The sequence below is a fragment of the Oceanicella actignis genome (assembly GCF_900111545.1).
Taxonomy (GTDB): Bacteria; Pseudomonadota; Alphaproteobacteria; order Rhodobacterales; family Rhodobacteraceae; genus Oceanicella; species Oceanicella actignis.
On the sequence record NZ_FOHL01000003.1, the window covers coordinates 278,320 to 334,157 of the forward strand.

Annotated in this window: 51 protein-coding genes, 1 tRNA gene and 1 other RNA gene (2 of these 53 only partly in view); 30 read left to right on the forward strand and 23 right to left on the reverse strand. The window is 72.5% G+C overall.

The annotated features are described in order from the left end of the window. On the reverse strand, positions 1–488 hold the 5' end (the start) of the coding sequence (tkt, locus tag BMW67_RS06540) for a transketolase (RefSeq protein WP_072746322.1). 1,531 nt of this gene lie to the left of the window's left edge; 488 of the gene's 2,019 nt are visible here — the first part of the coding sequence; it begins with the start codon at positions 486–488; the stop codon falls past the left edge of the window. A 302-nt stretch (positions 489–790) separates the two neighbouring features. Between tkt and BMW67_RS06545 the strand changes: the two genes are divergently transcribed. Together BMW67_RS06545 and BMW67_RS06550 are read left to right on the forward strand one after the other, a co-directional pair. Beyond that, positions 791–1,054, forward strand: a complete 264-nt coding sequence (locus tag BMW67_RS06545; protein WP_072746321.1) for a hypothetical protein — start codon at positions 791–793, stop codon at positions 1,052–1,054. A gap of 27 nt (positions 1,055–1,081) precedes the next feature. Beyond that, the gene (locus BMW67_RS06550) at positions 1,082–1,987 is read left to right on the forward strand and encodes a cell division protein ZapA (RefSeq protein ID WP_083581145.1); all 906 of its coding nucleotides are present in this window, start codon (positions 1,082–1,084) and stop codon (positions 1,985–1,987) included. Positions 1,988–2,661: 674 nt separating this feature from the next. On the opposite strand, the gene grxD is transcribed toward BMW67_RS06550, so the two are convergent. From grxD to purL, 3 genes are all read right to left on the reverse strand, one after another. Further along, positions 2,662–3,027: a Grx4 family monothiol glutaredoxin gene (grxD, locus tag BMW67_RS06555; RefSeq protein ID WP_072746319.1), complete on the reverse strand. Its 366-nt coding sequence runs from the start codon at positions 3,025–3,027 to the stop codon at positions 2,662–2,664. A 12-nt stretch (positions 3,028–3,039) separates the two neighbouring features. Beyond that, on the reverse strand, positions 3,040–3,273 hold the full coding sequence (locus BMW67_RS06560; protein ID WP_072746318.1) for a BolA family protein: 234 nt from the start codon (positions 3,271–3,273) through the stop codon (positions 3,040–3,042). A gap of 80 nt (positions 3,274–3,353) precedes the next feature. Beyond that, positions 3,354–5,561 carry a phosphoribosylformylglycinamidine synthase subunit PurL gene (purL, locus tag BMW67_RS06565; protein WP_091764171.1) on the reverse strand — a complete coding sequence of 736 codons (2,208 nt, stop codon included), beginning with the start codon at positions 5,559–5,561 and terminating at the stop codon, positions 3,354–3,356. Between the two features lie 74 nt (positions 5,562–5,635). On the opposite strand from purL, the gene BMW67_RS06570 reads away from it, so the two are divergent. Beyond that, on the forward strand, positions 5,636–6,550 hold the full coding sequence (locus tag BMW67_RS06570) for a DMT family transporter (RefSeq protein WP_072746316.1): 915 nt from the start codon (positions 5,636–5,638) through the stop codon (positions 6,548–6,550). Between the two features lie 550 nt (positions 6,551–7,100). On the opposite strand, the gene purQ is transcribed toward BMW67_RS06570, so the two are convergent. The 3 genes from purQ to purC form a co-directional block, all read right to left on the reverse strand. Then, positions 7,101–7,778: a phosphoribosylformylglycinamidine synthase subunit PurQ gene (gene purQ / locus BMW67_RS06575; protein WP_072746315.1), complete on the reverse strand. Its 678-nt coding sequence runs from the start codon at positions 7,776–7,778 to the stop codon at positions 7,101–7,103. A 53-nt stretch (positions 7,779–7,831) separates the two neighbouring features. Beyond that, a complete protein-coding gene (gene purS, locus BMW67_RS06580) occupies positions 7,832–8,071 on the reverse strand; it encodes a phosphoribosylformylglycinamidine synthase subunit PurS (RefSeq protein ID WP_072746314.1) in 240 nt (79 codons plus the stop codon). Between the two features lie 108 nt (positions 8,072–8,179). Further along, on the reverse strand, positions 8,180–8,941 hold the full coding sequence (purC, locus tag BMW67_RS06585) for a phosphoribosylaminoimidazolesuccinocarboxamide synthase (RefSeq protein ID WP_072746313.1): 762 nt from the start codon (positions 8,939–8,941) through the stop codon (positions 8,180–8,182). A 173-nt stretch (positions 8,942–9,114) separates the two neighbouring features. Between purC and BMW67_RS06590 the strand changes: the two genes are divergently transcribed. Then, complete coding sequence (locus BMW67_RS06590; RefSeq protein ID WP_072746312.1) at positions 9,115–9,432, forward strand: DUF1476 domain-containing protein; 318 nt, start codon at positions 9,115–9,117, stop codon at positions 9,430–9,432. Positions 9,433–9,493: 61 nt separating this feature from the next. Beyond that, on the forward strand, positions 9,494–9,691 hold the full coding sequence (locus BMW67_RS06595) for a hypothetical protein (RefSeq protein WP_072746311.1): 198 nt from the start codon (positions 9,494–9,496) through the stop codon (positions 9,689–9,691). Between the two features lie 18 nt (positions 9,692–9,709). Here the strand turns inward: BMW67_RS06595 and purB are convergent, their stop codons facing one another. The 5 genes from purB to BMW67_RS06620 all read right to left on the reverse strand — a co-directional run bounded on the left by purB (position 9,710) and on the right by BMW67_RS06620 (position 17,082). Continuing rightward, positions 9,710–11,014, reverse strand: coding sequence for an adenylosuccinate lyase (gene purB / locus BMW67_RS06600; protein ID WP_072746310.1), 1,305 nt, complete (start codon positions 11,012–11,014; stop codon positions 9,710–9,712). A gap of 327 nt (positions 11,015–11,341) precedes the next feature. Then, entirely contained in the window at positions 11,342–12,955 is a 1,614-nt protein-coding gene (locus tag BMW67_RS06605) for an ABC transporter ATP-binding protein (protein WP_072746309.1), read from the reverse strand. A gap of 10 nt (positions 12,956–12,965) precedes the next feature. Continuing rightward, positions 12,966–14,069 carry an ABC transporter permease gene (locus BMW67_RS06610; protein WP_072746308.1) on the reverse strand — a complete coding sequence of 368 codons (1,104 nt, stop codon included), beginning with the start codon at positions 14,067–14,069 and terminating at the stop codon, positions 12,966–12,968. Then, entirely contained in the window at positions 14,066–15,157 is a 1,092-nt protein-coding gene (locus BMW67_RS06615; RefSeq protein ID WP_072746307.1) for a microcin C ABC transporter permease YejB, read from the reverse strand. Before BMW67_RS06615 ends, BMW67_RS06610 begins: the two co-directional genes overlap by 4 nt. A gap of 32 nt (positions 15,158–15,189) precedes the next feature. After that, the gene (locus BMW67_RS06620) at positions 15,190–17,082 is read right to left on the reverse strand and encodes an extracellular solute-binding protein (RefSeq protein ID WP_072746306.1); all 1,893 of its coding nucleotides are present in this window, start codon (positions 17,080–17,082) and stop codon (positions 15,190–15,192) included. Positions 17,083–17,313: 231 nt separating this feature from the next. On the opposite strand from BMW67_RS06620, the gene BMW67_RS06625 reads away from it, so the two are divergent. After that, on the forward strand, positions 17,314–18,135 hold the full coding sequence (locus BMW67_RS06625) for a helix-turn-helix transcriptional regulator (protein ID WP_083581144.1): 822 nt from the start codon (positions 17,314–17,316) through the stop codon (positions 18,133–18,135). Between the two features lie 49 nt (positions 18,136–18,184). Here BMW67_RS06625 and BMW67_RS06630 read toward each other — a convergent pair whose 3' ends face one another. Next, positions 18,185–18,703 carry a c-type cytochrome gene (locus BMW67_RS06630; protein ID WP_072746304.1) on the reverse strand — a complete coding sequence of 173 codons (519 nt, stop codon included), beginning with the start codon at positions 18,701–18,703 and terminating at the stop codon, positions 18,185–18,187. Between the two features lie 162 nt (positions 18,704–18,865). Here BMW67_RS06630 and BMW67_RS06635 point away from each other — a divergent pair, with 162 nt between their 5' ends. Continuing rightward, positions 18,866–19,780, forward strand: a complete 915-nt coding sequence (locus BMW67_RS06635) for a prephenate dehydratase (protein ID WP_072746303.1) — start codon at positions 18,866–18,868, stop codon at positions 19,778–19,780. Between the two features lie 40 nt (positions 19,781–19,820). Here the strand turns inward: BMW67_RS06635 and BMW67_RS06640 are convergent, their stop codons facing one another. After that, entirely contained in the window at positions 19,821–20,003 is a 183-nt protein-coding gene (locus BMW67_RS06640) for a hypothetical protein (protein ID WP_072746302.1), read from the reverse strand. A gap of 188 nt (positions 20,004–20,191) precedes the next feature. After that, on the reverse strand, positions 20,192–21,166 hold the full coding sequence (gene nudC, locus BMW67_RS06645) for an NAD(+) diphosphatase (protein ID WP_072746301.1): 975 nt from the start codon (positions 21,164–21,166) through the stop codon (positions 20,192–20,194). A 679-nt stretch (positions 21,167–21,845) separates the two neighbouring features. On the opposite strand from nudC, the gene ffs reads away from it, so the two are divergent. From ffs to BMW67_RS06665, 3 genes are all read left to right on the forward strand, one after another. Beyond that, positions 21,846–21,944: signal recognition particle sRNA small type (ffs, locus tag BMW67_RS06655), an RNA gene on the forward strand. Positions 21,945–22,096: 152 nt separating this feature from the next. After that, positions 22,097–23,971: a DNA polymerase III subunit gamma/tau gene (locus BMW67_RS06660; protein ID WP_072746299.1), complete on the forward strand. Its 1,875-nt coding sequence runs from the start codon at positions 22,097–22,099 to the stop codon at positions 23,969–23,971. Positions 23,972–23,977: 6 nt separating this feature from the next. After that, the gene (locus BMW67_RS06665; protein ID WP_072746298.1) at positions 23,978–24,322 is read left to right on the forward strand and encodes a YbaB/EbfC family nucleoid-associated protein; all 345 of its coding nucleotides are present in this window, start codon (positions 23,978–23,980) and stop codon (positions 24,320–24,322) included. A gap of 18 nt (positions 24,323–24,340) precedes the next feature. On the opposite strand, the gene BMW67_RS06670 is transcribed toward BMW67_RS06665, so the two are convergent. Next, positions 24,341–25,180: a fused DSP-PTPase phosphatase/NAD kinase-like protein gene (locus BMW67_RS06670; RefSeq protein WP_125458979.1), complete on the reverse strand. Its 840-nt coding sequence runs from the start codon at positions 25,178–25,180 to the stop codon at positions 24,341–24,343. A gap of 95 nt (positions 25,181–25,275) precedes the next feature. Further along, positions 25,276–25,349, reverse strand: a tRNA-Cys gene (locus BMW67_RS06675). 606 nt (positions 25,350–25,955) lie between these two features. Between BMW67_RS06675 and BMW67_RS06680 the strand changes: the two genes are divergently transcribed. From BMW67_RS06680 to BMW67_RS06690, 3 genes are all read left to right on the forward strand, one after another. After that, positions 25,956–26,609, forward strand: coding sequence for a protein-L-isoaspartate O-methyltransferase family protein (locus tag BMW67_RS06680; protein WP_072746297.1), 654 nt, complete (start codon positions 25,956–25,958; stop codon positions 26,607–26,609). Between the two features lie 148 nt (positions 26,610–26,757). Continuing rightward, a complete protein-coding gene (locus BMW67_RS06685) occupies positions 26,758–28,188 on the forward strand; it encodes a TolC family outer membrane protein (RefSeq protein WP_072746296.1) in 1,431 nt (476 codons plus the stop codon). A gap of 63 nt (positions 28,189–28,251) precedes the next feature. Further along, positions 28,252–28,941, forward strand: coding sequence for a hypothetical protein (locus BMW67_RS06690; RefSeq protein ID WP_072746295.1), 690 nt, complete (start codon positions 28,252–28,254; stop codon positions 28,939–28,941). 366 nt (positions 28,942–29,307) lie between these two features. On the opposite strand, the gene BMW67_RS06695 is transcribed toward BMW67_RS06690, so the two are convergent. After that, a complete protein-coding gene (locus BMW67_RS06695; RefSeq protein WP_072746294.1) occupies positions 29,308–30,456 on the reverse strand; it encodes a type III PLP-dependent enzyme domain-containing protein in 1,149 nt (382 codons plus the stop codon). Positions 30,457–30,604: 148 nt separating this feature from the next. On the opposite strand from BMW67_RS06695, the gene BMW67_RS06700 reads away from it, so the two are divergent. Both BMW67_RS06700 and BMW67_RS06705 read left to right on the forward strand, forming a co-directional pair. After that, on the forward strand, positions 30,605–31,042 hold the full coding sequence (locus BMW67_RS06700; protein WP_072746293.1) for an Lrp/AsnC family transcriptional regulator: 438 nt from the start codon (positions 30,605–30,607) through the stop codon (positions 31,040–31,042). A gap of 74 nt (positions 31,043–31,116) precedes the next feature. Beyond that, positions 31,117–33,927, forward strand: coding sequence for a valine--tRNA ligase (locus BMW67_RS06705; protein ID WP_083581143.1), 2,811 nt, complete (start codon positions 31,117–31,119; stop codon positions 33,925–33,927). Positions 33,928–34,169: 242 nt separating this feature from the next. On the opposite strand, the gene BMW67_RS06710 is transcribed toward BMW67_RS06705, so the two are convergent. From BMW67_RS06710 to BMW67_RS06725, 4 genes are all read right to left on the reverse strand, one after another. Beyond that, entirely contained in the window at positions 34,170–34,622 is a 453-nt protein-coding gene (locus BMW67_RS06710; protein WP_072746292.1) for a MarR family winged helix-turn-helix transcriptional regulator, read from the reverse strand. A 650-nt stretch (positions 34,623–35,272) separates the two neighbouring features. Beyond that, a complete protein-coding gene (locus BMW67_RS06715; protein WP_072746291.1) occupies positions 35,273–36,208 on the reverse strand; it encodes a helix-turn-helix domain-containing protein in 936 nt (311 codons plus the stop codon). Next, positions 36,205–36,993, reverse strand: a complete 789-nt coding sequence (locus tag BMW67_RS06720; RefSeq protein ID WP_072746290.1) for a uracil-DNA glycosylase family protein — start codon at positions 36,991–36,993, stop codon at positions 36,205–36,207. Before BMW67_RS06720 ends, BMW67_RS06715 begins: the two co-directional genes overlap by 4 nt. Before the next feature lie 24 nt (positions 36,994–37,017). Continuing rightward, positions 37,018–37,284, reverse strand: coding sequence for a hypothetical protein (locus tag BMW67_RS06725; RefSeq protein WP_072746289.1), 267 nt, complete (start codon positions 37,282–37,284; stop codon positions 37,018–37,020). A 393-nt stretch (positions 37,285–37,677) separates the two neighbouring features. Between BMW67_RS06725 and hmgA the strand changes: the two genes are divergently transcribed. The 14 genes from hmgA to rnr all read left to right on the forward strand — a co-directional run bounded on the left by hmgA (position 37,678) and on the right by rnr (position 55,038). After that, positions 37,678–39,042: a homogentisate 1,2-dioxygenase gene (gene hmgA, locus BMW67_RS06730; protein ID WP_072746288.1), complete on the forward strand. Its 1,365-nt coding sequence runs from the start codon at positions 37,678–37,680 to the stop codon at positions 39,040–39,042. After that, a complete protein-coding gene (locus BMW67_RS06735) occupies positions 39,039–39,944 on the forward strand; it encodes an MBL fold metallo-hydrolase (RefSeq protein WP_072746287.1) in 906 nt (301 codons plus the stop codon). The genes hmgA and BMW67_RS06735 overlap by 4 nt, the downstream gene beginning before the upstream one ends. Further along, a complete protein-coding gene (gene fahA / locus BMW67_RS06740) occupies positions 39,941–41,224 on the forward strand; it encodes a fumarylacetoacetase (RefSeq protein ID WP_072746286.1) in 1,284 nt (427 codons plus the stop codon). The genes BMW67_RS06735 and fahA overlap by 4 nt, the downstream gene beginning before the upstream one ends. An 87-nt stretch (positions 41,225–41,311) precedes the next feature. After that, positions 41,312–42,262 carry an MBL fold metallo-hydrolase gene (locus BMW67_RS06745; protein ID WP_072746285.1) on the forward strand — a complete coding sequence of 317 codons (951 nt, stop codon included), beginning with the start codon at positions 41,312–41,314 and terminating at the stop codon, positions 42,260–42,262. 57 nt (positions 42,263–42,319) lie between these two features. After that, positions 42,320–43,915: an FAD-dependent oxidoreductase gene (locus BMW67_RS06750; RefSeq protein WP_072746284.1), complete on the forward strand. Its 1,596-nt coding sequence runs from the start codon at positions 42,320–42,322 to the stop codon at positions 43,913–43,915. Continuing rightward, positions 43,912–44,115 carry a DUF2783 domain-containing protein gene (locus BMW67_RS06755; protein WP_072746283.1) on the forward strand — a complete coding sequence of 68 codons (204 nt, stop codon included), beginning with the start codon at positions 43,912–43,914 and terminating at the stop codon, positions 44,113–44,115. The genes BMW67_RS06750 and BMW67_RS06755 overlap by 4 nt, the downstream gene beginning before the upstream one ends. Before the next feature lie 513 nt (positions 44,116–44,628). Further along, entirely contained in the window at positions 44,629–45,627 is a 999-nt protein-coding gene (locus BMW67_RS06760) for an aspartate carbamoyltransferase catalytic subunit (RefSeq protein ID WP_072746282.1), read from the forward strand. Beyond that, positions 45,624–46,934, forward strand: coding sequence for a dihydroorotase (gene pyrC / locus BMW67_RS06765; protein WP_072746281.1), 1,311 nt, complete (start codon positions 45,624–45,626; stop codon positions 46,932–46,934). The genes BMW67_RS06760 and pyrC overlap by 4 nt, the downstream gene beginning before the upstream one ends. Continuing rightward, positions 46,931–47,584: a glycerol-3-phosphate 1-O-acyltransferase PlsY gene (gene plsY / locus BMW67_RS06770; RefSeq protein ID WP_083581142.1), complete on the forward strand. Its 654-nt coding sequence runs from the start codon at positions 46,931–46,933 to the stop codon at positions 47,582–47,584. The genes pyrC and plsY overlap by 4 nt, the downstream gene beginning before the upstream one ends. Positions 47,585–47,634: 50 nt before the next feature. After that, the gene (gene dprA, locus BMW67_RS06775; protein WP_072746280.1) at positions 47,635–48,795 is read left to right on the forward strand and encodes a DNA-processing protein DprA; all 1,161 of its coding nucleotides are present in this window, start codon (positions 47,635–47,637) and stop codon (positions 48,793–48,795) included. Positions 48,796–48,902: 107 nt separating this feature from the next. Continuing rightward, positions 48,903–51,443, forward strand: coding sequence for a type I DNA topoisomerase (topA, locus tag BMW67_RS06780; RefSeq protein WP_245728473.1), 2,541 nt, complete (start codon positions 48,903–48,905; stop codon positions 51,441–51,443). Between the two features lie 6 nt (positions 51,444–51,449). Further along, positions 51,450–51,782, forward strand: a complete 333-nt coding sequence (locus BMW67_RS15960; protein ID WP_256598366.1) for a topoisomerase C-terminal repeat-containing protein — start codon at positions 51,450–51,452, stop codon at positions 51,780–51,782. A gap of 3 nt (positions 51,783–51,785) precedes the next feature. Then, positions 51,786–52,754: a CE1 family esterase gene (locus tag BMW67_RS06785; protein ID WP_072746279.1), complete on the forward strand. Its 969-nt coding sequence runs from the start codon at positions 51,786–51,788 to the stop codon at positions 52,752–52,754. 13 nt (positions 52,755–52,767) lie between these two features. Beyond that, entirely contained in the window at positions 52,768–55,038 is a 2,271-nt protein-coding gene (gene rnr / locus BMW67_RS06790; protein WP_072746278.1) for a ribonuclease R, read from the forward strand. Between the two features lie 182 nt (positions 55,039–55,220). Here rnr and BMW67_RS06795 read toward each other — a convergent pair whose 3' ends face one another. Continuing rightward, positions 55,221–55,565, reverse strand: a complete 345-nt coding sequence (locus BMW67_RS06795; RefSeq protein ID WP_072746579.1) for a DUF2794 domain-containing protein — start codon at positions 55,563–55,565, stop codon at positions 55,221–55,223. Between the two features lie 201 nt (positions 55,566–55,766). On the opposite strand from BMW67_RS06795, the gene BMW67_RS06800 reads away from it, so the two are divergent. Next, positions 55,767–55,838: the start of a gamma-glutamyltransferase family protein gene (locus tag BMW67_RS06800; RefSeq protein ID WP_072746277.1), read on the forward strand. Its footprint extends 1,527 nt past the window's final position; 72 of the gene's 1,599 nt are visible here — the first part of the coding sequence; its start codon is at positions 55,767–55,769; its stop codon lies off the right edge, out of view.

Here is a 55,838-nt window from a genome sequence, read left to right on the forward strand (position 1 = left end):
CCGTCGCCGGCGATCACCCAGGTGCGGTGATCCACCGCCTTCTTGCCGAAGCGCGCCTGCATCGACTGCTCGGCCATCGCCATGCCCACGGCGGTCGCCAGGCCCTGGCCGAGCGGGCCGGTGGTGGTCTCGACGCCCGGGGCGTGGCCGTATTCCGGGTGGCCCGCCGTCTTCGCGCCCAGCTGGCGGAAGCGGCGCAGCTCGTCCATCGTCATGCCGGGCGCGCCCGTCAGGTGCAGCAGCGCGTAAAGCAGCATCGAGCCGTGCCCGGCCGACAGCACGAAGCGGTCGCGGTCGGGCCAGTCGGGCGAGGGCCCGTGGAATTTCAGGTGCCGCTCGAACAGCACGGTCGCCACGTCGGCCATGCCCATGGGCATGCCGGGATGGCCGGAATTGGCGGCCTGCACCGCGTCCACGGCCAGCATGCGCAGCGCGGCGGCCTTCATCCAGTGATCGGGGTGCTTGGCGCGAAGTTCGGAAATGTCCACGGCGTCGGTCTTCCTGCGAATGGCGCCCGTCGGGGGCGGGGCGCGTGTGGGGCTGGGCGGCGCGGGGCCATGCGGCGGGCCCGGCGGATCGGGGCGCACAATGCTTGCGGGGCGGGGCGGGGTCAAGCCGGGGGGCGGCGCGCGGCGCGGATCGTGGCGCGGCGGGGACTTGCGCGGCGCGCGCACGCCGACTCTCGAAATGATTCGCGTCCTGATGCTAGGTTCGGACAAGCGGGCTCCCGGGTGATTCGGCCGCGCCGCCGCCCGCGCGGCGCCGGCCGCAGACGCGAACGGAGGCAGGAATGAACGACGAAGCCGCGCGAAACGCCCCCGCCGGCGCGCGCCTGACCGCGGCGCGGCGCGCCTTCGCCGCGGCGCTCAGCGACCTCGAGGCCGCGGCGCACATGGCCGATGCGGCGCGCATCGAGGCGCTCGAGGACCGCATCGCCCGGCTGGAGGAAGAGCGCGCGCGCCTTCGCGCCGAGCTCGAGGCCATGCGCCGCGCGCGCGAGCTGGACGCGGCGATGATCGAGGAAGCGCTGAACGAGCTGCGCGCGGTGGTCTGACGCCGCGGCATCAGAGGGGACGAGTGCATGGCTGACATGGATCTGACGATCGGCGGGCGGGTCTATCGCGTCGCCTGCGCCGACGGCGAAGAGCCGCGCCTGGCGCGCGTGGCGGCCCTGCTGGCCGAAGAGGCCGACGCCCTGCGCGCCCGCTTCGGTCCGCTGGCCGAGGCGCGCGTGCTGCTGATGGCGGGGCTGATGGTGGCCGACAAGCTGTTGACCGAACGCGAAAGCCGCCCCGAGCCCGCCCCCATGGCCGAAGCCGAGGCCGAGGCGCGCGCGCAGGCGCTGGAAGAGGCGCTGGCCGAGGCCGACGAGCGCGCCCGCGCGCTCGAGCAGAGGCTTGAGCAGGCGCTGGCCATGCTGCGCGACGCGGAAGAGGCCGCCGCCGCGCGCGACGAGGGCGCGGGCGCCGACGCCGCCCGGCTTGCCGCGGCCGAGCTGCGGGCCGAGGCGCTCGAGGCGCGGATCCGCCGTCTCGAAGCCGCCGAGGAGGAGGCGGTGCGCGCGCTGGACGAGGCGACGCGCAAGGTCGTCGCCCTGTCGGCCGAGCTGCGCGCCGGCCTCGGCGACGCGCAGGATGATGACGACGCGCAGGACGATCTCGGCGACGACGTCGATCCGGCCGGGCAGGATGCGGAGCCGGGCGGCGCGGCCGATGCCGCCGACGACGCCGAGGCGGACGCGGCCGAAGCGCCCGGCGCAATGGGCGGCGCTGCGGAACACGGCGCGAAGGAACACGGCGCGAAGGAACACGGCGCGAAGCACGGCGCAGCCGCGGGCGCCGCGGGCCAGGAGGCGCCCGAACGCCCCGCTTCGGCCGGATCGAGCGCCGGCGAACAAGCCGCCCCTGCGCCCGCGCCCGCCGATGGCCGCGATGCGGGGCAGCTTGACCTTCTGGGTCCCGAGCCGTCCGATTCGGGCAAGAGCTGAAGGCGGGGCTTGCCGCCGAGCGGGCCGTGACGCCCGCAGCCGCTTCATCCGGCGTCTCGGGGCGCCGCGAAGGTCGTGGCGCGGACCGGCCGAAGCGGGCGCGCCAGGCGGCGCGGATGGCGCGAGGGCTGGGCCGGGGCGGGAGAGCATGGCGCAAGCGGCGCCGCGCGCCCGGGCCGGGGCGACTGGGGCCGAGGCGCCGGAGGCCGAGGCGACGGGGGGCGACGGGGGACGACGGGGGCCCCGGTGCAGCGGTGCGCCTGGCCGGGCGCAGCCCTCCAGACCGGCGGGCCCCAAGGCGACCCGAGCGCAGCCGCGCCGCGGACAGCCGGCCGGAACGGAAGCGGCGCGGCGCGCGAACCCGCTCTTGATCCCCCGATCTTGACCCATGCCGCGCGGCCCGTCGCCGCCGAATCCGAGAGCGGGATCGCAAGGGCCGCGTTCGGTCGGCGCCATGGCGCGGGCTGAAGGGCGGGGGACGGCGGCGCGGGCGCGACCTTGTTCGAACGCCTTTTCTTCTAAGGCGGCTCTTCGCACGGAACGCGCCCGCGCGGTCGGGGACCGGCGGGCGCGGATTCGGGGCGCTGCTGGGCGGGGCTTGGGGGCGGGGCTTGGGGGCGGGGGGCTTGGCCGCGGTCCGCGTCCCCGCCCGGCGCCCCCGCCCGGCGCCGTCGTCAGGCGTTGGCTTCGCGGATGCGGTCGGCGGCTTCCTTGTCGAAGGGAATGCCCTTTTCCTCGAACAGCTTGTCCAGCTCGCCGGACAGGGTCATCTCGGTGACGATGTCGCAGCCGCCGATGAACTCGCCCTTCACGTAAAGCTGGGGAATGGTCGGCCAGTCCGAGAATTCCTTGATGCCCTGGCGCAGGGACTCGTCGGCCAGAACGTTCACGTCCTTGAACGGAACGCCCATATAGGTCAGCACGCCCGCCACGCGGGACGAGAACCCGCATTGCGGCATCGAGGCGGTGCCCTTCATGAACAGCACGACGTCGTTGTTCTCGATCTCGGCCTTGATCGCGTCATGCGCTGGATTGGTCATGTCTTTTCTTCCTCAGTCGGGGGCGCGGGTGGTCAGAGCCAGGGCGTGAAGCTCGCCGCCCATCCGGCCCTTGAGCGCGGCGTAGACCGCGCGTTGCTGTTGCACGCGGTTGAGGCCGCGGAACGCTTCGGACACGACGGTGGCCGCGTAGTGGTCGCCGTCGCCGGCCAGGTCCACGATCTCGACCTGCGCGTCGGGGAAGGCTTCCTTGATCAGCCGTTCGATCTCGGCCGCTTCCATGGCCATGGCCGCACTCCTTCATCAGGTTGGTCGCTTCGGATGTAGACCGCCCGGCCCCGCGCGGCAAGATGCGGGCGCGGCGGGCGTCAGGCCTCCGACACGATGCGGGCGAAGCCGCCCTCATGCGCGGCGCGCAGGTCGGCCAGCGAGACGCGCGCGCCGCCCAGCGCCACGGCGTCGCCGCCGGCCGCGCCGACGCGCCGCGCGGGAACGCCGGCGGCCCTTGCGCGCGCCAGCAGCGGCTCGAGCGCCTCGGGCGCGCAGGAAACCAGGTAGCGGGCCTGGTCCTCGCCGAAGAACCAGGCGGCGGGGGTCATGCCCTCGGGCGGGCCGTCGAGCGTCGCGCCCACGCCCGCGGCCAGCGCCATCTCGGCCGCGGCCACGGCCAGCCCGCCGTCGGACAGGTCATGGGCCGCGCGCGCCAGCCCCTCGGCGCCCAGGGCGCGCACCAGCTCGCCGGCGCGCCGCTCGGCGGCCAGATCGACGGGCGGCGGCGGGCCCTCTTCGCGGCCGAACAGTTCGGCCAGATAGGCCGAGCGACCCAGATGGCCGCGCGTCTCGCCGATCAGGACCAGCGCGTCGCCCGCGGCGGGCGCCATGCGGATGGCGCGCGCCACGTCCTCGAGCAGCCCGACCGCGCCGATGGTCGGCGTGGGCAGGATCGCCTGGCCGTCGGTCTCGTTGTAGAGCGAGACGTTGCCCGACACGATCGGCATGTCCAGCGCCCGGCACGCCTCGCCGATGCCCTCTATGCAGCCGACCAGCTGGCCCATGATCTCGGGCTTCTCGGGGGTGCCCAAATTCAGGTTGTCAGTGGCCGCCAGCGGCCGCGCGCCGGTGGCGCACAGGTTGCGGAAGGCCTCGGCCACCGCCTGGCGGCCGCCCTCGACCGGATCGGCGACGCAGTAGCGCGGGGTCACGTCGGCGGCGAAGGCCAGCCCCTTGCGCGTTCCGTGCACGCGCACCACGCCCGCGTCCGAGCCCGGGCGCACCACCGTGTCGGCCAGCACCATGTGGTCGTATTGCTCCCACACCCAGCGGCGCGAGCAGCCGTTCGGCCCGCCCATCAGCCGCGTCAGCGCCTCGGCCGGGTCCATCTGCGGAACCTCGCCCAGCGGCGCGGCGGGCGGCGTCGGAACCCAGGGGCGGTCGTATTCGGGCGCCTCGCCCGACAGCGCCTTGAGCGGCAGATCGGCCTTCACCTCGCCGTTCAGCATGACCAGGAAGCGGTCCTCGGCGATGGTCTCGCCGACCACGGCGAAGTCCAGGTCCCACTTCTCGAAGATGGCGCGGGCCTCGGCCTCCTTCTCGGGACGCAGGACCATGAGCATGCGCTCTTGCGATTCGGACAGCATCATCTCGTAGGCGGTCATGCCCTCTTCGCGGCAGGGGACCTTCTCGAGATCGAGGCGCACGCCCAGATCGCCCTTGTCGCCCATCTCGACGGCCGAGCAGGTCAGCCCCGCCGCGCCCATGTCCTGGATCGAGATCACCGCCCCCGAGGCCATCAGCTCGAGGCACGCCTCGAGCAGGCGCTTTTCGGTGAAGGGGTCGCCGACCTGGACGGTGGGGCGCTTCTCCTCGATCGAGTCGTCGAACTCGGCCGAGGCCATGGTCGCCCCGCCGACCCCGTCGCGGCCCGTCTTGGCGCCCAGATACACCACCGGCATGCCCACCCCCGAGGCGGCCGAGTAGAAGATGCGGTCGGCCTGCGCCAGCCCGGCGGCGAAGGCGTTGACCAAGCAGTTGCCGTTGTAGGAGCGGTGGAAGCGCACCTCGCCGCCGATGTTGGGCACGCCGAAGCAGTTGCCGTAGCCGCCGATTCCCTCGACCACGCCGCGCACCAGATGGGCGGTCTTGGGGTGGTCGGGCGCGCCGAAGCTGAGCGCGTTCATCGCCGCGATGGGGCGCGCGCCCATGGTGAACACGTCGCGCAGGATGCCGCCCACGCCCGTCGCCGCGCCCTGGTAGGGCTCGATGTAGGAGGGGTGGTTGTGGCTCTCCATCTTGAAGACCACGGCCTGGCCGTCGCCGATGTCCACCACGCCGGCGTTCTCGCCCGGGCCGCAGATGACCTGCGGGCCCTCGGTGGGCAGGGTGCGCAGCCATTTCTTCGACGACTTGTACGAGCAGTGCTCGTTCCACATGGCCGAAAAGATGCCCAGCTCGGTGAAGGTCGGCGTGCGGCCCAGAAGGTCGAGGATGCGCTGATACTCGTCGGGCTTGAGGCCGTGATCGGCGGCCAGCGCCTGGGTGACCGTGGGCTCTTGCGGGGTGGCGGCGGATGCGGACATGGTGGCCTCGTCGTTGCTCGGCCCGCTTCTAGCCGAGCGCGGCGTCGGAGAAAAGCGCGCTGTGGAGGAGCGCCATGGACGAAGAGGCTCCCGCGCCCGCGCGCATGGCCGTCGGCTACGCCGCCGCGGCCTTCGCGGTGCTGGTCTGGGCGGGATGGATCGTGGCCACGCGCCAGCAGGTGCGCGGCTCGGCGCCGCTGGACATCGCGCTGGTGCGCTATGGCGTGCCGGCGCTGCTGCTGGCGCCGATCTGGCTGCGGCGGGGCCTGCTGCCGGCGGGCGAGCGCTTCTGGCCCCTTGCCGTGATGACGATCGGCTGGGGCGGTCCGTTCGTGCTGCTGACGGCGAAGGGGCTCGAGACCGTGCCCGCGGCGCTGTTCGGCCCGATGGTGCCGGCCACGCTGCCGCTTTTCGTCGCCGCCTGGGACCGTTTCGCCGAGGGGCGGGCCATCGCGCCCGAGCGCGCGCTTGGCCTGGCGCTGATCCTTGCGGCGGGGGCGCTGATCGTGGGGCCGGCGGCGCTGCGCGGCGATGCGGGGTTCTTCGCCGGCGCGCCCTTTCTGCTGGCCGCGGCGGCGGGCTGGGCGGCCTTCACCATCGCCTTTCGGCGCACGCGGCTGTCGGGGCTCGAGGCCACGGCCTATGTCAGCCTGTGGAGCGCGCCTTTCCTGCTGGCCGCCGCCGCGGCGCAGGGCGTGGGGCTGGGGCGGCTCGAGGCCGGGCAGCTGGCGCTGATGGTCCTGGTGCAGGGCGTGCTGTCGGGCGTGGGCGCGGTGGCGGGGTTCGGCCTGGCGGTGCGGGCGCTGGGGGCGGCGCGCACCTCGTCGCTGACCTCGCTGGTGCCGGCGCTTGCGGCGGTGGGGGGGTGGCTGTTGCTGGGCGAACGGGTGGCGCCGGCTTCGTGGGCGTCGGTGATCCTGGCCTGCGCGGGGGTGGCGTTGACGAACGGCGCCGGCGCGGGCCTGCGGCGACTGGCGCGCGGGCGCTGAAGGGCGCGCGCGGGCGGGACTTGCGCCGCGCGCGGTCGGGCCGAAGGGGCCGCCTTCGCCCGAGCGGGCGCCGCGCCGGGGGCGGATGGCGCAACGCCCCGCGAAAGGGACGCGCCCAGGCGGCGTGCGGGACTGGGCCGGCGCCGCGTTCCCGGCGCGCGCATCGGCGCAGGGCATCGTCCCGATCCCGGCGCGGGCCGGTTTCCAGGGTGGCCCGGCGGCCCCGGACGCGGCGCCGCGCGCATCGTCCGGCGGCGCGCGGCGGCGCGGGCGAGGTCGCGCGAGGCGCCGGCCCGCTCCGCGTCTTCTCCGCGTCTCCGCGGCCCGAAAATGCAGCGCGGGCAGGCCCGAGGCCCCCGCTCCGCGCCGCCTGCCAGGGACGTGGCTTCGCGCCCATGCGCGCGGCGGCGGGCGCGGGCGGGCCCCGGGGCGAAGGCGGCGCAGCGGCCCTGGTTCGGCCCCGGGCGGTTCCTCGCGGGTCGGTTCTGAGCGGAGCTTGTTTGAGCGGGGCGGTTCTGGGCGGTTCGGAGCGGGGCGGGCCTGGGCCGGCTCAGGCGTCCATGAGGGCGCCGGCCAACCCCTCGAACAGCGCCGCGCCGTCGGTTCCGCCCAGAAGCGGGTCGTTGGCGCGCTCGGGATGCGGCATCATGCCCAGGGTGCGGCGGTTGGCCGACAGGATGCCGGCGATGTCCTCGGCCGAGCCGTTGGGATTGTCGCCCGGCGCGTAGGCGAAGGCGATGCGGTCCTCGTCGCGCAGGCGCGCCAGCGTCTCGGGCGGCGCGACGTAGCAGCCGTCGTGATGGGCGACGGGGATGACGATGCGCGCCCCGGCCTCGTAGCCGCGGGTGAAGGGGCTGTCGGCGGTGACGACGTTCAGCGCGACGTCGAGGCACACGAATTTCAGCCCCGCGTTGCGCATCAGCGCGCCGGGCAGCAGCCCGGCCTCGATCAGCACCTGGAAGCCGTTGCACACCCCCAGCACATGCCCGCCGCGGGCGGCGAAATCGGCCACGGCGCGCATGATGGGCGAGCGCGCCGCGATGGCGCCGCAGCGCAGATAGTCGCCGAACGAGAACCCGCCCGGCAGCGCCACCAGGTCAAGCCCCGGCGGCAGCGCGGCGTCCTTGTGCCAGACCATGGCCGGCCGGCGACCCGTCGCGCGCTCGAGCGCCACGGCCATGTCGCGATCGCAGTTCGATCCCGGAAAGACGATCACCGCCGATTTCATGCCGTGCTCTCCTGTCGCGCCCCGCCCGCGCGGCCCGTTCGGGCGCCGCGCCGTCAGAGGATCTCGATCTGGTAGTTCTCGATGACCGTGTTGGCGAGCAGCTTCTCGCACATCTCGCGCACGCGGGCGCGGGCGGCCTCGGGGTCGGCGTCGGCCAGCTCCAGCTCGATGACCTTGCCCTGGCGCACGCGCTCGACCCCGTCGAAGCCCAGCGCGCCCAGCGCGTGACGGATGGCCTCGCCCTGCGGGTCGAGAACGCCGCTCTTGAGGGTGATGTGGACGCGTGCGCGCATGGTCTCGCCTCCGTCTGGGCCGCCGAGTCGGCGGCGGTCGTCCCTGTTCGCCGAGGCTTTACGCCATCGCGCCGCCAATGGCGAGCGCCAAGGCGCGCCCGCCCCGCTTCAATGCACCAGCTGGGGACCCGTCTTGCCGCTGCCGCCGCGCGGCATGATCCCCAGGCGCGAGGCGACCTCGGCGTAGGCGTCGGTCAGGCTGCCCAGATCGCGGCGGAACACGTCCTTGTCCAGCTTGCGCCCGGTGCGCAGATCCCACAGCCGGCAGCTGTCGGGGCTGATCTCGTCGGCGACGACGATGCGCTGGAAGTCGCCCTCGTAGATGCGGCCGCACTCGATCTTGAAGTCGACCAGCCGGATGCCCACGCCCAGCATCATGCCGGCCAGGAAGTCGTTCACCCGCAGCGCCAGGGCGATGATGTCGTCCACATCCTGCTGGCTGGCCCAGTTGAAGGCCAGGATGTGCTCTTCGGTGACCATCGGGTCGCCCAGCTTGTCGTCCTTGTAGTAGAACTCGATGATCGGGCGGGGCAGGGCGGTTCCCTCCTCGATGCCCAGGCGCTTGGAGAGCGAACCGGCGGCGACGTTGCGCACCACCACCTCGAGGGGGATGATCTCGCACGCGCGCACCAGCTGCTCGCGCATGTTCAGGCGCTTGATGAAGTGCGTGGGCACGCCGATCGAGTTCAGACCGCTCATGATGTGTTCGGAGATGCGGTTGTTCAGCACCCCCTTGCCCTCGATCACGTCCCGCTTCTCGGCGTTGAAGGCGGTGGCGTCGTCCTTGAAGTGCTGGATCAGGGTGCCCGGCTCGGGGCCTTCGTAGAGGATCTTCGCCTTGCCTTCATAGACCAGTCTGCGCCGCGCCATGTTCGGGGCCTCCGGAGAAATGCCGCAAGGCGCGCGAATGGGCTTCGCGCGCCGGGAAGCCGCTCTATAGGCGCAAGCGGGGCGGGCCGCAAGGATTCGCGCGCGCGCCTCTATACTTGGGTCGCCGCAGCGCCTAAATGTCATGGCAGTTGGATCCCCAAGCGGAGGACGAGATGACCACCTTCGACGAACGCGAGCAGGCCTTCGAGAAGAAGTTCGCCCACGACGCCGAGATGCAGTTCAAGGCCATGGCGCGGCGCGACCGCCTGCTGGGCCTGTGGGCCGCCGAGAAGATGGGCCTGCGCGGCGAAGAGGCCGAGGAATACGCCAAGTCGGTGGTGATCGCCGATCTCGAGGAGGCGGGGGACGAGGACGTCTACCGCAAGGTGGCCGCCGACCTCGAGGCCAAGGGCCTGCCGACAGACGATCTGCGCGCCAAGATGGCCGAGCTTCTGGCCGAGGCCAAGGCGCAGGTGATGAGCGAGGCCTGAGCGCCCGCCAAGGCGCCCATCGGCCCGCGCCCGCCGCGGGCCGCAGGAACGGAGAGCGCCCATGCTTGCGCTGTTTCGCATGGCGCTGGGCCTGATCGCGCCGACGCTGGCGGGCGTCGGCGCGGTGGTCTGGCTGGTGATCCCCGATGCGGGCCGCGTGCTGTCGCTGCCCATGGCGGCGGCGTTGGGGGGGCTGGCGGCCGTGCCCGCGGCCTGGCTGGCGGCGCGGGCGCTGTCGCAGGGCGGGGGCCGGCGCTGAGGCGCGCCGGCGCCGCGCTCAGGCCTCGCCGAAGACGCGGCGGAAGATCGTGTCGACGTGCTTGGTGTGGTAGCCCAGATCGAACTTCTCCTCGATCTCTTCGGGGCTAAGCGCCGCGGCGACGTCGGGATCGGCCTTCAGCTCGGTCATGAAGTCGGCGCCCTGCTCCCACACCTTCATGGCGTTGCGCTGGACCAGGCGGTAGGCGTCCTCGCGGCTGACGCCCTTTTGCGTCAGCGCCAGCAGCACGCGCTGCGAGTGGATCAGGCCCCGGAACCGGTTCAGGTTCTTCATCATGTTCTCGGGGTAGACCACCAGCTTGTCGATGACCCCGGTCAGGCGCGCCAGCGCGAAGTCCAGCGTCACGGTGGCGTCCGGGCCGATCATGCGCTCGACCGAGCTGTGAGAGATGTCGCGCTCGTGCCAGAGGGCGACGTTCTCCATCGCCGGCAGCGCATAGGCGCGGACCATGCGCGCAAGGCCGGTCAGGTTCTCGGTCAGCACGGGGTTGCGCTTGTGCGGCATGGCCGAAGAGCCCTTCTGCCCCGGCGAGAAGTATTCCTCGGCCTCGAGCACCTCGGTGCGCTGAAGGTGGCGGATCTCGGTGGCGATGCGCTCGACCGACGAGGCGATCACCGCCAGCGTCGAGAAGAACATCGCGTGCCGGTCGCGCGGAATGACCTGGGTCGAGATCGGCTCGACCTCGAGGCCCAGCTTGCGCGCCACATGCTCTTCGACGCGGGGGTCGATGTTGGCGAAGGTGCCGACGGCGCCCGAGATGGCGCAGGTCGCCACCTCGCGCCGGGCCTCGGCCAGGCGGCGGCGGTTGCGGTCCATCTCGGCATAGGCCTGGGCCATCTTCAGGCCGAAGGTCACCGGCTCGGCATGGATGCCGTGGCTGCGGCCGATGCACACGGTGTCCTTGTGCTCGAAGGCGCGGCGCTTGAGCGCGGCCAGCAGCGCGTCCAGATCGGCCAGCAGGATGTCGGCCGCCCGCACCAGCTGGATGTTGAAGCAGGTGTCGAGCACGTCGGACGAGGTCATGCCCTGGTGCACGAAGCGCGCCTCGGGGCCCACATGCTCGGCCAGATGGGTGAGGAAGGCGATGACGTCGTGCTTCACCTCGCGCTCGATCTCGTCGATGCGGGCCACGTCGAATTCGACGTCGCGGGCCTTCCAGACGGCCTCGGCGGCCTCCTTGGGGATCACGCCCAGCTCGGCCTGCGCGTCGCATGCATGGGCCTCGATCTCGAACCAGATGCGGAACTTGGTCTCGGGCGACCAGATGGCGGCCATTTCGGGGCGGGAGTAGCGGGGGATCATGGGCTGTCCTCGTGCTGGAGCCGGTCCGGGGGCCGCGACGGGCCCGCGCGCAGGCGGGGTAGCAAGCCGCGCGCGCGCGCGCAAGCCGCGCGGCCCGCGCCGCGCCGGGTCCGACGCGACGGGCGCGACCGACCGCCCCGCGCGGGGGCGCATGACACGGGGCTGCGCAAGAGGGCGGCGCGGGGGCGGCCGCCCGGCCCCGTCGCGGCGGGGGCGGCGACGGGATTTCGTCCGGGGGGGGGGCGCCTTCGCCTTGCCTGCGCGCCGGGCGCCGAGAGCATGCGGCGCGGGCGCGCGATCATGGCGACCCTGCGGCCCCTCGGGGCTTCAGCCGCCCCTGCCGGGGTCCGAGCCGGCGCGCCCGCCGAAGGCCGCCTCGAACAGCTTGCGCGTGTAGGGATGGCTGGGGGCCGAGAACACCTGATCCGCCGGTCCGGCCTCGACCACGTCGCCCGCGCGCATCACCATTACCTTGTGCGCCAGCGCCCGCACCACCTTGAGATCGTGGCTGATGAAGATGTAGGCCAGCCCGTGCCGGCGCTGCAGATCGCGCAGCAGCTCGACGATCTGCGCCTGCACGGTCATGTCCAGCGCCGAGGTCGGCTCGTCCAGCGCCACGAGCCGCGGCTTGAGGATGATCGCCCGCGCCACCGCGATGCGCTGGCGCTGGCCGCCCGAGAACTCGTGCGGGTAGCGGTCCATCATGTCGGGGTCGAGCCCGACTTCGGTCAGCGCCTCGGCCACGGCCTCGCGCCGGGGGCGGTCCTTGTCGAGCCCGTGCACGCTCAGCCCCTCGGCGACGATGCGCTCGACCGACATGCGCGGGCTGAGCGAGCCGTAGGGGTCCTGAAAGACGATCTGCATCTGCCGCCGCAGCGGCGCCATGGCGCGCGATTTCAGCCCGTCGATGCGCTTGCCCATGAACACGATCGGCCCCTGCGAGGGGATCAGCCGCGTCAGCGCCAGCGCCAGCGTCGTCTTGCCCGAGCCCGATTCGCCGACCACGCCCAGCGTCTCGCGCGCGCGCAGCGTCACGTCGGCGCCGTTGACCGCCTTCACATGCCCGACCGTGCGCCGCATCAGGCCGCGGCGGATGGGGAACCACACGCGCAGCTTCTCGGCGCGCAGGATCTCGGGCGAATCGGCGGGCAGGGGGTCGGGGCGCCCGGCCGGTTCGGCGTCGAGCAGCGCGCGGGTGTAGGGATGGCGCGGGTCCGAGAAGATCTGCGCGCAGGGGCCGCGCTCGACGATCTCGCCCGCGCGCATCACGCACACCCGGTCGGCGATGCGCCGCACGATGCCCAGATCGTGCGTGATGAACAGCATCGACAGCCCTTCTTCGCGCTGCAGCCGCGCCAGAAGGTCCAGGATCTGCGCCTGGATGGTCACGTCGAGCGCGGTGGTCGGCTCGTCGGCCACCAGCAGCCTGGGGCCGTTGGCCAGCGCCATGGCGATCATCACGCGCTGGCGCTGGCCGCCCGACAGCTGGTGGGGATAGTCGTCGAGCCGCTTTTCGGGCTCGCGCAGCCCGACCTTGGCCAACAGGTCGATCACCCGCGCGCGCGCAGCCGCCCCGGTCAGGCCCTGGTGCAGGGCCAGGCACTCGGAGATCTGGCGCTCGACCGTGTGCAGCGGGTTGAGCGAGGTCATCGGCTCCTGGAACACGAAGGCGATGTCGTTGCCGCGCACGCGGCGCAGCGCGCTTTCGGGCGCGCCGATCAGCTCGCGCCCCTCGAAGCGGGCCGAGCCCGAAACCTGCGCGCCCTCGGGCAGCAGCCCCACCAGCGACAGCGCGGTGACCGACTTGCCCGAACCGCTTTCGCCCACCAGCGCCACCGTCTCGCCGCGCGCGACGTCGAAGCTGACGCCGCGCACGGCGCGCGTGCGCCCCTCGCGCGTGACGAAGTCCACGCTCAGATCGCGCGCCTCGAGCAAGGTCATGGGCGGCTCCTCATCGGAAGATCTTGCGCGGATCGAAGGCGTCGCGCACGGCCTCGAACACGAAGACCAGCAGCGACAGCATGATCGCGAAGGTGAAGAAGGCGGTGAAGCCCAGCCACGGCGCCTGAAGGTTGTTCTTGCCCTGCAGCGCCAGGTCGCCCAGCGACGGATAGCTGGGCGGCAGGCCGAAGCCGATGAAGTCCAGCGTCGCCAGCGTCGAGATGGACGAGGTCAGAATGAAGGGCAGCATGGTCAGCGTCGCCACCATCGCGTTGGGCAGAAGATGGCGGCGCATGATCGTCCAGTCGCCCACGCCCAGCGCCCGCGCCGCGCGCACGTATTCGAAGTTGCGCGCGCGCAGGAATTCGGCGCGCACCACGCCCACCAGCGCCGTCCACTGGAACAGCGACAGAAGGAACAGCATCGACCAGAAGGTGGGCTCGACGATGGCGGCGATGATCATGATCAGGAACAGCACCGGAATGGCGGACCAGATCTCTTCGACGCGCTGGAACGTCAGATCGACCCAGCCGCCGAAATAGCCCTGCGCCGCGCCCGCGAAGATGCCGATGACCGAGGACAGCGCCGTCAGCGCGAAGCCGAACAGCACCGAGATGCGGAAGCCGTAGATCACCCGCGCCAGCACGTCGCGCGCCTGGTCGTCCGTGCCCAGCCAGTTGACCGAGTCGGGCGGCGAGGGCGCCTGCGCAACCTGATAGTTGATCGTGTCGTAGGAAAAGGGAATGAGCGGCCAGACGATGCGCCCCGCCCGCCCGCCCTCGGGCAGGTCGCCGGCGCGCGCGCGCGCGATCAGCCCCTCGGGGTCGTCGAAGCACTGCCGAAGTCCGCCGGTCAGGATCAGGCACTGCACCTCGACCGAGCGGTAGTCGGCCTCGGTCTCGAAATCGCCGCCGAACTCGGTCTCGGCATGGAATTCGAAGATCGGGAACATCGCCTGCCCGCGATAGACGACGAGAATGGGCTTGTCGTTGGCGACGAACTCGGCGAACAGCGAGATGACGAACAGCGCCAGGAAGATCCACAGCGACCAGAAGCCCCGGCGGTTGGCCCTGAAGTTGCGCCATCTGCGGCGCTGCAGCGCGTCCAGCTTCATGTCTCGCGGCTCTCGAAATCGATGCGCGGATCGATCCAGACATAGGTCAGGTCCGAGATCAGCTTCACGAACATCCCCATCAGCGAGAACAGGTAGAGCGTGCCGAACACCACCGGGTAGTCGCGGTTGACGACGCTTTCGAAGCCCAGGAGCCCCAGCCCGTCCAGCGAGAACACGATCTCGATCACGAAGGCGCCGGTGAAGAAGATCGACACGAACGCGCCCGGAAAGCCGGCGATGACGATCAGCATCGCGTTGCGGAAGACGTGGCCGTAAAGCACCTGCCGCTCGCTCAGGCCCTTGGCGCGGGCGGTGACGACGTATTGCTTGCGGATCTCGTCCAGGAACGAGTTCTTGGTCAGCAGCGTCAGCGTCGCGAAGCCCGAAATGGTCATCGCCGTCACCGGCAGCGTGATGTGCCACAGATAGTCCAGCACCTTGCCCGCCAGGCTCAGCTGGTCCCAGTCGTCCGAGGTCAGCCCGCGCAGCGGGAACCACTGCACGTAGCTGCCGCCGGCGAAGAAGATCAGCAGAATCACCGCGAACAGGAAGCCGGGGATCGCATAGCCGACGATCACCACCGCCGAGGTCCAGGCGTCGAAGGGCGTGCCGTCGCGCACCGCCTTGCGGATGCCCAGCGGGATCGAGACCAGGTAGCTGAGCAGCGTCGTCCACAGACCCAGCGAGATCGAGACGGGCATCTTCTCGAGGATCAGGTCGATGACCGAGATCGAACGGAAATAGCTCTCGCCCAGATCGAAGCGGGCGTAGTTCCACACCATCTGGACGAAGCGCTCGGCGGGGGGCTTGTCGAAGCCGAACTGGCGCTCGAGCTCCTTGATGAATTCGGGGTCGAGCCCTTGCGCGCCGCGATACTGGCTCTCGGCGCCGGGGGCGGCGGCGGGGCCGCCCGCGTCCGACCCGCCGCCCGAGAAGCGGTCGGTGGCCGAACCGGCGTCGGTCAGCTGGGCGATGATCTGCTCGACCGGGCCGCCGGGGGCGAACTGGATCACCACGAAGTTGATCAGCAGGATCCCCAGCAGGGTGGGGATCATCAGCAAGAGGCGGCGCAGGATGTAGGCGGACATGGCTCAGCCCTCCGCCGCGGCGCGGGGCGCGCTCACAGCGCGCCCTCGGCCCTGAGGCGGGCGGCCTTCTCTTCGTCCCACCACCACAGGCCGATCACCCCGCGCGCGAAGGGCGGCTTGACCGGCGGGCGGCCGAACACGTCCCAATAGGCGACGGTGTGGCCGCTCTTGTGCCAGTTCGGAACCCAGATGTGCAGCGACCGCAGCGCGCGGTCCAGCGCATGCACGGCGGTGGTCAGCTCTTCGCGCGAGCGGGCCGAGACGACCTTCTCGATCAGCGCGTCCACCGCCGGGTTGGCCAGCCCCGTCAGGTTCGGCGCGCCGGGTTGATCGGCCCCGGCCGAGCCGAACATGTTGCGCAGCTCGGGCCCGGGCGTGAGCGACATCACGAAGCGGCCCGGCACGATGTCGAAGTCGAAATTCTTGACCCGCGCCTGGTATTGCGCCGCGTCCACGATGCGCAGGCGCGCGTCGATCCCCATCTTGCGCAGGTTCTCGATGAAGGGGCCGATGATGCGCTGGAAGGTGGGGCTGTCGTCCAGGAACTCGATGCTCAGCACCTCGCCCGCCGCGTTGCGGCGCAGCCCGTCGCGCACCTTCCAGCCCGCCGCGTCCAGCAGCTTCATCGCCCGGCGCAGCAGGCGCCGGTCGCTGCCCGATCCGTTGCTGACCGGGGGCGAATAGGGCGGCCCCTCGAGCGCGGCGGGGGGCAGATGCGCCGCCAGCGGGCGCAGCAGCGCCAGCTCGGCTTCGCTCGGCGGGCCCTCGGCCTCGAGCGGCGAGTTCTCGAAGAAGCTGTCGGTGCGCCTGTAGAGGCCGTGGAACAGGGTGCGGTTCGACCATTCGAAATCGAAGCCCAGCGCGATCGCCTCGCGCACGCGCGGGTCCTGGAACTTGGCGCGGCGCAGGTTGAACCAGAAGCCCTGCGTGCCCGAGGGCGTGCGGTCGGGCAGGATCTCGCGCTTGACCCAGCCCTTCTCGACGGCCGGAAAGTCGTATCCGGTCGCCCAGATCTTCGAGAAGAACTCCTCGTGAAACAGGAAGGCGCCGGCCTTGAAGGCCTCGAAGGCGGCGGTGTAGTCCTTGAAATACTCGAAGCGGATGCGGTCGAAATTGTAGGCGCCGCGCATCGCGGGCAGGTCGCGCGCCCAGTAGTCGTCGCGCCGCCGGTAGGTGATCGAGCGCCCGGGCTTGACCTCCTCGACCTCGTAGGGCCCCGACCCCAGGATCGGCTCGAGCGAGGACTGCGCGAAGTCGCGCCCCTGCCACCATGCCTTCGAGAAGATAGGCAGCGAGCCCACCAGCGCCGGCAGATCGCGCGTCAGCGCGCCGGGGGCGAAGTCGTAGCGCACCGCGTCGGGCGCCTCGACCGTGACCGAGGCGACGTCGCGCAGCCGCAGGCGGATCGAGGGCGAGCCCTTGTCGCGCAGGATCTCGAAGCTGAAGGCCACGTCCTCGGCCGTCAGGGGGCTGCCGTCGGCGAAGCGCGCCTCGGGCCGCAGGACGAAGCGCACCCAGGAGCGGTCGGGGGGGTAGACGATCTCGCGCGCGACCAGGCCATAGGCCGAGTCCGGCTCGTCGGCCGAGGAGGTCAGCAGCGAATCCAGCGTCAGCCCCACGCCCTGCGCGGGCTCTCCCTTGAGGATGAAGGGGTTGAGGCTGTCGAAGGTGTTCGAGCCGCCCGTGCCGCGCCCCGACCAGATCCCGCCCTTGGGCGCGTCGGGGTCGGCATAGTCGAAATGGGCGAAGTCCGGCGGGTATTTCAGGTCGCCGAAGGCCGAGATGCCATGCGCATGGATCAGCCCGTCGGCCTGCGGGGCGGGGACGAAGGGCGCCTGCGCGGCCGCGGGCGCGGCGACGGCGGCGGCAAGGGCGAGCGCGCCCAGCCCTGCGCGGGCGATGGCGCGGATGAAACGGCCCGTCATGCGATCCTCTCCCTGTTGGGCGCCGCGCGGGCGGCCTGCGCAAGCGCCTTGTCCAAGCATGGTTAGGGCGCGCGGGCGCGCGTTTCAACCCGCCCGGGGCGGGGCGGGGGCGGGGCGGGTCGGGGCCACGGCTCTTGTCTCGAAATGAAAACCCTATACAATTGTTCGGATAGATTGGCGTAAGCCGTGCGTTTGACGCGGCGTGAAGCTAATTCATTATGGGGGAGCGGCATGAGCTCCTATTCTAAGGCGGGTTTCCTGCCGAATTTTCTGCCCGACGCCGACGCCATACCATCCGACGATCCAGCGGCGCAGGCGATGTTCGCTCTGAACGCGCTGCGGGAAATGACCGAAAGCAAGAAGCTTTCGGACAGTCAGGAGCGCTTCGCCTCCTTGCTCGAAAGCCTTGGCTATTCGGGATTCGTCTTCGGCGCGCTGTTTCGCGACGGCGCCGACATGGCGTTCGAGCCGATCCTGATGCGCGGGGCGATGACCCCGGTGACCGAGATGCACGCGCATCAGAACCTGATCCGGGGCGATCCGATCATCGCGCGGGCCTACCGCGCGGCGGCGCCGTTCACCTGGGCCGAGTTCTACCGCCAGCGCGAGGCGGCGGACGAGCCGGGCGCGCGCGCTGTGATCGAGAACCTTCTGGCGCACGGCGTCACCTGCGGAGCCACCTTTCCCTCGGCTTCTCCGGGTTCGATGTTCCATGCGGTGCTGTCGGTCTCGGGGCCGGCGGGCATGACCTCGGAAGCCTTCGAGACGCAGTTCTGGCGCACCGCCTGGCTGGCGCGCGCGGCGGCGACGCTGCTCAAGGACCTGATGCTCAAGGAAGTCATCGACAGCCGCGTCTCGCGCCTGACGCCCAGCGAGGTGGCGGTGATGAACGAGCTGGCGAAGGGGCTGCGGCCTCAGCAGATCGCGCAGATCTTCGGCAAGTCGGAAAAGACCATCCGCAACCAGATCACTTCGGCCAAGGCGCGGCTTGGGGCGCGCACGCGCGATCAGGCGCTCAGCTACGCTCTGGGCTTCGGCCTGATCCAGCCCTGAGCGGGGCGGGCGCCCGGACGCGGGTCCGGGCGCGCCGCAATCGTAGGGGTCACTGCGCCTGCACGGACTGCAGGTAGGCGATCAGGTTCGCGCGGTCCTCGACCTTCTTGAGGCCGGCGAAGCTCATCTTGGTGCCGGGGATGTAGTCCTTGGGCTTGGCCAGGAATTCGTTCAGCGCCTCGGGGGTCCACTCGCCGCCATGGCTGGCCATGGCCGCCGAGTAGTTGAACCCCTCGACCGCGCCCACGGGGCGGCCGACCACGCCTTTCAGATGCGGGCCGGTGGCGTTGGTCCCGTCAAGCTTGTGGCAGGCCTTGCACTTGCCGAACACCTTCTCGCCCTTGGCGGGGTCGGCCTGGGCCAGCAGGTCGGCGAAGGGAACTTCCTCTTCCTTGGCCGCGCCCTCGTCGCCGCCTTCTTCGACCGCCAGGGCGTAGGCGTAGTGGTGTTCGCCGTCATGGCCGCCGCCGCCGCGATAGATCAGCTCCGAGAAGAAGCCGAGCCCCATATACACCAGCAGCGCGCCCACGGCGGCGCCGAAGAATTTGTTGAACTCCATCGTGTCCATGACAGGCGGCCCTCTGCGTTGGAATGCGGGCGCGCGCCCGCGGCAATGCTCGCGGGTTATTAGCCGCTTCCCGTTCCTTCCCGCAAGTCGTATAAGCGCGACCTGTCGTCCGACCGCGCCGCAAGGCCCACCGAGAAGCCCCGCCGAGGCAGGAGCCCCGCCGTGTCCCAGACCGCCGCGCAGACCGCGAACCGCGTCAGCCTTCCCGCCCATGCCGCCGCCGGGCGGATCGCCTTTCAGGGCGAGCCGGGCGCCTATTCGCACATGGCCTGCCTCGACGCCTTTCCGGCCATGGAGCCGCTGCCCTGTCCGACCTTCGAGGCGGCCATCGCCGCGGTCAAGTCGGGCGAGGCCGAGCTGGCCATGCTGCCGGTCGAGAATTCGACCTACGGGCGCGTGGCGGACATCCATTCGCTGCTGCCCGATTCCGGGCTGTTCATCGTCGGCGAAACCTTCGTGCCCGTGCGCATCCATCTGCTGGGGCCGCGCGGCGCGCGCCTCGATCAGGTCGAAGAGGCGCAAAGCCACGCCGTTCTGCTCGGCCAGTGCCGCGAGTTCCTGCGCAGCCACGGCATCCGTCCGGTGATCGGCGCGGACACGGCCGGCTCGGCGGCGCAGATCGCGCGCGAGGGCGACCCGCGCCGCGCGGCGCTGGCCTCGGCGCTGGCGGCGCAGATCAACGATCTCGAGGTGCTGGCCGAAGACGTGCAGGACGCCTCGCACAACGCCACGCGCTTTCTGGTCATGTCGCGCCGCAAGATCGAGGCCGAGCCCGACGCGCCCCATGTGCTGACCAGCTTCGTCTTCGAGGTGCGCAACGTGCCCGCCGCGCTTTACAAGGCGCTGGGGGGCTTTGCGACCAACGGCGTGAACATGGTCAAGCTCGAAAGCTACATGGTGAACGGGTCCTTCACCGCGACGCGCTTCTACGCCGACATCGAGGGCCATCCCGAGCAGCGCCCGGTGCGGCTCGCGCTCGAGGAGCTGGGCTTCTTCACCAACGAGGTCAAGATCCTGGGCGTCTATCCCGCGCACCCTTACCGCGACACGGTGCGCCCCGCCGCGGCGGGGCGCTGAGGCCGGGCCGCGCGCGCCGCGAATCGCCTCGCGCCTCGGTTCACGATTCGCGGTTGCCGCGCAGCTCCTTGCAGATCTCCTCGATCCGGCGCCACAGGGTCGCCTCCTCGGCGTGCCCGGCGCTTTCGGCCTCGGCCGCGCGCCGCGCCGCCGCGGCGATCGCCTTGGGGCCAAGCTGATCGAACAGCGCCTGGGCCTTGATGGTGGCGGTTTCGACGGTCATGGCTCGCCTCCGTTGATCGCTTGGGGATCGGGCGTTCAGCCCATGGGCGAGCATAACACGCTTCGGGCGCCGCACCCAAACGGCGGCCGCGACGGCGCAAGCCGGGCGGGAGAGCGAGGTCGGGCGCGTCGGGCGGGCGGCTCGGGTCAGGCGGCGCGGGCCAGAGGGCGCGGGCGAGGCGGGCCGAATCACTCGAAGGGCGGCACGCGGCCCTCGACCCAGGCCTCGATCAGGCTGCGGGCGATGGCGCCGGGGCGCGCGGGCGCGATCCGCGGATGGCGTCCGGCCAGCGCCTGCGCCGCCTCGGCGCGCGTGATCCACAGCGCCTCTTCCAGCTCCTGCTCGTCCAGCGTGATGCGCGCGTTCAGCGCCTCGGCCGCGCAGCCGATCATCAGCGAAGAGGGGAACGGCCAGGGCTGGCTGGCCAGGTAGCGCACGCGCCCCACCCGCACGCCGGTTTCCTCCATGGTCTCGCGGCGGACGGCGGCCTCGATGCTCTCGCCCGGCTCCATGAAGCCGGCCAGCAGCGAATACATGCCCTCGGGCCAGAAGGGCTGGCGGCCCAGGAGGACCTGGTCGCCCCGTGTCACCAGCATGATGGTCACCGGGTCGGTGCGCGGGAAATGACGCGCGCCGCAGCCGTCGCAGGCGGTGCGCCAGCCGCCATGCTCGGGGCGCGTGGGGGCGCCGCAGCGGGCGCAGAACCGGTGCGTGCGCCGCCATTCGAGCACGCCCTTGGCGGTGGCGGCGTCGGCGGCGTCCTGCGCGTCGAGCCGGGCCATCGCCAGGCGCAGGTCCATGAACCCCATATGCGGCGGCAGCGAGGGATGGCGGTTGACCGTGCGGTCCGCCAGTCCGCCGGGCGCGGGGGCCTCGGGGGCCTGCCAGGCGGAAACGTCCAGCGCGAAGCACCCCTGCTCGTCCGACAGGCCCAGGAAGACGGGCGCCTCGGCGCTCTCGGCCAGCAGCGGCGCCCCGGGCGAGAGCCAGGCCAGCCGCAGCCCCTCGGGCTCTTCGGCCACCAGCGGCTTGCCCCTCCAGAGCGGCAGGATGAACGCCCCCGGCGCCCGCAGCATCGCCGCAAGCGCGGCGTCGTCCGCGCGCAGGCGGTCGGCGCGATCGCGCGCGCCTGCGGCGAAGGTGATGGCGGCTTCGTCGATCATGCGCTTCGTCCCGTTCCCTGCCGGCGCGCCCTGGGCATCGATCATGGCCGCGCGCGGCCCCGCAGCCTTGCCGCGCCGCCGCCCGCCGGGCGCGGAGCTTGCCCCAGCGCGCCGCCCCCCGCAAGCGCAGCGCGCGGCGGGGCGCGCCGCCGACCTCTTGCGCGGCCGCCCGCAAGGGACGGCGCGGCCCGAGCGCGCGAAGGATGGGCGGGATCGCCCGGCGCGGCCGGCGGCGCGGGGCTGGGCGATCGGCGCCTGATTTCGGCTGCCCGGCGCGCAGGGCGCGGACGCCCGCATGGGGCGCGGCGGGACTGGAGCGCGGCGGGGCTGGGGCGAGGCGCGCGCACCTCTGCCCGCGCGCAATCGCGCGAAGGCCCCGCATCGGCATCGCGCCGGCCTCGCCGGTCCGTCGGCCGCCGGGGCGGGCGGGCGCGGGGCGGCCTTGGCGCGGCCGGCCCGACATGGCGGCAAGACGCGCGTGGGTGGGCGCGCAAGCGCCGGGCGCGGCAAGGCGAGCATGGCGGCGCAACGACGGCGCGGCGGCCGCCGGGCGCGCGCGGGCGCCGTCCTCGTCCCCGCGCCGGCGGGCGCCATCCTCGTCCCCGCGCCGACGGGCGCCATCCTCGTCCCCGGCGCCGGCGGGCCTTGCCTTCGGCCCCCGCCGGCATTATGTCAGCGGCGAGAGACTGGCGCGGGCAGGCGCCTCGCCAACCCGGTCAGGTCCGGAAGGAAGCAGCCGTAACGAGCCTCGTCTGGGTCGTTGTCCAGTCTCTCACCCAGCCCTTTCCGGCAAGCGCGAGCATCTTCGCCAGGGCGCGGCGCGCTCGCTTGTGGCCGGGCGGCGCGCGGCCTATGGTCCGCCTGTGGCGCCGAGGCGCCGACGCGCCCCGCGCGGGCGCGATCAGGACAGGAGCCGAGCGAGATCCGCCCATGACCGACCCGCACGCCCCGGCAGACGTCGACGCCGCCCCCGCCGCCGATCCGAGCGCCGGCTATCAGGTTCTTGCGCGCAAGTATCGGCCCGCCAGCTTCAAGGATCTGATCGGGCAGGAGGCCATGGTGCGCACGCTGCGCAACGCCTTCGCCGCCGACCGCATCCACCACGCCTTCGTCATGACCGGCGTGCGCGGCGTGGGCAAGACGACCACCGCGCGCATCATCGCCAAGGGCCTCAACTGCGTCGGCCCCGACGGGACCAACGACCGCCCCACGGTCGAGCCCTGCGGCGTCTGCGAGCCCTGCCGCGCCATCGCCGAGTCGCGCCATGTGGACGTGCTCGAGCTGGACGCGGCCACCAACACCCAGGTCGAGAAGATGCGCGAGCTGCTGGCCGGCGTGCCCTACCGGCCGGCCGACGCGCGCTACAAGGTGTACATCATCGACGAGGTGCACATGCTCTCGACCAGCTCCTTCAACGCGTTGCTCAAGACGCTCGAGGAGCCGCCGGCGCATGTGAAGTTCATCTTCGCCACCACCGAGATCCGCAAGGTGCCGGTGACGGTGCTGTCGCGCTGCCAGCGATTCGACCTGCGGCGCATCGACCCCGAGACGATGATCGCCTTTCTCGACTCGATCGCCCGCAAGGAGGGCGCGCGCATCGCGCCCGAGGCGCTGGCGCTGATCGCGCGCGCGGCCGAGGGCTCGGCGCGCGACGCGCTGTCGCTGCTCGACCAGGCCATCGCCCATGGCGGCGGCGAGGCCGACGCCGAGCAGGTGCGCGCCATGCTGGGGCTGGCCGACCGCGGTCGCGTGCTGGACCTGTTCGAGGCGGTGATGCGCGGCGACTGCGCCGCGGCCCTGGCCGAGCTGGGCGCGCAATACGCCGCCGGCGCCGAGCCGCTGGCCGTGCTGCGCGACCTGGCCGAGGTCACGCACTGGATCTCGGTCGTCAAGATCTCGCCCCAGGCGGCCGAGGACCCGGCCATCGGCCCGGACGAGCGCGCCCGCGGGCTGGAGCTGGCGGGACGCCTGGGGCAGCCGCCGCTTCTGCGCATGTGGCAGATGCTGCTCAAGGCGCTGGACGAGGCCGCCGCGGCGCCGAACGCCATGATGGCGGCCGAAATGGCGATCATCCGCCTGACCCATGTGGCCACCATGCCCACGCCGGCCGAGATCATGCGCCGGCTCGACGCCGCCCCCCAGCCCGGCGCGCCGGCGCCTTCGGGCGGGCCGGGCGGGGGGGCGCGGCCCGCCGGCGCCGCCTCGGCGGGTCATGCGGGCGCGCCGGCCGGCGGCGCGGCGGTCGGATCCGCGGCGCCGGCCCAGCGCGCGGGCGCCGCGCCCCAGGCCGCCGCGCGGGCCGAGCCCGCGGCCCTGTCCGACGCCGTGGCCGGGCTGCGCAGCTTCGACGACGTGGTGGCGCTGATCCGCGCGCGCCGCGACGCCAAGCTGCTGGTCGAGGTCGAGACCCATGTGCGGCTGGTCAGCTACCAGCCCGGGCGCATCGTGTTCGAGCCCGCCCCCGAGGCGCCGCCCAGCCTGGCCGCCGATCTGGCGGCGCGGCTTCAGGCCTGGACCGGGGCGCGCTGGGTGGTGGCGGTCGAGGGCTCGGGCGGCGGGCCCACCATCCGCGAGCGCCGCGACGCCGAGCGCCGCGACCTGCACGCCGCGCTCATGCGCCATCCGCTGGTCGGCGCCGCGCTCGAGCTGTTTCCCGGCGCCGAGATCCGCGAGGCGCGCGCCTTTGATGCGGGCGGGGACGATCCGGGCGCGCTGGCGCCGCTGGCGCCGGCCGAGGACGAGGCCCCCGATTTCGGCGACGCCGACTGGGACGACTGGGATCCCGTCGATCGATACGAGGAGTGACGAGACATGTTCAAGGGACTTGGGCAGCTTGGCGACATGGCCAAGCTGATGAAGCAGGCGCAGCAGATCCAGGGGCGCATCGCCGAGGCGCAGGAGCGCCTGGCCTCGATCGAGGTCGAGGGCGAGGCCGGCGCCGGTCTGGTGCGCGCGCGCTGCACGGCCAAGGGCGAGCTGACGGGCGTCAGCATCGACCCCTCGCTGTTCCGCCCCGAAGAGCGCGAGGTGGTCGAGGATCTGATCGTCGCCGCGGTCAAGTCGGCGCAGGAGGCCGCCGCCGCCGCCGCGCGCGACGAGATGGCCAAGGCGACCGAGGGGCTGGACCTTCCGCCCGGGGTCAAGCTGCCCTTCTGAACGCGGCGGGGCGCGCTGCTATTCGCGCCCCAGCACGCGATCGACCAGGAACGCCCCGAAGCCCGAGCTGCGGAACTCGCGCCGCATGGCCTCGCGGTCGTATTCCGTGCGCACCCATTGGCGAAACGGCACGCCGCGGCGCTCGGCCTCGGCGGCGCGCTCCATGAACAGGTCGAGCACGCCCGTCGGCCCGATCTTCAGATGCCCGTAGCGCAGCGACAGCTGCCCGCGCGCCTCGGCCACGCTGCGCCCCTCGGCCAGGATCAGCCACAGCGCCGCCATGAAGCCCGCCCGGTCGGCCCCCGACTTGCAATGGAACAGGACCGGGCGCTCGACGCGGGCGACCAGCTCTTCCAGCGCCAGCAGCTCTTCGACCTTGGGCAGATCGCGCGAGCGCAGCACGAATCGCTCGAGCGTGACGTCGTTGCGCGCGCAGGCCTCGCGCTCGAGCGGCAGCGAGCCGAAGATCACGCCGCCGCGCAGCGTGATGACCGTGCGCAGCCCCTGCCGCGCCAAGCGGTCGATGTGATGGGGCAGGGGCTGGGCGCTGCGCCAGGCGTCGCGGCCGACGCGGTGCAGGTTCGGATGGATCAGCCGCAGCGCGCCGTGATCGACGAACAGCATGTTGAGCCATGCGTGGATGCGGCGGCTCGTCGTCTCGATGGGCGCGCCCCAGCGCGCGCGCGCGCGGTTCGCCCGCCGCAGCCGCCGGCGCGTGCGCGCGGGCAGCGAGGGATCCTCGGGGTCGCGGCGCGGCGGGGGCGTTTCGAACTGCGTGGCGCGGCGGCGCGGCGGCGAAGCCTCGCCCGGCGCCTGCTGCGTGGCCTTCGGCGCCGGAGCGGCGTTCGGATCGGTCATTCGTCTGTCCCGAAAGCGATCTTCGCGTGCGATCCGGCGTTCTCGCCGGTCTGGTCGGCCGAGCCGAGCGCCGACGGGCGGCGCGCTCGGGGCGCTGGAGGCGACGACCGGAATCGAACCGGTGTACACGGATTTGCAATCCGCTGCGTAACCACTCCGCCACGTCGCCGCAGCGCCCCGTCCGAGCGTGGCCGTCATATAGCCGCGCCCCGCGCCCATGTCCAGCGCCCGCGCGCGGGGCGGCCGCCGGCGAATGCCGGCGCCACGCCGACCGCCAGTCCCGACGCCCGCGCGCGAAGCGCGTAGTCCCGACGCCCGCGTGCGGAGCGCGGAGGCGAGACGACCCCACAGGTTCGCGCGCTTGCATCCCGTCTCCCGGGCGCAGGGGCGGCCGCCGGCGCGAAGGCTGGCCGACGGCGTGGCCGCGCCCGATGCCTGCGCGGGCGGCGCCTGGCTTGCGGCGCCGCGCCGCCAAGCTCGCCCGGGGCCCGCCATTAAGAGCGAACATCCAGACCTCGCGCCGCCGGGCCCGCACGGGTCCGGCGCGAGGCGCGGCGACGCGACCCGCAGGCGGCTTGCGCCGGACCCGTGCGGGCCCGGCGGGGCGGGGGCCGGCGGCCGCGTTCGGACTTGCGCCCTCGCCGGCGCGCGGGCGGGGCCGCCGATCCGCCGGGCGCGGCCCGCCTCGGCCTTCGCCGCCTTGGCCGCATGGACAGACGGCGCGTGCTGTGGCAAAGCGTTCGCGTCCGTGTTCAACGCACAGCGGGAGTCCCCGATGACCGACTTCGAAGCCGCCCGCGTCGCCATGGTCGACAGCCAGGTCAGGCCGTCGGACGTGACGAGCCTGCCCATCATCGAAGCGATGCTCCACGTCCCGCGCGAGCGCTTCGTGCCCGCCGCCCTGCGCCCCGTCGCCTATGCGGGCGAGCATGTGCGCCTGTCCGAGGGGCGGGTGCTGCTCGATCCGCGCGTCTTCGCCAAGATGCTGGACGCGGCCGAGATCGGCCCCGACGACCTCGTGCTCGACGTCGCCTGCGGCTTCGGCTACTCGACCGCCGTCATCTCGCGGCTGTGCGCGGCGACTGTCGGGCTCGAAAGCGACGCGGCCATGGCCGCCCGCGCGGCCGAGCTGCTGGCCGAGCTGGAATGCGACAACGCGCAGGTCAAGGAAGGCCCGCTGGACCAGGGCGTGGCCGAGCACGCGCCCTATGACGTCATCTTCGTCAATGGCGGGGTCGAGGTGATCCCCGATGCGCTGGCCGCGCAGCTGCGCGAGGGCGGGCGCCTGGTCGCCATCGAGATGCGCGGCGTGATGGGCAGCTGCGCGGTGTGGACGCGCGCGGCCGGCACGCTCAGCCGGCGGCGCATGTTCGACGCCGCCGCGCCCGTGCTGGAAGGCTTCCGCAAGGCGCCCGAGTTCGTGTTCTGAACATCGCGCGGCCCCGCGCGCGGGGCCGGCGGCGCGGCTTTTGACCTTGGACAGCCGCGCGCCATCCCGCTATCGTGACTGCCAAATCCGCCCGCAAGGGGCGCGCCGCCCGGCGCGCCGCTAGGGCCGACAGCCACGAGGCGAGAGCATGAGCAAAAGCTTGGGCAAGAGCGCGCTGCGCATCGGCGCGGCGCTTGCGGCCGTCCTGGCCGCGCCCCATCCAGCCGCGGCCGAGACCCTGGCCGACGCGCTGGCCAAGGCCTACGCCTTCCACCCGCGCCTGGCCTCGAGCCGCGCGGCCCTGCGCGCCGCGGACGAGGGCGTGACGCAGGAGCGCGCGCGCGCGCTGGGCGAGATCGACGGAACCTATTCCTACACCGTCTCGAACAGCTCGGGCTTCCGCCGCATCGTCGGCTCGCGCCGCGATTCGTCCGATCGCGACACCTTCGACACGCTGTCGCTGGGGATCAGCGGCGCCATTCCCATCTACTCGGGCGGGCAGATCGAGAACGCCATCGCCGGCGCGCAGGAGAATGTCGGCGCGCAGCGCGCCTCGCTGCTGGCGGTCGAGCAGGAGGTGCTGCTGGCCGCCGTCACCGCCTATGAGGACGTGCGCCGCGACCTGCAGCGCGTCGCGCTGGCGCGCAACAATGTGCGCGTGATCTCCGAGCAGCTGCGCGCCGCGCGCGACCGCTTCGAGGTAGGCGAGGTGACCCGCACCGACGTCAGCCAGGCCGAGGCGCGCCTGGCCTTCTCGCGCTCGAACCTGGCGGCGGCGACCGGCACGCTGGCGCGCTCGCGGCAGGCCTACGTGGCCGCGATCGGCGAAGAGCCGGTCGACCTGGCCCCGCCGCCGCCCCTGCCCGATCTGCCCGATTCGCTCGAGGCGGCGCTGGCCCTGACCGAGGCCGCGCATCCGCGCATGGTCGCCGCCCGCCGCGCCGTGCGTCAGGCCCAGTTCGCCGTCAAGCAGGCGCTGGGCGCCGCGCTGCCCACGCTCAACGTGACCGGCGGGGTCAGCTACGAGAACGACCTGACCACCGGAGCCAGCACGACCGGCGAGACCCTTTCCGCGCAGGTGGGGCTGTCGGGGCAGGTGCCGCTGTGGACGGGCGGGCGCAACGCCTCGCTGGTGCGCGCGGCGCAGGCGCGCCTGGCGCAAGCCCAGGCCGAGCTGCACGACGTCGCGCGCCAGCTGCGCCAGCAGACCTCGGTGGCGTGGGCGAATCTCGACGTGGCGCGCGCCTCGATCCGCGCCGCGCGCGAGCAGATCGAGGCCGCGCGCATCGCCTTCGAGGGCGTGCGCGAAGAGGCGACGCTGGGCGCGCGCACCACGCTCGACGTGCTCAACGCCGAGCAGGAGCTCAACTCGGCCCGCGTCTCGCTGGTCGAGAGCCTGCGCGACGAATATGTGGCGGCCTATCAGCTGCTGGCCGCGGTCGGGCGGCTGACGGTCGCGCATCTGGGCCTTGACGTCAGCCCCTACGACCCCGACGCCTATGTCGAGCAGGTGCGCGCCGCGCCCTACGATTACCCGCGCGACGACAGCGTGGCCTGGTCCAGCCCCTGGCGCCCCTGACGCGGGCGCACGGGCCGGGGTCGGGCCGCGCCGAGGCGCGCGCCGCAACAGACGAGGAACGTCATGCAGGACGACGACAAGAAGGGGCCGGGCGCGGACCCGCTCGACGCCATCCGCCGCATCGTGAGCGAAGAGCTGGGCCGTCCGCCGCTGCCGCCGGCGCAGGCGATCCGCCGCGCGGCCGATCCGGCGCCGGCCCCCGCCCGATCCGCCCCGCCGGCCCCGCCGTCATCCCGGCCGTCATCCCGGCCGCCATCCCCGCGCGACGAGGATGACGACGATGTGCTGGTTCTGACGCCGCAGATGCGCCGCGACCGGCCCGAGGCGGACGAGGGCCCGGCTGCCGAGGGTCCGGCGGACGAGGCGCCCGCGCCGGGCGACTCGCCGCTGCGTCTGCGCGCCTCGACGACCATCGCCGCGGAGGGCGCCGCGCCCTTGCGCGCCACGGCCGACGCCGCGCCCGCGGCGCGTGGCGGCGGCGACGAGGGCGCGGCGCGGCTGCGCGCGACCATGGCGGCGCGCGATTCGGACGCCTCGGACGAGGATGACGCCGACGCGGCGTCCGAAGCGCCGCTGACCCTGTTCGCCGAGCGCGACGATGACGAGCGCGTCGCGCAGATGAGCGTCGCCGAGCTGCGCGAGCTGGTGCGCGACGTGCTGCGCGAGGAGCTGGGCGGCGCGATGGGCGAGCGCATCTCGGCCAACATCCGCAAGCTGGTGCAGATCGAGGTGCGCCGGGCGACCGGCCGCTGACGCTGGGGACGGCGGGTGCGTGGGGCTGGGCTGGCGCGCCCGGCCGCGCCGCGGGGCGGACGCGCAAGGCGGCGCGGGGCCTTGAATTCCGGCGTCGCGACGATCGTCTACCCATGACGTCGCCGCCCATGAATGGCCCGGAGCCTGGCGCGGCCGGCGCATCGGCCGCGCGCGGCGCCAGGATCAGTGGCCAGGATCAGGGGGGGCGGGATCGGCGGGCGGCTCGACCCTGGCCGTTGCGGCAGGCGCCGCGGTCAAGACGCTTCGCCGCCGCCATTGCGGCGGCGCATTGCGCTTGCTTGCCCCCGGGGCCGCCGCGCGCGGCCCGTCGATCGGATCCGGTCGGCCGGACCAGGTCAGCCGCGCTCAGACTGGCCGAGGCGCCGAGACGGTCGCGACGCGCGTCGGGCCATACCCGTTGAAGCGCGTCACCGTCGCCATGCCGTAGGCCCCCAGCCCCTCGAACAGCACGAAATCGCCTTCGGCCAGATCGTCGGGCAGGGCGGGCTCGCCCGGCAGGCGGTCGACGCTGTCGCAGGTCGGGCCGAAGACCACGCGCGGGCGCGGCGCGCCGCGGCGCGGGCGCCCGGACGGGTCCAGAACCCGCATGCGCGTGGCCGAGCCCAGAAGCGGCGCTTCGGCCAGGGCGCCGTAGATGCCGTCGTTGAGGAACACCGCGCCATCCTCGCGCACCAGCTTGACGCGCGTCGCCACGCTCATGCAGTCGGCGGCCATGGCGCGGCCCGGCTCGCAGGCCAGCGGCGGGACCTGATCGCCGAAGGCGCGGCGCGCGGCCTCGGCGATGGCGGCGAAGTAGTCCTCGAGCGCGAAGGCCTCGTCGCCCGTGCGCCGGGCGGGGAAGCCTCCGCCCACGTTCAGCTGCGCCAGCCGCACGCCGGCCATGCGCGCGATGCGCGCGGCGGCCTCGATGTAGATGCGCCAGGCGTCGGGGTTCAGGCACTGCGTGCCCGGATGGAAGGTCAGCGCGGGCGCGAAGCCCGCCGCCGCCGCCTCGGCCAGAAGGCGCGCCGCGGCCTCGGGCTCGGCGCCGAACTTGGCGCCGAAATCATAGGCCGCGCCCTTGGCGGGCATGCGGAAGCGAACCGAGATCTGCACCCCCTCGGGCGGCAGGACTTCGCGCATCTTGGCCAGCTCGGCGGCGCTGTCGCAGGCGAAGACGCGCACGCCGCGGCGATGGGCGAAGGCCAGCTCGGCGCGCGATTTGACCGGGTTGTGATAGTGCAGCCGCGCATCGGGCGCGAGGGACAGCACGGTCTCGATCTCGTCGGGCGAGGCGACGTCGAAGGCGCGCACGCCCGCCTCGAGCAGCGTCGCCAGCACCTGCGGGTGCGCGTTGGCCTTGACGGCGTAGGTGGTCAGGCCGGGGAAGCCGTCCAGAAAGCGCCGCGCCTGCGCCTTGAGGGCGGCGGGCGCGAAGATGAAGACCGGCTCCTCGGGCGCCTCGGCGGCGAGGAAGGTCACGGCGTCGGGCCAGATGATCGGTGCGTGAAGCATCGCGGCGTCTCCTCGCGTCGGCTGCGGCGGGCCTTGGGCGGGCCTTGTTTCAAGTGGACGCGCATTTGCAGCCGAAATCGACCGATGAAAAGACGCAGATCGACCGAAAGCATTGGCGATTCGCCGGAAATGCGATAAAATCACCGACATGGAGACTCTGGACGACATCGACCGCAAGCTTCTGGCCCTGCTGCGGCGCAACGCGCGCACCCCGGCCTCGGATCTGGCCCGCCGCGCGGGCGTCGCGCGCAGCACCGCCCAGGCCCGCATCGAGCGCATGGAGCGCATGGGCGTCATCCGCGGCTACACCGTGCGCACCGACCCGCACGCGGCCGAGATGATCCGCGCCTATGTGCTGATCCAGGTCGAGCCGCGCCGCGCCGCGGCCGTCGCCGCCGCGCTCGAGCGCATGCCCGAGATCGAAAGCCTGCACACCACCTCGGGGCGCTTCGACATGGCCGCGCAGGTGGCCGGGCGCACCACCGCGCTGCTCGACCGCGCGCTCGACCGCATCGGCCTGGTCGAGGGCGTGCGCGGCATGGAGACGCTGGTCCAGCTCTCGACCAAGGTGGACCGGCGCGCCTGAGCGGCTTCCATCGGGCGGCCGCGCGGGGTAAACAGCCCGCCAGCCCCATGCATCCGAGCCGGAAAGCCGAACCCATGACCATGGACAAGACCTTCGACGCCAAGACGGCCGAGCCCGAGATCTACGCGCGCTGGGAAGAGGCAGGCGCCTTCCGCGCCGGCGCCAACGCCTCGCGTCCCGAGACCTTCTCGATCGTGATCCCGCCGCCCAACGTCACGGGTTCGCTGCATATGGGGCACGCGCTCAACAACACGCTTCAGGACATCCTGGTGCGCTGGAAGCGGATGCAGGGCTTCGACGTGCTCTGGCAGCCGGGCCAGGACCATGCGGGCATCGCCACGCAGATGGTGGTCGAGCGCAAGCTGGCCGCCGAGGGCCAGCCCTCGCGTCGCGAGCTGGGGCGCGAGAAGTTCCTTGAAAAGGTGTGGGAGTGGAAGCGCGAGTCGGGCGACACCATCATCCGCCAGCTCAAGCGCCTGGGCGCCTCGTGCGACTGGTCGCGCAACCGCTTCACCATGGACGAGGGTTTCCACGACGCGGTGCTGCGCGTGTTCGTCGGCCTTTACAAGGCGGGGCTGATCTATCGCGACAAGCGGCTGGTGAACTGGGATCCGCATTTCGAGACGGCGATCTCGGATCTCGAGGTCGAGCAGGTCGAGACGCGCGGCGCGCTCTGGCGGCTGCGCTACAAGCTGGCCGACGGGCTGACCTACCGCCACCCCATGGTGCGCGCGGGCGAGGGCCCCGACGCGCCGCTGCGCGGCTGGACCCCGGCCGACGGCGAGCCCGATGCGTGGGAGGCGCGCGACTACGTCGTCGTCGCCACCACGCGCCCCGAAACCATGCTGGGCGACGTCGCGGTGGCCGTCTCGGCCGATGATCCGCGCTATCGCGACCTGATCGGCAAGGAGCTTGTGCTGCCGCTGGCCAACCGGCGCATTCCCATCCTTGCCGACCAGCACGCCGACCCGACCAAGGGCACCGGCGCGGTCAAGATCACGCCCGCGCACGACTTCAACGATTTCGAGGTCGGCCGCCGCCACGGCCTGCCCATGATCAACGTCATGGACACGCGCGCGCGGCTGGCGCTGGAGGGCAACGAGGATTTCCTGCGCGCCGCCGCGCCGACCCCCGAGGCCATGGCCCTGCACGGGCTCGACCGCTACGAGGCGCGCAAGCGCATTCTCGAGCTGGCCGAGGCGCAGGGCTGGCTCGACGGCCGCGACGAGGAGGTGCACGTCGTGCCCCATGGCGACCGCTCGAAGGTGGCGGTCGAGCCCTTCCTGACCGACCAGTGGTTCGTCGACGCCAAGGCGCTGGCCGCCGAGGCGCTGGCCGCGGTGCGCGACGGGCGCACCGTGTTCCACCCCCGCAGCTGGGAGAAGACCTACTTCCAGTGGCTCGAGAACATCGAGCCCTGGTGCGTTTCGCGCCAGCTGTGGTGGGGGCATCGCATCCCCGTCTGGTATGGCCCCGACGGCACGCCCTTCTGCGAGGCGTCCGAGGACGAGGCGCGGGCCGCCGCCGAGGCCCATTACGGCCGCCCCGTCGCGCTCGAGCGCGACCCCGACGTGCTCGACACCTGGTTCTCGTCGGGTCTGTGGCCCATGGGCACGCTGGGCTGGCCCGAGGACACGCCCGAGCTGCGCCGCTACTACCCGACCTCGGTGCTGGTGACGGGCTTCGACATCATCTTCTTCTGGGTCGCCCGCATGATGATGATGGGCCTGCACTTCATGAAGGACGCGCAGGGCCGCCCGCAGGTTCCCTTCCGCGACGTCTACGTCCACGCGCTGGTGCGCGACGAGAAGGGCAAGAAGATGTCGAAGTCGGTCGGCAACGTGATCGACCCGCTCGACCTGATCGACGAATACGGCGCCGACGCGGTGCGCTTCACCCTGGCGTCGATGGCGGCGATGGGGCGCGACATCAAGCTGGCGGTGGGGCGCGTGGCCGGCTACCGCAACTTCGCGACCAAGCTTTGGAACGCGGCGCGCTTTGCGCAGATGCATGGCTGCAAGCCCGATCCCGCCTTCGACCCGGCCGCGGCGCGGCTGCCGCTCAACCGCTGGATCGCGGGCGAGACGGCGCGCCTGCGCCGCGACGTGGATGCGGCGCTGTCGGACTACCGCTTCAACGATGCGGCGGGCGCGCTCTACGCCCATGTCTGGGGCGTGGTCTGCGACTGGTATGTCGAGATGGCCAAGCCCATCCTGACCGGCCCCGACGGCGCCGAGAAGGACGAGACCCGCGCCGCCATGGCCTGGGCGATCGACCAGTGCCTGATCATGCTGCACCCCTTCATGCCCTTCGTGACCGAGGCGCTGTGGGGGCAGATCGCCCCGCGCGACAAGATGCTGATCCACGCCGACTGGCCCGCCTGGGGCGCCGAGCTCGAAGACCCCGCCGCCGATGCCGAGATCGGCTGGATCATCGCGTTGATCGAGGGGGTGCGCTCGGTGCGGGCCGAGATGAACGTGCCGCCTTCGGCGAAGATCCCGCTGACGCTGGTCTCGGGCGGCCCCGAGGCCGAGGCGCGCATCCGCAAGAGCCTGCCGCTGATCTCGCGCCTGGCGCGGATCGAGACGTTCTCGGTCGCCGACGCCGCGCCGCGCGGCGCGGTGACGCTGACGCTCGAGGGCGCCGAGGTGTGCCTGCCCCTGGCCGGCGTGATCGATGCGGGCAAGGAGAAGGCGCGGCTGGAAAAGGCGCTGGACAAGCTGCGCAAGGAGATCGCCGGCCTCGAGAAGAAGCTGTCCAACCAGAGCTTCCTCGCCAAGGCCCCCGAAGAGGTGGTCGCCGAGCAGCGCGAGCGTCTGGAGGCCGCGCGCGACGAGGCCGCGCGCCTTGAGGGCGCGGTGGCGCGCGCGGCGCAGATGGTCTGACCGGCGCGCCCGCGCCGGCGTCTTCCCCCGCGGGCCCGCGGGTCGTCATGGGGGCGCGCAAGGGGCGCATCAGGCCCGGCCTCTCCCGCGCGGCCGCGGGTCGCCGCGGGTCAGGGTCGGACCCTGCGCTTGCGCGGCAGGTTTCGATCTGCGCGTCTGCGCGGCGGCCGGCCGCTCTTGCGCCGCGGGGCGATCGGTCGGCGGCGTCTCGCCCGAGCTGCGCGGCGCCGGGCGTGGGCGGATCAGTCCGCCTCGGCCGGCGCGTCGCGCAGGCTGGCCAGCAGCTTGTCCAGCGCGCGGTCGAAGGCGGCGGCCTCTTCGGGGGCGAGGGCGGCGCGCATGCGGCGCTCGAAGGCCAGCGCCTTGGGCGCGATCTCGTCCATCAGCCGCCGCCCCGCCGGGGTCAGCGACAGCGCCACCAGGCGCCGGTCTTCGGGATCGGGGGCCTTGCGCACATAGCCCGCCGCCGCCAGCCGCGCCGCCGCGCGCGAGACCTTGGACTTGTCCATGTCCACGCGGGCGTGGATCTCGCGCACGGAAACCTGCTCGACCTGCGACAGGTGGCACAGCACCCGCCATTCGGGGATCGAGATGCCATGCTCGGCGCCGTATATCGCCGCCAGCTTGCGAGAGGCGGCGCTGGCCAGCACGGCAAGCCGGTAGGGCAGGAAGTCGTCCAGAATGAATTCGGTCACGGCGCGTCCGGGCTGATCGCTGCTTCTCCAATGAAGTCACGGATGGCGCGCCGGATCAAGGCGCGCGGCCCGAGGCGCCGGCCATGTCGAACGGGCGCGAACGGGTCCGGCGCCCGCGCCCGCGCGATCCTGTCGGAGCGCGACGGCGGCGGGTGGGACGCCGGCTGGAGAGGCGCCGGCTCTCCTGCCCGGGGGCGCTCGGGAATCGCCAGCGAGATCCGCCCCCTCCCTTCTCCGTCAGAGCCGATGAAACTCCGCAACGGGCGAAGGGCGCGGAGTTTTCCGGGCGTCCGCGCGCCGATCCGCTCCGGCGGCGCCCGGCGGCCAATCTCGCGGACTTCGGCTTGCGCCGAGCCTCGAGGAACAGCCGGTCGTCCTGCGCTTTCGCTTCCCAAGGCGGCAGGCCTGCCCGCGGCGCCCCGTCCGAGTCGCTCATGCTTGCGGAGATCGCCGACGCTCCGCATCTGCGGGCCATCGATGAATCGGATGATCGCCGTGCGGTGAATCACGTTCTTCTCGCCTCCGCGCAGGTCCGCGCCGGATACGATCCGCGCCCTCCCGCATCGGGGCCACCCGGGCGACGCCGGCCAGGCCGAGTTGCAAGGTGGCGGCGTTTGCCGGGACGCGATCGGCGCCAGCCAGAACGGGCCTCATCCCGTTTCCAAAGCCAGGATGTGCTTGACGGCCGCCGCGGCGAGGTCCGGCTCGGGCAGCCGGAGGGTTCTGGCCAGGGCGCGCAAGGCATCGATGTCCGGCGCAACGCGACGACCATGAAGAAGGTCGTCGAGCCATCCCGCATCGAGGCCGGCTTTCGCGACCGCGGCCGATGCATCAAGGCCCCGCAGCTCCATGATCCGGGCAACGGCTTCGGGAAAGCTCAGATCCGGATCATGCAGCATGCCGACGCTGGCGAGGTCGGGGCCGTCTTCCGCCGCTTCCTCAAGCTGGGGGATGAAGCCGCGCCGCCGCGAGAGCCAGAGCCTGGCATCCGCATTGGCAAGGGTGAATCCGGTTCCCTCGAGTCTGGAGCGCGCGTGGCCCCGTCTCTTTTGGAGCTTGAAGCCCTCCTTGCTCAGCGAGGTGCGCACAGCCGGCACGGTCATGTTCGCCAGCAGCGAGAGCTGACGAATGTCCATGTCCCACTGCCAATCCTTGTCCAAAAGCGCGAAGCGGGCGAAGAAGGTTTCGAGCATGCGCCGCAGCGGGAAGTCGTTGAGCGTGCAGAACGGCGATGGCTGGGCGTCCGCGTCCGTTTCCGGAAAACCCTGCAGAAGGCCATCGACCTCGTGCCATGTGCTGAGAACGGCGAAACGGTCCTGCGGGCGGCATTGATAGGCGTAATCATATGCCACGCGCGCATGGTAATGGATCTCGTGGCGCGTGATATCGATCGCGGCGATCTCTTCGCGCGTCAGATCCTGAACGTCCACGAAGCCGTCTCCGTCGAGGCCAAGATAATCGCGCACCGTTCGCCCGTCATCGTCCGGCCCGAAGGCCGCGAGGATGCTTGCCTGACACAGGATTGCGTCACGGATCTGCTCTTCGATCTGATCCCAGCTGTAAGGGATTTCTCCGGTCTTGTTCATGCGGACTCCCCTTCGCGCGTTGCCATCTGTTCGGAAAGACGGGCGAATGCCTCGATCAGCGGCCCGGGCCGTGTTCTGGGCGAAGCGTCCTCGGGGCGTTTTCGGCCAAGGAAGACGGCGACCCGCTCGGCATTCGCTCCGCTGGGGTGGGGCATGCCGGCGAGCACGCGCGAGCCGCGCAAGAGGCCGGCCTGAACCAGGTGCGCCGCTGCGGCCTCGGCCTTTGCGCCAAGCGGCAGCCAGAGCGCATCCGGCAGCAGCCGGGCTTCTTCCGCCAGCCAGGTTTCGACCATGCGCCGCAGAATCGGGGTTTTCAGCATGTGCGGGGTGCCGTTGTAGTTCTTGCCGTCGACGAGGACCGGGTAGCGCAGGGCCGAGGTGAAGTGGACATCGGTCGACCCCGGGCGGAACAGCTCTGCGGCGCTGGTCAACCCGAAACGCCGCGCCACGCCGATGGCGTCCAGCATCGCCACAAGGTTCGCGCGCGTCGCCCCGCCGCTGAAGCTTGCCGTCATCTTCGCCTTTTCAAGAACGGCCTCGATCGGCAGGCCGGCATCGCGCGCTTCGACGGCGGCGTTCACGGCGTTGACCGCCTGCGTCAGGCCAGGGGTGATGCCCAGGATGACGAGGCGCGCCGTGCGGACGATGTGATCGAACGGGGCGTAATGGACGCTCACGCGGCCGTCCTGCGCCAACAGAAGGTTCTTCTGGCGAGCGAATTCCTCGTTCCTCGTGGGGGTCAGGGTTGGAAGGAGCATTCTTGCAAGCGTCAGGTCTTGTTCCATGGGTCTCAACCTTTTTCGAGGGGGTTACTGACGGAATCGGCGAGTGCGACGTGCGGCGGTGATGATCTGATCGCCGTCGCCGACGATCACATACGCGCCGCAATAGCGCCCGAGCCTGTCCCGTCGCGTGCGATCGCCGTCGGCGGCCAGATCGATCGCTTGACGGTCGAGCGTCAGGCTCGCGGCGCCCCTCGAGTGACGAGGGGTTCCGAATTCGTAGATCGTGGCGACGACATCGAGCGGCAGGCATCGCTTTCGAGCGCGATATTCGGCGTGGCGTGTGAGTTGCATGGCCCCTCCTTGAGATTATGGTGATAACATATCGCTAACATTTTTTAGCGCAACAAGGAAAGTGATACGGATAACTCATCAACTGCCTGTTTCCGTGTTATGTTGCCTTCGTGCAACAGCGGCGGCCTATGCGGCTGTCTGGCGGTTGCGAGCTGAAGGCCGCCGGCGGCTGGGCTGGCGATCCTGGCCATGGCGCATCGGCTTTTCATGATCCTGCGGTTCGGCGTGGGCGCTGACGCCGGCTCGGCCCGGCGCGATCCGTGACGGCGGCGGCGGCCGGCCGTCGGACCAAGGGGGCGGTCGCCTTCGCCGCTTGACATCGTTGCAAATGCAACGTTACCGTTCCCCCGAGGCCGGCCCAGCGTCGCCGGCCAGGTCACCGGGGAGAGAGCGATGAACGTCAATGCCGCCTCGCGCGAGATGGTGCGCGCGCCCAGCGCCATCGGCACGACCGAGGGCTACATGCCCGGCTTCGGAAACGACTTCGAGACCGAGGCGCTGCCCGGCGCGCTGCCGCGCGGGCAGAACAGCCCGCAAAAGTGCAATTACGGCCTTTACGGCGAGCAGCTTTCGGGCACCGCCTTCACCGCGCCCAGCCACCAGAACGAGCGCACCTGGTGCTACCGCATCCGCCCGTCGGTCAAGCATGTGGGGCGGTTCTCGCGCATCGAGCTGCCCTACTGGAAGACGGCGCCGCACATCGTGCCCGACGTGGTCTCGATGGGGCAGTTCCGCTGGGATCCGGCGCCGCTGACGGACGAGAAGCTGACCTGGCTGACGGGCATGCGCACCATGACCACGGCGGGCGACGTGCACACCCAGACCGGCATGGCCAGCCACATCTACCTGGTCACCGAGTCGATGGTGGACGATTACTTCTACTCGGCCGACAGCGAGCTTCTGGTCGTGCCCCAGCAGGGGCGGCTGAGGTTCTGCACCGAGCTCGGGATCATCGATCTCGAACCCAAGGAGATCGCGATCATCCCGCGCGGGCTGGTCTACCGGGTCGAGCTGCTCGAGGGGCCGGCGCGCGGCTTCGTGTGCGAGAATTACGGCCAGAAGTTCGAGCTGCCCGGCCGCGGTCCCATCGGCGCCAACTGCATGGCCAACCGGCGCGACTTCAAGACCCCCGTCGCCGCCTTCGAGGACCGCGAGGTTCCCTCGACCGTGACCGTCAAGTGGTGCGGCCAGTTCCACCGCTGCGAGATCGGCCATTCGCCGCTGGACGTGGTCGCCTGGCATGGCAACTATGCGCCGTGCAAGTATGACCTGCGCAACTACTGCCCCATCGGCGCGATCCTGTTCGACCACCCCGACCCGTCGATCTTCACCGTGCTGACCGCGCCCTCGGGCGTGCCGGGAACGGCCAACATCGATTTCGTGCTGTTCCGCGAGCGCTGGATGGTCATGGAGCACACCTTCCGTCCGCCCTGGTATCACAAGAACATCATGTCCGAGCTGATGGGCAACATCTACGGCCAGTATGACGCCAAGCCCCACGGCTTCGTGCCCGGCGGGATGAGCCTGCACAACATGATGCTGCCCCACGGCCCGGACCGCGAAGCCTTCGAGAAGGCCTCGAACGCCGATCTCGTTCCCGAGAAGCTGGACAACACCATGTCCTTCATGTTCGAGACGCGCTTCCCCCAGCAGCTGACCGAATACGCCGCCCGCGAGGCGCCCCTGCAGGACGATTACGTCGATTGCTGGAACGGGCTCGAGAAGAAGTTCGACGGCACGCCGGGCGTCAAGCCATGAGCGCATGGGTCGCGCTTCTGGGCGCCAAGGGCGGGCCGGCCATCCGGCCGGGCTCGTCCATGCCCACCTCCAGCCTCGCGCGGCTGGGCGGGCGGCTGGCGCTGATCGACGCGGGGCTGGGCGCGGCGGCGGGGGTGACGCGCCAGGGCGTGGAGCTGACGGCGCTCGACCTGATCGTCGTCACGCATCTGCACTCGGACCATGTGCTGGAGCTGGGGCCGCTGATCCACACCGCCTGGACGGCGGGCCTGCGGCGCCCGCTGACGGTGCTCGGCCCGCCCGGGCTGGCGCGGGCGTGGGAGGGCTTCGTCGCCTCGATGGCCTGGGACATCGACCTGCGCATCGCCGACGAGGGGCGCCCCGATCTGAGCGATCTGGTGCGCATCGAGACGCTGCGCGAGGACGCGGCGCACGAGTTCGGCCCGCTGCGGCTGCGCGCCATGCGCAACGATCATCCCCCCGTGCGCGACAGCTTCGCCCTGCGGCTCGAGGCCGAGGGCCTGGCGGTCGTCTTTTCGGGCGACACGGCCCCGATGGAGCGGATGGCCGACTTCGCCGCCGGCGCCGACCTTCTGGTGCACGAGGCGCTGCTGGAAGAGGCGGTGGACGCGCTGTGCGCGCGGGTCGGCAACGGCGACGAGCGCCTGCGCGCCCACATCATGCGCAGCCACACCCGCGCCGAGGACGCGGCGCGCATCGCCGCCCGCGCCGGGGTGCGGGCGCTGGCGCTCAACCACCTGATCCCGGCCGACGATCCGGCCTATGACGAATCGCACTGGCGCGCGGCGGTCGCGCCGCACTGGAGCGGGCCGCTGCACATCGCCCGCGACGGTCTGCGCATCGATCTTGGCCCGCAGGGTGCGGGCGGCGCGGCCGGGCTGACGACAGGAGAGACGATTTGAGTCTTGAGCAAAGCTGGGTCGAGAGCGCCAACGCCCGCGACCACGACTTCCCCATCCAGAACCTGCCCTACGGCGTGTTTTCGCCGCTCGACCGGCCCGACGCGCCGCCGCGCTGCTGCGTGGCGATCGGCGACATGGCGCTGGACCTCGCCGCGATCGAGGAGGCGGGGCTCTTGCGCCCGGGCGGCGCGCGGGGGGTGTTCGCGGCGCCCGCGCTCAACGACTTCATGGCGCTGGGGCCGGCGGCCTGGGAGGCGGCGCGCGCGCGGCTGACCGACCTTTTGCGCGAGGGGGGCGCGCGCGATCTGCGCGACGACGCGGCGCTGCGCGCGCGCGCGCTGGTTCCGCTGTCGCGCGCGCGCATGCATCTGCCCTTCCGCGTCGCCGGCTACACCGACTTCTATGCCGGGCGCCAGCACGCGTGGAACGTGGGCGTGATGTTCCGCGGCCCCGAGAACGCGCTGCCGCCCAACTGGCTGCACATGCCCATCGGCTACAACGGCCGCGCCTCGACGGTGGTGGTGTCGGGAACCGAGCTGCGCCGGCCGCTCGGCCAGCTCAAGGGGCCGGACGACGCCGCCCCGCGCCTCGGCCCGTCCGAGCGGCTGGACTTCGAGCTCGAGATGGGCGCGGTGGTCGGCGTCGGCAATCCCATGGGCCGGCCAGTCAGCGTCTCCGAGGCCGACGAGATGATCTTCGGCCATGTGCTGCTCAACGACTGGTCGGCGCGCGACATCCAGGTGTGGGAGTATCAGCCCCTGGGCCCCTTCCAGGCCAAGGCCTTCGCGACCACGATCAGCCCCTGGGTGGTGACGCGCGCCGCGCTCGAGCCCTTCCGCGCGCCCTCGCCCCCGCGCGAGAAGCCGCTTCTGCCCTATCTGCACGAGCCCGGCCCCATGCTGCACGACGTGCGCCTCGAGGTGGCGCTGGCGCCCGAGGGCGGCGAAGAGACCGTGATCAGCCGCACCAGCAGCCGCGAGCTCTACTACTCGTCCGCGCAGCAGCTGGCCCATCATGCCCTGTGCGGGTGCGCGATGCAGACGGGCGATCTTCTGGGCTCGGGCACCATTTCGGGACCCGAGCGCGACTCGTTCGGCTCGCTGCTCGAACTGACCTGGGGCGGGAAGGAGCCGCTGACGCTGAAGGGCGGCGCGCGGCGCGCCTTCCTGCAGGATGGCGACGCGGTCGTCATGCGCGGCTGGGCGCAGGGCGAGGGCTGGCGCGTGGGCTTCGGCGAATGCGCGGGCCGCATCCTGCCCGCGCCCGATTTCGCGGGCTGAGCCCGGCCGACCCGACCGCGCCCGCATCCGCGCGGGCGCGGGGCAGGCGGCCGACGCATGGCCGCGCGACGAGAAGGGAGAGAACTCATGGCCAAGGCGTTCGCTTCGCAAGGCGACCTTGAGGAAAAGAAGACCAGCTTCACCGAGATCGGCCGCGGCCTGTGGGCCTTCACCGCCGAGGGCGACCCCAATTCGGGCGTCATCATCGGCGACGACTCGGTGATGGTGATCGAGGCGCAGGCCACGCCGCGCCTGGCGCGCAAGGTGATCGACGAGATCCGCAAGGTCACGGACAAGCCCATCACGCACCTGGTGCTGACCCACTACCACGCGGTGCGCGTGCTGGGGGCCTCGGCCTACGGGGCGGGGCAGGTGATCATGTCCGACAAGGCCCGCGCCATGGTGGCCGAGCGCGGCAAGGAGGACTGGGAAAGCGAGTTCGCCCGCTTTCCGCGCCTGTTCCAGGGGCATGAGAGCATTCCCGGCCTGACCTGGCCCACCACCACCTTCTCGGACCGCATGACGGTGTATCTGGGCAAGCGCAAGGTCGAGCTGATGCATCTGGGCCGCGCGCACACCGCCGGCGACATCGTCGCCTGGGTCCCGGACGAGGGGGTGATGTTCACCGGCGACATCGTCGAATACCGCTCGGCCTGCTATTGCGGCGACGGGCATTTCGCCGACTGGGGGCGCACGCTCGACCGCATCGCCGCCTTCGCGCCGCAGTCCATCGCGCCGGGGCGCGGCGACGCGCTGGTCGGCCCCGACATGGTCGCCGCCGCCATCGAAAGCACGCGCGACTTCGTCGACAGCACCTATCGCCCGGTCGAGCGCGTCGTGGCCCGCGGCGGCTCGCTGCGCGAGGCCTGGGAGGCGGTGCGCGCGGCCTGCGATCCCAAATTCGCCGACTACGCCATCTACGAGCATTGCCTGCCCTTCAACGTCGCGCGCGCCTATGACGAGGCGCAGGGCATCGACACGCCCCGCATCTGGACCGCGCAGCGCGACCGCGAGATGTGGGACGCCCTGCAGGGCTGAGCGCGGCGGCCGGGGGCGCGCGCAGCTCCCGGCCCGCACCGAGCCGAGGAGGAAGCCGTGCGCTACGAATACAAGGAATTCCCATACGAGACGCCGCCCGCGCTGCGCGGCGCCCCCGAGCCGCGCCGCCCCGTGGCGATCGTGGGGGCGGGGCCGGTGGGCCTGGCCCTGGCCATCGACCTGGCGCTGCGCGGCGTGCCCAGCGTGGTGCTTGACGACAACAACGTCGTCTCGGTGGGCTCGCGCGCCATCTGCTGGTCCAAGCGCACGCTCGAGATCTTCGACCGCCTGGGCGTGGGCGAGCGCATGGTCGAAAAGGGCGTGACCTGGAAGGTCGGGCGCACCTATCACGGCGAGCGCGAGGTCTGGTCCTTCGACCTTCTGCCCGAGGAAGGGCACAAGATGCCCGCCTTCATCAACCTTCAGCAGTATTACGTCGAGGAATACCTGGTCGATCGCTGCCGCGATTTTCCCGAGCTGATCGAGCTGCGCTTCAAGAACCGCGTCGTCGCGCTCGAGCAGGGCGAGGACGGCGTGGCGCTGACCGTCGAGACCCCCGACGGAACCTATCGCCTCGAGGCCGACTGGGTCGTCGCCTGCGACGGCGCGCGCAGCCCCTTGCGCGCCATGCTGGGGCTGGAATTCGAGGGCGTGCTGTTCGAAGAGCGCTTCCTCATCGCCGACATCGAGATGAAGGCCGACTTCCCCGCCGAGCGCCGCTTCTGGTTCGAGCCGACCTTCCATTCGGGCCAGTCGGCGCTGATGCACAAGCAGCCCGACGACATCTGGCGCATCGACCTGCAGCTGGGCTGGGACGCCGACCCCGAGCAGGAGAACCGCCCCGAGCGCATCATCCCGCGCATCCGCAAGGTGGTGGGCGATCGGCCCTTCGAGCTGGACTGGAGCTCGATCTACACCTTCCAGTGCCGGCGGCTCGAACGCTTCGTGCATGGGCGGGCGATCTTCGCCGGCGACAGCGCGCACATCGTCAGCCCCTTCGGCGCGCGCGGCGGCAATGGCGGGGTGCAGGACGTGGACAATCTGGGCTGGAAGCTGGCGGCGGCGATCCAGGGCCGGGCCGGGCCTGGCCTTCTGCCCAGCTACAGCGACGAGCGCGTGCAGGCGGCGGACGAGAACATCCTCAACTCGTCGCGCTCGACCAACTTCATGACCCCCAAGACCCCGGTCGAGCGCCTGTTCCGCGACCAGGTCCTGCGCCTGGCGTCCGAGGCGCCCTTCGCGCGGCGCATGGTCAATTCGGGGCGGCTCTCGACGCCGTGCGTGCATGACGGCTCGGCGCTCAACGGTCCCGACGACCCCGCGCTGCCGGCGGTCTCGCGCCCGGGCGCGCCGGCGCCCGACGCGCCGGCGCCCTGGGGCTGGCTGCTCGATCGGCTGGGCCGCGGCTTCGCGCTGCTGGCGCTGGGCGAGGCCGCGCCGCCGCCCGCGCCGGAAGGGGTCGAGACGCTGCGCATCCCGCAGCCTTCGGACGAGATGCGCGCCCGCTGGCTGGGCGAGGCGCCGGGGGCGATCTGCCTGATCCGCCCCGATCAGCATGTGGCCGCGCGCTGGACCGCGTGCGACGGCGCGCAGCTGGCGCGCGCGCTCGACCGCGCCATGGGCCGCGCGCCGCGGCAGGAGGACGAGGCATGAGCAAGCTGGCCGCCGATCCCAACATCGCCGATCCCGACGGCTTCTACGCGCGTCTGCTCGAGGCGCATCGCGGGCTGTCCGAGGACGAAAGCCATGCGCTGAACGCGCGGCTGGTGCTGATCCTGGCGAACCACATCGGCGACGAGGCCGTTCTGGACGAGGCGCTGGCGCTGGCGCGCCGCCTGGCCGAGCCGGGCTGAGCCCGCCGGGCGCCGGCGACGCGACGTCAAGCGGCGCGCGAAGCCCCGCGCCCTTGCGCGGGGGCGCATCCGGCGCCTAGATGGGGCATGTCCCGCGGACGCGCGGCGCGGCCGGTCCGCTCCTTGCGCGGCGCGCGCCGGGGCCGCATGGCGTCGCCGTGACGGCGCCGGCCCCTGGCGCGTCAGGTCCGCTTGCCGCGACGCGGGGCGGGTCCCGCCTTCGCCCCCCAACGAAGGCGGGACCTTTTCGTTCGCCTGCGCCCTGCGGCGGCCGCCCCCGGCGCCGCATCGCGGGTCCCGCGCGACGTTCCCGCCATCGCGCGCATCGTGCGCCGTCCGGCATGGCGCGCGGCGACCGAGCCGGCGCCTTGCGCGCGCCATTCGCCGCGGCGCCTTGCGCGCCGCACTTGCCCGCGCGCCCGCGCCCGGCCTATAGCTGCGCCCAGCGACGCCCGGGCAGGACCGCGCCCGGCCCGCGCGCAGACCAGATCACGCCCGGCACGGAGCTCCGCCATGACCAGCGCCTCGCCCGACGCCGCGCCGCCCGACGGGGCCGCGCCCGCCTTCGCCCATCGCCGCCTTCTGGGCATCGAGGGGCTGAGCCGCGACGACGTGACCGCGATCCTCGATCTGGCCGACCGCTACGTCGCCCAGAACCGCCGCGCCGACAAGAAGATCGACGCGCTGCGCGGCATGACGCAGATCAACCTGTTCTTCGAGAACTCGACCCGCACCCAGGCCAGCTTCGAGATCGCCGGCAAGCGCCTCGGGGCGGACGTGATGAACATGTCGCTGCAAACCTCGTCCATCAAGAAGGGCGAGACGCTGCTCGACACCGCCGCGACGCTCAACGCCATGCACCCTGACATCATCGTCGTGCGCCACCAGCATTCGGGCGCGGTGGCGCTGCTGGCGCAGAAGGTCAACTGCGCGGTGGTGAACGCCGGCGACGGCCGGCACGAGCACCCGACCCAGGCCCTGCTCGACGCGCTGACCATCCGCCGCCGCAAGGGCCGCCTGCGCCGGCTGACCGTGGCCATCTGCGGCGACGTCGCGCACAGCCGCGTCGCGCGCTCGAACATGATCCTGCTCGGGCTGATGGACAACCGCGTGCGCCTCGCCGCGCCGCCGACCCTGCTGCCGCCCGATGTCGGCCGCTACGGGGTCGAGGTCTTTCACGACATGGAAGAGGCCCTCGAGGGGGCGGATGTGGTGATGATGCTGCGCCTGCAGAAAGAGCGCATGGACGGCGCCTACGTGCCCTCGCAGCGCGAGTATTTCCACCGCTACGGGCTGGACCACCGCAAGCTGGCGCGCGCGCGACCCGATGCGATCGTGATGCATCCGGGGCCGATGAACCGCGGCGTCGAGATCGACAGCCTCGTGGCCGACGACATCGACCGTTCGGTCATCGCGGAGCAGGTCGAGATGGGCGTGGCCGTGCGCATGGCGGTGCTGGACCTGCTGGCGCGCAACATCCGCGCCGAGCGCGCGCAGGAGGCCGCCCGATGACCGCCCGCACCCTGCTGACCGACGCCCGGCTGATCGACCCCGAGGCGGGAACCGAGACGCGCGGCGACCTTCTGATCGAGAACGGCCGCATCGCGCGGCTTGGCGCGGGGCTGGCCGCGGCCATGGCCGACGCCCCCGATCTGCGCCGCATCGACTGCGCCGGGCGCGCGCTGGCGCCGGGCATCGTTGACATGCGCGTCTTCATCGGCGAGCCGGGCGCGCGCCATCGCGAAAGCTACCGCACCGGGGGCCTCGCGGCCGCCGCCGGCGGGGTGACCACCATCGTCGCCCAGCCCGACACCGAGCCGCCGGTCGACGATCCGGCGGTGATCGAGTTCATCGCCCGCCGCGCCGCCGAGGTCTGCCCCGTGCGCGTGCGCGTGATGGGCGCGCTGACCCGCGGCCTTCAGGGGCGGCAGATGTCCGAGATGGGCTTCCTGCAGGACGCCGGGGCGGTCGCCTTCACCGACGCCGACCGGCCCGTGGCCGACCCCACGGTGATGGCGCGCTGCATGCGCTACGCCGCGTCTCTGGGCGCGCTGGTGGTCCATCATCCGCAAGAGCCGCATTTCGCCCGCGCCGGCTGCGCGACGGCGGGCTTCTTCTCGACCAAGCTGGGGCTGCCGGGCGTGCCCGCCATGGCCGAGCGCATGATGCTCGAGCGCGACCTGGCGCTGGTCGAGATGACGGGCGTGCGCTACCACGCCGACATGCTCTCGACCCGCGGCGCGCTCGAGGCGCTGCGCCGCGCGCGCGCGCAGGGCCTGCCGGTCACGGCGGCCGCCTCGGTGCATCACCTGACGCTCAACGAGTTCGACATCGCCGACTACCGCACCTTCTTCAAGTTCGACCCGCCGCTGCGCGCTGAAGAGGACCGCGCCGCGCTGGTCGAGGCCGTGGCCGAGGGGCTGATCGACGTGATCGTGTCGTCGCATCTGCCCCAGGATGAAGAGCTCAAGCGCCTGCCCTTCGAGCAGGCCGCCCCCGGCGCCGTGGGGCTCGAGACGCTTCTGCCGGCGGCCTTGCAGATGGTCCATGCGGGCGCGATGGACCTGCCGACGCTGTTCCGCCGCCTCAGCCTGGCGCCGGCGCGTCTGCTGGGGCTGGACTGCGGGCGCCTTGCGCCGGGCGCGCCGGCCGATCTGGTGCTGTTCGACCCCGACGCGCCCTGGGTGCTGGACCGCGCGCGGCTGCGCTCGCGCTCCAAGAACACGCCCTTCGATCTGCGCCGGATGCAGGGGCGGGTGCTGGCGACCTTCGTGGGCGGGAGGCAGGTGTTCGACCGCGCGGCGGAGGAGGCGGCATGATCCCCGAATGGCTGCGCGCGCTTTTGGGCCAGGCGGCGGCGCCGGGGCTTGACGAGGCCGCGCCCTACCTCGCGGCGGCCTTCGCCGCGGGGTATCTGCTGGGCGCGATCCCCTTCGGCGTGGTCATCGCGCGGCTGATGGGGCTGGGCGATCTGCGCAAGATCGGTTCGGGCAACATCGGCGCGACCAACGTGCTGCGCGCCGGCGGCAAGGGCGCGGCGGCCGCGACCCTGGCGCTGGACGCGGGCAAGGGCGCGGCGGCGGCGCTGCTCTTTGCAGGCTGGGGCCCGGACGCCCAGGTTCTGGCGGGGGCGGGGGCCTTCGTCGGGCATCTGTTCCCGGTCTGGCTGCGCTTTCGCGGCGGCAAGGGGGTGGCGACCTTTCTGGGGCTGATCCTGGCGCTGGATCCCCTGGCCGGGCTTGGCGCCTGCGCGGTGTGGCTGGCGGTCGCCGCGCTGACGCGGATCTCATCCGCGGCGGGGCTTGCGGCCACGGCTTCGGGGCCGCTGTGGCTGTGGGCGCTGGGCGATCTGCACGCGGTGCTGGTCGCGGCGGTCCTGGCCGCGCTCAGCTGGCTGCGGCACCGCGACAACATCCGCCGCCTGGCGCGCGGCGAGGAAAGCCGCATCAGCCTGAAGCGCCGCCGTTAACGGGGGCTTAACCGAGTCGGGGGCCTTCTGTCGGCGACAGGAGGATCCCCATGCAGGTTCGCTTCGACTTCGCCGCCGCCCGCCCCGCGCCCCAGGATCGCCCCATCGACGTCATCCGCCTTGCGCGCAGCCGCAATGTGGGCCCGGCCACCTTCCGCGCGCTTCTCGCCCGGCACGGATCGGCGCGCAAGGCGCTGGCCGCGCTGCCCGAGCTTGCCGGGCGGGGCGGCGCGCGCGCCTACGAGGTCTGCCCCGAGGACGCCGCGGCGCGCGAGCTGGCGGCGGCCGAGGCGGCGGGGGCGAAGCTGCTGGCGCTGGGCGCGCCGGATTATCCGGCGGCGCTGGCGCAGATCCCCGATCCGCCGCCCATCCTGTGGGCGATCGGGCGGGTCGAGCTGCTGGCGCGGCCCTGCGTGGCGATCGTGGGCGCGCGCAACGCCTCGGCGCTTGGCCAGCGCCTGGCGCGCGGCCTGGCGGCCGAGCTGGGGGCGGCCGGCTGGACGGTGGTTTCCGGCCTGGCCCGGGGGATCGACGCGGCCGCCCATGCCGGCGCGCTGGCCACCGGCACGGTGGCGGCGACGGCCGGCGGCGCCGACAAGGACCCCGCCTTCGAGACCGCCGAGCTGGCCCGGCGCATGCGCCGCGAAGGCCTCGTCCTGTCCGAGCAGCCCATGGGCGCCGAGCCGCAGGCGCCGCATTTTCCCCGCCGCAACCGCATCATCTCGGGCCTGTCGCGGGGGGTGGCGCTGATCGAGGCGGCCGAGCGTTCGGGCTCGATCATCACCGCGCGCTGCGCGCTCGAGCAGGGGCGCGAGGTGATGTGCGTGCCCGGAACGCCCCTCGATCCGCGTTCGGGCGGCTGCAACGCCCTGATCCGCGAGGGCGCGACGCTGATCCGCTCGGCCGAGGACGTGATGGAGGCGCTGGGCATGGTGCTGACGCCCGAGCGCGCGCCCGACTCCCCCGACGCCGGCCTGACCGAGGCCGGCGCCGCCTTCGCCCGCGCCCGGCCCGCGCCCGAACCCTGCGCCGATGCGCGGCTGCGCGCGGATGTGGCGCGGCTGCTCAACCTTTCCCCGGTCGAGGAGAACGAGCTTGCCCGCCTGACCGGCGCCAGCCTCGGCGCTCTCGCCGACGCCCTGCTCGAGCTCGAGCTGGCGGGGCGGCTCGAGCGTCTGCCGGGCGGTCTTCTGGCCCTTGCGCCGCGCTGAGGCGGCGGGCGGGGGCGGCGGCGCGCGACGGACGGGCGATTGACAAGGGCCCCGCCCCTCGCCCATGGTCCGCCGCCGAAGCCCGCATTCCCAGGAGCCGCGAACGCATGGCCGTCGTCGTCGTCGAGTCCCCCGCCAAAGCCAAGACCATCAACAAGTATCTTGGCGAGGGCTACAAGGTGCTGGCCTCGTACGGCCATGTGCGCGACCTGCCGCCCAAGGACGGCTCGGTGGACCCCGATCGCGACTTCGAGATGATCTGGGAGGTCGACCCCCAGTCGGCCAAGCGCGTGCGCGAGATCGCCGAGGCGCTGCGCGAGGACAACGAGCTGATCCTCGCCACCGACCCCGACCGCGAGGGCGAGGCGATCTCGTGGCACCTGCTCGAGGCGCTGCGCAAGCGCCGCGCGCTCAGGAAGGACACGCCGGTCGAGCGGGTGGTGTTCAACGCCATCACCAAGGCCGCGGTCGCCGAGGCGATGAAGAACCCGCGCCAGGTGGACATGGAGCTGGTGCACGCCTACCTGGCGCGCCGGGCGCTCGACTATCTGGTGGGCTTCAACCTGTCGCCCGTCCTCTGGCGCAAGCTGCCGGGGGCCAGGTCGGCCGGGCGCGTGCAGTCGGTCGCGCTGCGGCTGATCGTCGAGCGCGAGATGGAGATCGAGGCCTTCCGTCCGCGCGAATACTGGTCGGTGCGCGCCGCCTTGCGCACGCCGCGCGGGGCGAGCTTCGAGGCGCGCCTGAGCGAGCTGGGCGGGCGCAGGCTGGAAAAGTTCGATCTCGACGCCGCGCCCAAGGCCGAGCTGGCCGCCGCCGCCGTGGCCTCGCGCCCGCTGCGCGTCGTCTCGGTCGAGGCCAAGCCCGCGCAGCGCAACCCTTCGCCGCCCTTCATGACCTCGACGCTTCAGCAGGAGGCCAGCCGCAAGTTCGGCATGGGCGCGCAGCAGACCATGCGCGCGGCCCAGCGGCTCTACGAGTCCGGCTACATCACCTACATGCGCACCGACGGCATCGACATGGCGCCCGAGGCCGTCGCCGCCGCCCGCCGCGAGATCGCCGAGCGCTGGGGCGAGGCCTATGTGCCCAAGTCCCCGCGCATCTACAAGAACAAGGCCAAGAACGCCCAGGAGGCGCATGAGTGCATTCGCCCCACCGACATGGCGCTGGACGCCGAGCGCCTGGCCGGCATGGGGCCCGATGAGCGGCGTCTTTACGACCTGATCTGGAAGCGCACCTTGGCCAGCCAGATGGAGGCGGCCCGGCTCGAGCGCACCACGGTCGAGATCCGCTCGGACGACGGCGAGGTGGGGCTGCGCGCCACGGGTCAGGTGCTGCTCTTCGACGGTTTCCTGAAGGTTTACGCCGAGGGGCGCGACGACGATCTCGAGGACGAGGACGAGCGCCGCCTGCCCGCGATCCACGAGGGCGACGCCCTGACGCTGGCCGAGGGCGCGCTGCGCGCCGAGTTCGACCGCGTCGCGCAGGCCGAGACGGACGGCGCCGGCGCGCCCGGCCAGGGGGCCGAGGCCGCCCCGCTCCGCGCCGAGGGCGCGCTGCTGGCCGGAGCGGGCGCGGTTCTGGCCCAGCGGCACTTCACCCAGCCGCCGCCGCGCTACACCGAGGCGACGCTGGTCAAGCGGATGGAAGAGCTGGGCATCGGCCGACCCTCCACCTACGCCTCGATCGTCACCACGATCCAGGAGCGCGGCTATGTGCGCAAGGAGAAGAACCGCCTGATCCCCGAGGACAAGGGGCGGCTGGTCATCGCCTTTCTTGAAAACTACTTCCGCCGCTACGTCTCCTACGACTTCACCGCCCGCCTCGAAGAGGATCTCGACCTTGTCGCCGCCGGGCAGGAGGACTGGAAGGCGCTGCTCTCGGCCTTCTGGCGCGACTTCTCGGCCGCCATCGCGGAAACGAAGGACCTGACGATCACCGAGGTGCTCGAGAAGATCAACGAGGTCCTCGCCCCGCATCTGTTCCCTCCGCGCCCCGACGGCGGCGATCCGCGCCTGTGCCCCCATTGCGGGCAGGGACGGCTGTCGCTGCGCACCAGCCGCGCTGGCGGGGCGTTCATCGGCTGCTCGAACTATCCCGAATGCCGCTACACCCGGCCCCTGGCCGGCGAGGTCGAGGGCGGCGACATGGCCGGCCCGGACGGCAAGCTGCTGGGCCATGACGAGCACGGCGTGCCGGTCACGCTGCGCGTCGGGCGCTTCGGCCCCTATGTGCAGCTGGGCGAGCAGGAGCCCGGCTCGGATCAGAAGCCCAAGCGCGCCTCGCTGCCCAAGGGGCTTGCGCCCGAGGCGGTGGATCTTGAAAAGGCGCTGGCGCTGTTGTCGCTGCCGCGCGTGATCGGCGAGCATCCCGAGGGCGGGCGCGTCGAGGCGGCGATCGGCCGTTACGGCCCCTACGTCATGCACGAGACCGTCGACGAGAACGGCAAGCCGCGCCGCATCTACGCCAATCTCAAGGACCCGGACGAGGTCTTCTCGATCGGCATGAACCGCGCCGTCGAGCTGATCGCGCAAAAGGCGGCGGGCGGGCGCGGGCGCGCGGCGGCCGAGCCGCTGCGCGTGCTGGGCGAGCACCCCGAGGGCGATGCCGTGGCGCTGCATGACGGGCGCTACGGCCCCTATGTGAAGTAGCGCAAGATCAACGCGACGCTGCCCAAGGATCTGCCGCCCGAGCAGGTGACGCTCGAGCGCGCGCTCGAACTCATCGCCGAAAAGGCCGCGCGCTCGCCGGCGGGCAGGAAGGCGGCGAAGAAGGCCGCCGGCGCCGCCAAGCCGGCCAGGAAGGCCGCGGCGAAGAAGCCGGCGACGAAGGCCGCCGACGAGAAGACCGCGACGAAGAAGGCCGCCGAGAAAAAGACCGCGACGAAGAAGAAGGCCGCGCCGAAGAAGGCCGCCGCGAAGGCCTCGTCCGCGAAGGCCTCGTCCGCCAAGGCCGAAGACCCGGCGCCGGACGGCGCGGCGGACGGCTGAGCGGTGTCGGCGCCGGCCCGCCTGCTCCGGCGCCTTTGCGCGGCGCTTGCGGCGGCGGCGCTGGGGCTGGCGGCGTCGCCGGTCGGCGCGCGGGCCGACGCGGCGCCCGAGATTCGGCTCGAGAAGCGCGCCGTCGGGCAGGGCGCCGCCGCCCGGCGCTGGTGGCTCGAGCGCGCGCGGCCGGCCGAGGGCGCGCCCCCCGCGCCGGCCCCGGTGCTGGTGGCGCTGCACGACGCGGGCGGCTCGGCCAGCGATCTGCGCAGGACGGCGCGGTTCTCCTTGGCGCGGCGCGGCTGGCTGGTCGTCTATCCCGAGGCCGCGGGGCCCGAGCGCGCGTGGAATGTCGGGCGCAAGACGGCGGCGGGGTTGGCGCGCAAGGGGGCCGACGACGTCGGCTTCATCGCCGCCATCGTCGCGGCGCTGCGCGACGAGGGGCTGGCCGACCCCTCGCGGCTGTTCCTTGCCGGCATGGGCGAGGGGGGGCTCATGGCGCTGCGGCTGACCTGCGCGCCCGGCCCGGTCTGGCGCGGGGCGGCGGCGGTGATGGGCGGCTGGCCGCCGGACCTTGTCTGCGACCAGGGCAGGCCGACGCCCGTCCTTCTGTTCAACGCCTCGCTCGATCCGGTGCAGCCGCTGCATGGCGGGCGCGCGCCGCCGGGGTTGCGCGCGGGCTCGGGCGCGGCGGCGTCGGTGGCGCGCACGGCGGCCAATATCGGCGCGCGCAACGGCTGCGCGGGGTTCGAGACGCGCTTTCTGCCCGCTCCGCCGCCCTTGCGCGTCGAGCTGCGCGCGCATCGCTGCGCGACGCCCTTCGAACAGGTCATCATCCACGGCGCCGGGCGGCGCTGGCCGGGCGCGCCCGAGCCCGCCGACGCGCGCGCGCGCGGCCTTGGCCCGCCCGCCCCTGTCCCCGACGCCACGGCGATGATCGAGGCCATGTTCTTGTCGCTCGCCAATCAGGGCCGCCCATGATAGGCCGCGATCCATGAGCAGACCCTTTCCGACCAAGCAAGAGATCCTCGATTGGATCCGCGACAATCCCGGCGCGGCCGGCAAGCGCGACATCGCCCGCGCCTTCGGCCTCAAGGGCCCGGCGCGGGTCGAGCTCAAGCGCCTGCTCAAGGAGATGGCCGCCGAGGGCCTGCTGGAGAAGCGCCCGCGCCGGGCGCTCGCGCCCAAGGGGCACATGCCCTCGGTCGCCGTGCTGATCGCGCTCGAGCCCGACGCCTCGGGCGACCTGTTTCTCGAGCCGCAGGGCTGGGAATCGGACGACCCGCCCCCGCGCATCCTGTTCGTGCCGCGCAAGGGCGATCCCGCGCCCGGGCCGGGCGACCGGCTGCTGTGCCGCCTGACGCGCGTGCATGATCTGGACCACGCCTACGAGGCGCGGCTGATCCGGCGCATCGGCGCGGGGGCGCGGCGCATGCTGGGCGTGTTCCGCGCCGGTCCCGACCATGCCCGCGTCGAGCCCATCGCCAAGGGCGACGCGCATGTCTGGATGGTTCCGCCCGGCGCCGAGAACGGCGCGCGCGACGGCGAACTGGTGCGCGCCGAGGCGCTGGACGGCCCGCGCGCGCACCATCTGGGCCTGCCGCGCGCGCGGGTGATCGAGCGTCTGGGCGATCCGTTCGCCGCGCGCTCGGTCTCGCTGATCGCGATCCACGAGCACGGCATTCCGCTGGACTTCCCGCAGGAGGCCGAGGACGAGGCCCGCGCCGCCCGCCCCGTCGGCCCCGAGGGGCGCGAGGATCTGCGCCACCTGCCGCTTCTGACCATCGACCCGGCCGACGCGCGCGACCATGACGACGCCGTCTGCGCCATGCTCGACGACGACCCGGCCAACCCGGGCGGGCATGTGGTGTGGGTGGCCATCGCCGACGTCGCGCATTACGTGCGCCCGGGCTCGGCCCTTGACCGCGAGGCGCGGCGGCGCGGCAACTCGACCTATTTCCCCGACCGCGTGGCGCCCATGCTGCCCGAGGCGCTGTCGGCGGATCTGTGCTCGCTGCACGAGGGGGCGGACCGGCCCTGCATCGCGGTGCGCATGACGCTGGATGCGTCGGGCGAGCGGCGCGGCCACCGCTTCGTGCGCGCGATCATGCGCTCGGCCGCCTCGCTCAGCTACGAGCAGGCGCAGGCGCTCGAAGACGGGCGGGCCGATCCCGCCCTGGCGCCGCTCGAAGGGCCGGTGCGGGCGCTGTTCGCCGCCTGGCGCGCCGCCGACAAGGCCCGCGCGCGCCGCGCGCCGCTGGCGCTGGACCTGCCCGAACGCAAGGTCGTCCTCAGCCCCGAGGGCGAGGTCGAGCAGATCACCTTCCGCGAGCGCTTCGACGCCCACCGGGTGATCGAGGAGTTCATGATCCTGGCCAATGTCTGCGCCGCCGAGACGCTCGAGCGCAAGCGCCGCCCGCTGATCTACCGCGTGCACGAAGAGCCGGGCCCCGACAAGATGGACGCGCTGCGCGAGCAGGCCGAGGCCTGCGGCCTGGTCTTTCCCAAGGGGCAGGTCCTGCGCACGCGCGACTTCAACCGCTTGCTCGAGCAGGCGGCGGGCGGCGAGTGCGCCGAGCTGATCAACCTGGCGGTGCTGCGCGCGCAGACGCAGGCCTATTACGCGCCCGAGAATCTGGGCCATTTCGGTCTGAACCTGCCGCGCTATGCGCATTTCACCTCGCCCATCCGGCGCTATGCCGACCTGACGGTGCATCGGGCGCTGATCTCGGCCCATGGCTGGGGGCCCGATCCGCGGCGCGACGGCGCCACGCTGGAAGAGCAGGAGTCGCTGAAGGAGACGGCCGAGCACATCTCGTTCACCGAGCGGCGCTCGATGACGGCCGAGCGCGACACCATCGACCGCTACCTGGCCGCCTTCCTGAAGGATCGCGTGGGCGAGGTGTTCGAGGGGCGCATATCGGGCGTGGCGCGCTTCGGGCTGTTCGTGAAGCTGGACGAGACGGGGGCCGACGCGCTCGTGCCGATCTCGTCGCTGGGGCGCGAGTATTTCGTCCACGATCCCGAGGCGCAGACCCTGACGGGCGAGCGCACCGGCCGCGTCATCGGCCTTGGCCAGCGCGTGACCGTGCGCCTGCGCGAGGCGATGCCCGTGACGGGCGGCATCGTGTGCGACCTGCTCTCGGTCGAGGGCGGCGCGCTGGCGGGCGGGGGGCGGCGCGGCAAGGCGCGGGGCAAGGCGCCGCGGCGCAAGCTGGTCAAGGAGCGCGTGCGGCGCGCCAAGATTCCCCGCCGCCGGCCCTGAGGCGCGCGGGCGGCGCGGCGCCGACTTGCGATGTTCCGGCCGCGATGGCCGGCTGCGGGCGCGGGCGGCGGCGCCTTCGGCCGTCCGGCTGCGCGCGGCCCCGGGCCTTGGGCGCGTGCGCGCATGGGGCCCCGGGCGTCCGCCCGGCCCCTGGCCGCGGGGCGGCGCGCCGGCCCGCGGCTTCAGCGCCCGTCGAGCGCGCGCATCAGCTTGCGGTCGAACACGCGCATCACCTGCCGCAGGTCGTGCCCGCGCCGCAGGATGCGCCCATCCATGCCGATCACCGCGTAGGCGCCTTGCCGGGCCGCAAGGCGCGGGCGTTTCTCGATCCGATAGATCGGGTGTTCGGCCGCGCGGCGAAAGATTGAGAACACCGCCGCCTCGCGCAGATGCGAGATGGCGTAGTCCCGCCACTCGCCCGCCGCGACCATGCGCCCGTAAACGGCCAGGATCGTCGCCAGCTCGGCGCGCTGGAAGGCCACCGGCTCGGCGCGCGCGGGCCCGCCGCCGCCGCCCGGCCCCGACATGATGTGAAGCTCGCCGCCGCTCATGCCTTCAGCATGGGCGCGGCGGGCCGTCGGGGCAAGGCCGCGGCGGCGCCGGCACGCGGAAATCGCGCGCGCCGCCGCGCCGCCGGCGCGCTTGCGCCTTGCCATTCGCGCCGGGCGGGGACATCGTCCGACGGTCTGCGGCGCGCCGGCGCCGCCGCGCCGCGCAGGGAGGACAGGATGAGCTACGACAGGACGCGCGATTTCCAGAAGCCCGGGCGCTCGCAGGTGATCGCCTGCAACGGCATGTGC

Bases quoted from the DNA above. Each gene is read 5' to 3' on its own strand.
- BMW67_RS06545 (WP_072746321.1), top strand. From the start codon at position 791: ATGAACGACGAAGCCGCGCGAAACGCCCCCGCCGGCGCGCGCCTGACC.
- BMW67_RS06550 (WP_083581145.1), top strand. From the start codon at position 1,082: ATGGCTGACATGGATCTGACGATCGGCGGGCGGGTCTATCGCGTCGCC.
- grxD (WP_072746319.1), bottom strand. From the start codon at position 3,027: ATGACCAATCCAGCGCATGACGCGATCAAGGCCGAGATCGAGAACAAC.
- BMW67_RS06560 (WP_072746318.1), bottom strand. From the start codon at position 3,273: ATGGCCATGGAAGCGGCCGAGATCGAACGGCTGATCAAGGAAGCCTTC.
- purL (WP_091764171.1), bottom strand. From the start codon at position 5,561: ATGTCCGCATCCGCCGCCACCCCGCAAGAGCCCACGGTCACCCAGGCG.
- BMW67_RS06570 (WP_072746316.1), top strand. From the start codon at position 5,636: ATGGACGAAGAGGCTCCCGCGCCCGCGCGCATGGCCGTCGGCTACGCC.
- purQ (WP_072746315.1), bottom strand. From the start codon at position 7,778: ATGAAATCGGCGGTGATCGTCTTTCCGGGATCGAACTGCGATCGCGAC.
- purS (WP_072746314.1), bottom strand. From the start codon at position 8,071: ATGCGCGCACGCGTCCACATCACCCTCAAGAGCGGCGTTCTCGACCCG.
- purC (WP_072746313.1), bottom strand. From the start codon at position 8,941: ATGGCGCGGCGCAGACTGGTCTATGAAGGCAAGGCGAAGATCCTCTAC.
- BMW67_RS06590 (WP_072746312.1), top strand. From the start codon at position 9,115: ATGACCACCTTCGACGAACGCGAGCAGGCCTTCGAGAAGAAGTTCGCC.
- BMW67_RS06595 (WP_072746311.1), top strand. From the start codon at position 9,494: ATGCTTGCGCTGTTTCGCATGGCGCTGGGCCTGATCGCGCCGACGCTG.
- purB (WP_072746310.1), bottom strand. From the start codon at position 11,014: ATGATCCCCCGCTACTCCCGCCCCGAAATGGCCGCCATCTGGTCGCCC.
- BMW67_RS06605 (WP_072746309.1), bottom strand. From the start codon at position 12,955: ATGACCTTGCTCGAGGCGCGCGATCTGAGCGTGGACTTCGTCACGCGC.
- BMW67_RS06610 (WP_072746308.1), bottom strand. From the start codon at position 14,069: ATGAAGCTGGACGCGCTGCAGCGCCGCAGATGGCGCAACTTCAGGGCC.
- BMW67_RS06615 (WP_072746307.1), bottom strand. From the start codon at position 15,157: ATGTCCGCCTACATCCTGCGCCGCCTCTTGCTGATGATCCCCACCCTG.
- BMW67_RS06620 (WP_072746306.1), bottom strand. From the start codon at position 17,082: ATGACGGGCCGTTTCATCCGCGCCATCGCCCGCGCAGGGCTGGGCGCG.
- BMW67_RS06625 (WP_083581144.1), top strand. From the start codon at position 17,314: ATGAGCTCCTATTCTAAGGCGGGTTTCCTGCCGAATTTTCTGCCCGAC.
- BMW67_RS06630 (WP_072746304.1), bottom strand. From the start codon at position 18,703: ATGGACACGATGGAGTTCAACAAATTCTTCGGCGCCGCCGTGGGCGCG.
- BMW67_RS06640 (WP_072746302.1), bottom strand. From the start codon at position 20,003: ATGACCGTCGAAACCGCCACCATCAAGGCCCAGGCGCTGTTCGATCAG.
- nudC (WP_072746301.1), bottom strand. From the start codon at position 21,166: ATGATCGACGAAGCCGCCATCACCTTCGCCGCAGGCGCGCGCGATCGC.
- BMW67_RS06660 (WP_072746299.1), top strand. From the start codon at position 22,097: ATGACCGACCCGCACGCCCCGGCAGACGTCGACGCCGCCCCCGCCGCC.
- BMW67_RS06665 (WP_072746298.1), top strand. From the start codon at position 23,978: ATGTTCAAGGGACTTGGGCAGCTTGGCGACATGGCCAAGCTGATGAAG.
- BMW67_RS06670 (WP_125458979.1), bottom strand. From the start codon at position 25,180: ATGACCGATCCGAACGCCGCTCCGGCGCCGAAGGCCACGCAGCAGGCG.
- BMW67_RS06680 (WP_072746297.1), top strand. From the start codon at position 25,956: ATGACCGACTTCGAAGCCGCCCGCGTCGCCATGGTCGACAGCCAGGTC.
- BMW67_RS06685 (WP_072746296.1), top strand. From the start codon at position 26,758: ATGAGCAAAAGCTTGGGCAAGAGCGCGCTGCGCATCGGCGCGGCGCTT.
- BMW67_RS06690 (WP_072746295.1), top strand. From the start codon at position 28,252: ATGCAGGACGACGACAAGAAGGGGCCGGGCGCGGACCCGCTCGACGCC.
- BMW67_RS06695 (WP_072746294.1), bottom strand. From the start codon at position 30,456: ATGCTTCACGCACCGATCATCTGGCCCGACGCCGTGACCTTCCTCGCC.
- BMW67_RS06700 (WP_072746293.1), top strand. From the start codon at position 30,605: ATGGAGACTCTGGACGACATCGACCGCAAGCTTCTGGCCCTGCTGCGG.
- BMW67_RS06705 (WP_083581143.1), top strand. From the start codon at position 31,117: ATGACCATGGACAAGACCTTCGACGCCAAGACGGCCGAGCCCGAGATC.
- BMW67_RS06715 (WP_072746291.1), bottom strand. From the start codon at position 36,208: ATGAACAAGACCGGAGAAATCCCTTACAGCTGGGATCAGATCGAAGAG.
- BMW67_RS06720 (WP_072746290.1), bottom strand. From the start codon at position 36,993: ATGGAACAAGACCTGACGCTTGCAAGAATGCTCCTTCCAACCCTGACC.
- BMW67_RS06725 (WP_072746289.1), bottom strand. From the start codon at position 37,284: ATGCAACTCACACGCCACGCCGAATATCGCGCTCGAAAGCGATGCCTG.
- hmgA (WP_072746288.1), top strand. From the start codon at position 37,678: ATGAACGTCAATGCCGCCTCGCGCGAGATGGTGCGCGCGCCCAGCGCC.
- BMW67_RS06735 (WP_072746287.1), top strand. From the start codon at position 39,039: ATGAGCGCATGGGTCGCGCTTCTGGGCGCCAAGGGCGGGCCGGCCATC.
- BMW67_RS06745 (WP_072746285.1), top strand. From the start codon at position 41,312: ATGGCCAAGGCGTTCGCTTCGCAAGGCGACCTTGAGGAAAAGAAGACC.
- BMW67_RS06755 (WP_072746283.1), top strand. From the start codon at position 43,912: ATGAGCAAGCTGGCCGCCGATCCCAACATCGCCGATCCCGACGGCTTC.
- BMW67_RS06760 (WP_072746282.1), top strand. From the start codon at position 44,629: ATGACCAGCGCCTCGCCCGACGCCGCGCCGCCCGACGGGGCCGCGCCC.
- pyrC (WP_072746281.1), top strand. From the start codon at position 45,624: ATGACCGCCCGCACCCTGCTGACCGACGCCCGGCTGATCGACCCCGAG.
- plsY (WP_083581142.1), top strand. From the start codon at position 46,931: ATGATCCCCGAATGGCTGCGCGCGCTTTTGGGCCAGGCGGCGGCGCCG.
- dprA (WP_072746280.1), top strand. From the start codon at position 47,635: ATGCAGGTTCGCTTCGACTTCGCCGCCGCCCGCCCCGCGCCCCAGGAT.
- topA (WP_245728473.1), top strand. From the start codon at position 48,903: ATGGCCGTCGTCGTCGTCGAGTCCCCCGCCAAAGCCAAGACCATCAAC.
- rnr (WP_072746278.1), top strand. From the start codon at position 52,768: ATGAGCAGACCCTTTCCGACCAAGCAAGAGATCCTCGATTGGATCCGC.
- BMW67_RS06795 (WP_072746579.1), bottom strand. From the start codon at position 55,565: ATGTCGGGGCCGGGCGGCGGCGGCGGGCCCGCGCGCGCCGAGCCGGTG.